Raw genomic sequence first — 57,671 nt, 5'->3', positions numbered from 1 at the left:
GGCCAACAAGTGGTTTATGAACATGATCGCAGTCGCGAAATGCAAAACCTAGTTGAGCTGATGGCCGACCCTGCTGTAGCTATTCGTGCCGTAGATGAAATGGTCGAAGGTTACAACTCTGGATTTGAATACAAAACAGGTCTTAAAAATTTAGCAGGAACAACTGTCAACCAAATCGCAGAACAATCTCTTAAACTTGCAATTCTAGATTTGATTGAACGAGTCAAAGAGACTCCAGACGATATCGTTCACAATAACGATTTCGAGTTCTCTGGAGAGCCTTATCAAATTGCCCTGCAAGCCATTTATGGTGCTACTTCTATTGCCTACTATATTGTGACGTTTATCCCTGTGGAGGGTGAAGGATAGTGAACCAGCTCGCCCCACGGACTTCTTTTAATAACTCTTTAAGCACAGAAACCAATCAGGATTCTGAGGTTAAAAGATATTTTTTAAGAATCAATAAGGGGTTTGAAAAAGGGGCGGTCTTCCAGATCAAATCCAATGAAGTCTTGATCGGTCGCGACCCTGCTAATCACATCCAACTCAAAAATGATGCAAAAATAAGTCGTAAACATTTGCGACTTATTTTTTCTAATGGCAAGTACATTGCCCAAGACGTTACAAAAAATAACTTCATCACTATCAATGGGATTAAAGTTAAACAAGCTGAACTGAAACACAATCAAGTTATTGGTGTTGGAGATCACGATCTCCAATTTATTGTATCTTCTGATATCACCAAGAATAAAACCGATGCGGCTCCTGCTGCAGGTGGAAACAAGAATTTTAAAGTGATTATGATTGTGCTGATCTTGTTGGGTATGGGCTACTTTTTATTTTTTGAAGAGGCTCCAAAATCAGGACCTATGGGCCCTCAAGAGAATATCGAAAACACTGAAATCGTAGAAAAAAGAATTGATAGTATTGACGACACCATCTCAGAACTCGACCAAGCTATTAAAAGTTCAAATAAATTTGATGAAATTGGACGAAGTGCACACTCTATTTATATCCAAGGCAAACGCGACTTTGATCGTGGCAAATACTCTTATGCCATCACCTCCTTCCAAGCTGTGCTCGCTTTAAATCCTGATCATGCCGAGGCCAGACGGTACCTTCGACTGGCTGAACAATATTTTAACGATATTTTGGAAATCCAGTTCAAAGACGGTCTCGCTAACAAAGATGCCAACCGATATGATTTATGCAAGGGTGCAATGAAAAACATCATGAATTTGATCAACGACCCTGCACATGAAAGGTATAGAGAGGCCAAAAAGATTTTTATGGAATGTGACCTAAAAGTTACTTCAGGAGGAGGGTTTTAATGTATTTATTAAAATGCTTTCTTGATGGTGAACTGCATAGCGAACTTACTATTGAGCCAGGAAAAGAGCTGATCATTGGTCGTGACGCCAGTTGCGATATTCAACTTGAAGCCTATCCTGGTATCTCTAGAGAACATTTAAAAATCATCCATCTTGGCGAAAAGCTTTTAATCGAAAGGCTTTCTCAAGCTGGAAAATTAGTGGTAGATGGACAAAGCGAACGCTCTGTTGAAACCGTAGACCATCTTAATTTCTCTATCCCTCCTTATAATTTTGAAGTTCAAGCCGAACGCGCAGAAACTGAAGATGCGGCTTCTTCATCAAATAAAGACGACGCCTCTGGTGATGATTATTTCCCTCAACGCCAAAGAGAGATGGATGAAGATGCCCCTGTGGGTAACTTTGAAACCACTTCTGTCAGTCGACAAGACCTTATTGGTTTTATCAAAAAGATTGTTCACGATAGAATTGTAGAAGAAACTCCACTAGAAGGACACAAATGGAAGTTTGGACGTTCTCCCACCAATGAATTTTTTGTAGACTACACCAAAGCCAGTCGACAACATTTTGAAATCTTTAAGCTTAACGACAGTTTTTATATTAAAGATCTAGGAAGTTCAAACGGTACATATTTAAATGGTCACCAGCTCCCTGCCAATAATGAAATTGAATTAAAAACAGGAGATATGATTTCAATCAATGAGTACAAAATCATTTTTGAAATCAGAAACCGCACCCATGAACAGCACATGAGCAATCTGCCACAGGTTCACACTTCCTATGGGGCTAATTCTTTGGGTAAGGTGAACACAGATGATTCTGCTGCGGCTGGATTTGCTGTTGAAAAGATCAAAAACACCAGCCCTTTAAATATTTCCACTTGGGATAAGCAGAAGAAATTTCGGGCTTTTCTAGTTTCTGCCATTGTCATTGGTGCCACTATATTTTTGATGCTGCCCGATCCTTCGCAAAAAGAAAATACACTTTCCAAAGAACAACTTGCTGCTGAAGCTCGTCGACGTGAGGAAGAAAAATTTATCGAAAACGCCAAAATTGCGGCTTTACAGTATATGGATCAAGCCAACTGGTCACACTGTATTGCTGAGGTTCAACGTATTCAAGAGATTCGCCCAGACGATTCAGATGCCAGTGAAATTGCACTAAGATGTCAAACAGCAATGGAAAGGCTTGAACGACAAAATCAATTAGAACGTCAAGAACGAGATCGACAAGAGCTGCAAGCACGAGTCACAGCCATTATTGATGGATGTAGGGATAAAGTCGAAGACGGTGCTGATGCCGTTGAACGATGTCTACAGCCCGCTATTGAATTGAGCCCAGAAAACGAAAACATCGCTGTACTTTTAGATATGGCCCAAAAGATCGACATGGAAAGAGAAGCCGAAGCCGCCAAACGCGCCGAATACTTAAAACGTTTGAATGCTGGAAAGGCCGTACTTAAAACTGCCGATAAATTTAAAGACAAAGAAAACTGGGAAGAAGCCATTAAGTGGTATAATAAATATTTGAGTGTGAAACATCCTGATCCTCAAAACATGGATCGTCCACGCGCACAAAGAGAGATTGCCTCTATTCAATCTGCCCTAGCCAGTACGCTCAACCGCGCGCTAGAAGAGGCTCTAGGATATTTTAACCAAGAGAATTATCGTGACGCAATTATCTCCGCTCGCAAAGGACTTGCCATTGATCCTTATCACAAAGAACTTGTAACCGTAGAACAAGACTCTTTAAATATCTTACGCGCCGAGATTCGTTCTATGTACCAAGACAGCATCATCATGGAAGACCTAGGAAAAATTCACACAGCCATTTCTAAATGGAAACAGATCATCGAAAAAGATGTTCCTGGCGAAGATTATTTTAACAAGGCTTCATCCAAACTTAAAATTTACGAAACAGAAATTTGATCGGACAGATATGAAGTTTACAGATATTGGTTACAGAGGAAATTTTTTACAGCTCCCGCCTCATGCCAGAGTCAACGCCGACTCTGGAACTATCATGTTAGGAACCAGTTATGGTGACCCAAATCTGACAGAAACAATTTTTGAAGAGTGGGACAGAGAGTATTTGTCTTCAAACCAAGACTTAGACATCACCTCACCCTTTCCTAAACTGACCTGCTTAGATGGTGTGGCCAACCGTATTTATACTACGGTTTTGTATCTGAATGACTTTATTTATAATCAATACAATAAAGAAGAGTACGCTGAAGCTTTTGAATTTATTATTTTACAAAAGTTCAACTCTCGTCTTTACTGGGCGCAAATCGGTTGGCCCATGATGTTTCTAAGTGCCCCTAACCACATCCGTCCATTAGACTCTAGCACTGGATTCAGAACACTGACTCCTGATCAAGCCCCCAATATTCCCAGCAACTTGCTTGGCATTGAACGTTCGGTAAATTTCCGCATCGAATCGGCTAACATTAAAGACGATGAGGAGATCTTTTTTGTAAAAGCTAACTCCATCCCGTCCCACTTCTACTCTCACCTTAATCAAAGCAATGAAGACTTATTGAAAATTCTATATCAAGAAAATCCAGATCAAGGTGCCTGGCTGGGAAGAGTAAGCTTTCGTTGAAGCTATTCCAAGCAAAAAGACAAGCAAGGACTTTAGTTTTTCATCTAAGACTCATGGCTGAACAAAGTGCTTTCTTTGCTTGTTTAATATAAAGGCCAGCTGCTATTAAAACTAACGTAACAGTCTAATTTTCACTTAGCAGACTGTCTAATTTTTCTTTGTCTGATTTTTTAAGTTGCAAATAATAAAGATCAAATTCATCGGGCTGAATTCCCATCTCATAAATTTTAGCACTCGATAAAAAAGTTCGCCAATTGTCTTGCTGTAAACTCTCGCGTTGCTTTCTTTGCAAGAGCAAGGTTTTTAATTCTTCTTCTAAACCCACGTTGGAGGCACTTTCATTTAAGTACCTCCACGAATAGTAAACCACATCACTTTGGCATTCTTTGGGCCATTCTTTAGTGGATTTTTTAAATAGCAATTGGCATTGATATTTAGTTCTAGGAGAAAGGTTGATCTTTTTTCTTAAGCAACTTCTAGCTGCTAACTCCCATTTATAATTTTTGGATTTTTTAGCAATATCTAGCAACCAAGTGCAGTCTTGATTGATAATGGCAAGCTGAGCTTTCCAACCCAATAGCTCTTCACTCTGGGATTGACGCTCATAAAGAGCAATCAGGTCCTCTTTGACCTCTTGATAATTGTACCTTTCCCCACTCCAAATTTTTTTCCCAAGGCTCAATTTTTCAAGCTCTGCAGATGTAAATTGATTTTGTCCATCAGAGTTTAGCCACGCCGCCACCTTGATGAATGACAGCCATCGATTTTCTGGAATTTGTCCATCAGGCAAACCCGATAAGTGTCGCCCCAGTAAGGTATTATAAATTTGCATCTGTTTATTTAAACCCACCCTATATTGATCTTCGACAACTAAGTACACTGGTGAATACCCATATCTCCAGTCAGGCCATCCTGATTCCACAAGCAAGGTTCTTTTGAGTTTCGGAGCTGTTGTCCGTTGTAAAACATTTTTAAACGACCCTTTGTTGAAAAATTCTGAAGTGGTCCCTTGAGGTGGAGTACTGCCCGCAAGATCAAACAGAGTCTGTCCCAAATCCACCAAAGATACGTTCTGGTCCACTAGAAAACTAATGTCTTTATCTCTGGGTTTAGTGGCTGGCTTAAAAAACATCTCTATTTTTATATTGTCTTCAGAAAGGTCAATAACGGGCCACATGCTCTCTGCTGAAGCCTTTAACGAGCCCTGTAAACCAAACACCACAACGTGAGTGTTATGCCATCGCTTATTTTTTTTAAGATTTTGAAACAATTGCGTCAGGTTTTTCTCTAATTCCTCAAAACCCAACCCCTCCTGATCCTCATGCCGCAGAGTGGGGATATAGAGCACGGCAAAGCTAGGTTGAGAGTCTTTAAAAAACCATTTTGCAAACGAGTCGAAAATAGCACTCATATTTTTAGCTTTATGTTCGTGGTTTCCACTAAAATCAAAAAAAGACATAAAGCCTTTTTGCAAACCAATATAACTCGGAATAGGATCGCCTCCAGAAAAGAATGCGGTCTCATAGTTTCTGTCGTAAAAATCTAAGGCAATGCTTCTATGCTTCGAAGACAAATAGTGATCAGAATGTCTAACCCCATGCTCAATCGGATACAACCCCGTCAACACACTGGTGATGCTGGCCGCAGATTGAATTGATGTTGTATAGGCATTTGTAAAACGAATAAAATCCGCACAGAGTTGATAAAAGGCCCCCTCACCCCGATCCAAATATTCTGGACAAGATAAGGAATTCCAACTGAGACGATCTACACCAATCAAAATGTAAGAAGGCGTCTGTGTGGTCGTAAACAGACAACCCGACGCAACAAAGGCGAACCCCACGATCAAGCTTGTATTTACCAGTATTGTCCTGATATATTGAATGAGGTCTGCATAATAAGATAACAAGGATTTTATGTAGTACACAGTTAAATTCTCATTCCTCTGGAGAGCGCATGGCATTGGATTCTTTTACACAGCAATTTTTCTTGTTTGCACAACTTGGACACAACCTTACATTATATTTACTTATTTTGTTAAGCATCTTCAGCATTGGTTTTATTATCGAAAGATTTACGTTTTTTAGCAAGCTTAAGAAGAGCCTTTCTGCTTATAGAAGTGCAGCATCGGATTCCATCTTAAAAAATAGCCCTCAACCCTTAAAAGACTTTGCCAGTAGCACTGAAGGTTATGAGAGCGAAGCCATCCAGTTGGGAATGAGTTATGTTCAGCAAGATGGAACCGAAGGCATTTACGAATACATCGACAGTTACAAGCAAAGTATTCGTCCACAGCTCGATCGTTTTTTAAATCCTCTGGCCTCTATTGGCTCTAACGCCCCATTCATCGGACTTTTAGGTACGGTATTTGGAGTGATGGAAGCTTTTCAAAATCTAGCTATCAGCCAAGGTGAAGTGGGCTTAGTGATGATCGGTATTGCCAAAGCATTGATGGCGACTGCCATTGGTCTTTTTGTTGCGATCCCTGCTACAGTAGCTTTTAACACCTTCCAAAAGAAGTCTCGTACAGTGCTAGAAAATATCGACAACATTCGTGACCTGTGTGTGGCACAGAAGAAAAAGCTTTAGTTTTTTTATACAAAGGATAACTTTATGGGACACCACAGATCAAATTCCAATTCTGATGAACCAATTTCAGAGATCAATATTGTGCCCTTTGTGGACATTCTTTTAGTGATTTTGATCATCTTTATGGTGACAGCTCCTATTGCCATGCAACCTTCTCTTAAAATTCAACTCCCTGAAGCCGCTTCCAGTGACAAGACTGAATTCACACCCTTTCAAATTGTTGTGCAATCCAGAAATGCCATCACTTTGAATGGTCAACCCGTCGCCTTTGAACAGCTTCGAGCGCTGGCTGAGTCCTACAAAAACGAAAACCCTATGGGACAAGCTGTAATCTCTGCGGACGAAAGCGTGCCTCATGGTGATGTGATTTCTATTCTTGACCAAGTCAAGCTAGGCGGAATCCAACGTCTCGCCTTAAGCACACAAAGCAAATAGAATAATCCATTTAGTGCCCATCCCCAGAAAACTCACGAGCCCTTGATGAGCATAAAAGATCAATTGTTTTTTATTTATTTTTTACGAATCAGGTCAATTAGATCTTGTCGTGGGGGAACCCATGGGACTTGCAATGTGACACATCTGACCTCAGGGTCTGTCACATCAATCTTTGTGAAATTCGACTCTCGTTCAAAACGCATGTCTTTATAGACATACTGCTTTTCACGCAAGGGAGCGCGAACAAATTGCAGCCACTGGTCTCTTTTGCAGTTTATGGCCTCAGAACCTAAATCTTCAACCAAAGACTTTAAGGGTGCCGAATGAGTCTCTTCCACATAAACCTCTTGAAATGTATGTACATTTTTACCGTGCCGTAGGTTTTTATAAACAGCATCAGGGCAGGAAAATACTCTCGCAAACGAGTTTTGATACACTCCTTTTTTAATCATATAAACAGTTTCTTGATCGGAACTGACCGTTAAAAAGTTCCAACAAAAAGGGTTAGCAGGCATAGGACTTAAGATCACATCAAAGATTTTGTAGGCCGCCAGAGAAGGTCTGGACTCTGCGGCATACACCTGACGATAAGCTTGCGTACGTGCCAAAGCAAACCCTTGGACAATCACCGCAGCACTGATCAAAGCCACCAGCGATTTACTGACCTCAGACTTTGTATTGAGAATCAAAAGATAAAACAAGAACAGCAAACATAAGAAACTAAATGTAAAAAGGCTCACGTACTGGGCGCGGTAAGCCAAATATGCAATGGTAATAAAAAAGCTTATCCCCACAAACCACGATAAAGCTTTAACCTTCGTGCCCCACGTAGAGCACCACATATCTTGAGTCCAAAACTTAGGAATAGGCGTAAAAAGCATAGGCAGCATCGTAAACCACAAAAGAGGCTCAATGATAAAAAGATTATCATTATAAAACCACTTGCTATTAAATGGTGCGAAGGGGTGCACACCATAGCTGTTTTGATAATCCAAAAACAGATGCAAACACATGTTCACACTGACTAGACCCACACCTGCAAGGATGACTTTTTTATCCTTAATTCTAAAACCTAAAATAGAAAGCAAGAGCAGCAAAAACACCTGTGGTACCAGATATAAAAACGTATGAGTGTGACCACGATGGTGCAACAGATACCCCAGTGGACCTGGGTCAATGAGAGACATTAAAATATCTAAATCTGGAAAGTTGGCCGCAAAAATAGAAACAAAATACAAAAAAACTGTGACTCTTTTATCCTTCTTTTTGTTGATCTTAGAATTTACATATTTCGCAGTAGCGATCCCAAAAAGCGAATGCGTAATATTGTCCATGTACCTTTCTCCATTTTTTACATACAACAGTTCAACATGCTTCTAGTGCATTCTTAATCTGAAATTATAACCACAGTAGGCTCTCCTGTGTATCTCAATTTCATATCAGAATGTTGAGAGGGGCCAGTTTGCTGGGTGTGATGTGAACTCGGATGTCAGCTGGCAAGGCCATGGAGTTTTTAATTATGACCTCGAACCTCTTTACCTTACTGGTTACATGGAGTGGTCAGGACATTAAACTGAGCATCTTTTCTTGCAGAGTTTGATCTAAATTGAGGTCTGACAGATTCAAAAAGTCTTCGATGTAACCTACCGCATTGGTGCTGTAACCACAGGGTTGAATCCCCTGAAAAGAAGCCGCGTCACGCGTAAGGTTGATCGCGCACCCATGATACGTGATCCATTTGCGTACAGCGATTCCAAATGCCGCTACTTTTTTATCTGCGATCCAGATCCCACGATTTAAAAGCTTTTTACCCTGTTCGTCCCATGTCACATCTTCTTTAAGATGCACATCTGACAAACCCACTTCTTTTAAAGTTTCAAGTACGGCAAGTTCAAAGGTTTCCAAATAACTCATGACATCTTTAGGACGTATCTTTTTACGCCCTTCTTGTCTTAGGTCGATGATGGGATAAATGATTCTTTGTCCTGGGCCATGATATGTGGCTCTGCCACCACGACTGACATGCACAACATCCCCTTGCCACTCTTGCACATCTTGCGCTTGAGTAGAACGTCCTAGAGTCACGACTGGAGGATGGCTACAGAAGATCACTGTATCAGGCACTTCATGCTGGTGACGTTTTTCCACCAACTCCTCCTGAAACAACAAAGCCTTATCATAACTGATAAGGCCTTGATCTGTGAAAATCATTTGGGGTGCGAGGTCTGACATCAGCTCTCACTCCTTAATGGTGCATGGTACTTTGAGCTGCAGATGTAGGCTTCGTTGCGCCTGTTAGTGGCTTTTGAATGATATGCACCGCATGTCCCAATGCGGCTTCAGCCGCTTCCATCATAGTTTCACCCAAAGTTGGATGAGGATGAATAGTCATCGCTAAGTCTTGCAGTCTGGCACCCATTTCAATCGCTAAAGCCGCTTCAGAAATTAAGTTAGACGCTTCTGGCCCCACAATGTGTACACCCAATAGGATATCTGAACTTGCATCAGCAATCATTTTTACAAAACCATCTGTGGCCTGCAAAGACACTGCCTTACCATTTGCTGCAAACGGAAACTTTGCAATTTTTAAATCTGTAAATCCTGCCTTTTTACATTCCTCTTCTGTCATTCCCGCAGACGCGATTTCTGGATCAGTAAAGATCACAGCGGGTACGGTCTTGGCATCATAAGCTCTATTCTGACCTGAGATGATTTCAGCCACCATCACACCTTCATAACTGGCCTTGTGAGCGAGCATAGGTTGCCCAGCAATATCGCCAATGGCATAGATGCCAGGAATGTTTGTGCGTCGTTTTGCATCAACCTGTATAAAGCCTCGACTATCAATCGCCATACCCAATTCTTTCAGACCCAATTGGTCAGAGTTGGGTTTACGACCTACAGTGACCAACACTTTATCACACTCAAACTTTTCTTCTTTACCTTTACTTTCTGCAACTACGATCACCTTGTTGCCTTTTTTAGAGTATGACTTCGCAAAAGTTTCGTACTGCAACTGCACGCCTTCTTTTTTAAGCTTACGTTCCACAATCGCTACAGCTTCAGGGTCAACAACGCCCGCAAGCAAAGCCTTGCCTGCTTCAAGCACAACCACTTCGCTACCTAATTTACGTAAATAACTGCTGATCTCAAGCCCAATATATCCCCCACCAATCACCACAAGCCTTTTAGGAACTTCATCTAAATCTAAGGCTCCTGTTGAACTCATGATGGTCTTTTCGTCAAACTCAAACCCTGGGATCTGAATAGGTCTTGAACCTGTAGCCACAATATAATTTTTGGCTTGGATTTCCACTTCGCCTTTACTGCTTTTCACTGTTAAAGCTTTGGCAGATGTGAAAGTGGCTTCACCTTCAATGATCTCGACTTTGTTGCCTTTTAAAAGTTGGGACACACCACCAGACATCTTTTGCGAAACACTTTCTTTCCATGCACGCAAAGTCTTCATGTCTAAATCCACTTTGCCAATTTTGATTCCCATAGTGGCCGCTTTGTTTTGAGCACTGTCATAAAATTTCGCCGCAGAGATCATGGCCTTTGAGGGGATACAGCCTACATTTAAACAAACACCACCCAAGAACTCACGTTCAATCACGCAGGTTTTTAAACCCAATTGCGCACTACGAATAGCCGCCACATAGCCACCAGGACCTGCACCAATCACACATACATCATAGCCCATCTTAGTTTCTTTTTTAGACACTGGTCTCTCCTTAAAAATGAAAGTCGCTTGTTCAATGCCCCTACCTTCAATTCAGTAAGGGCTTTTTGGTTTTAAATCATTTGCAGCATCAACTCGCTAGGATTCTCAAGTTTTTTAATGAACGAAGACAAGAAGTTGGCCGCCACAGCACCATCAATCAAGCGGTGGTCCGCAGTGATCGTTAAGTTCATCACTTTCGCCGCACGGAACTTTCCATTCTTCATCACAGGTTTATCCACAATCTTGTACATGCCTAAGATAGCCACTTCAGGATGGTTGATAATAGGTGTGGCATAGTTACCACCCACACTGCCAATGTTTGTGATCGTAATAGTGGCTCCACGCATTTCTTCTAGTTTTAATTTTCCTTGTCTTGCACGGTTGGCTAAGTCAGAAATTTCTCCGCTAAGTTGTAGAATAGATTTGTGGTCAGCATCGTGAATCACAGGAACCATCAAACCGTTTGGTGTATCGGCCGCAAAACCAAGGTTGAAATACTTTTTGTAAACGATCTCTTCAGCTTGGTCGTCGATACTAGAGTTAAATGCAGGGAACTCTTTGCAAGTCGCAATAAGAGCCTTCATCACAAACGGTAAATACGTGATCTTTACACCGTACTTCTCGCCCACAGGCTTGGCTTTTTCTCTGAATTTCACCAACTCAGTCACATCAGCTTCATCCATCAATGTGAAGTGAGGAATCACATGTTTTGCCATTTGCATGTTTTCTGCAATTTTCTTTCTAACACCACGAAGAGGCACTCGCTCTTCTTGGGCTCCAGAAGTAGATCTGAAAGAAGGTTTAGGAATCTCTAAAGTGGGCATAGATTTGTTCGTTGCAGAAGGCGCTGAATAAGAGGCTCCAGATGCTCCGCTTCCTTGAACAGAAAGCACATCTTCGCGAGTCACTCTGCCCGCTAAACCTGAACCTTGTAATTGATTGATATCCACAGATAACTCTCTAGCCAATCTACGAGTAGATGGAGTAGCAAGCACTTTAGAATCTGCCGCTGCAGGGAAGACGTCGGCCGCAGGAGCTGCGGACATCATGGATGTTGCAGGAGCTGTTGCTGCCGCAGGAGTCGCCACAGGTGCCGCGGCTTTAGCTTCTTCGGCTTTCTTAGGAGCTGGTGCGCTTGCTGCTGCTCCGTCAGAATCCAGCACTAGCATCACTTTACCAATAGGAATCATGTCCCCTTCTGACACCTTAAGTTCTTTCACTACACCCGCTTGCGATGTCGGAACTTCCACTGTTGCTTTGTCTGTCATCACTTCTGCAATGGGTTGGTCCTCTTCGACTTTATCGCCGACAGCGACGAGCCACTTTACCATTTCCCCTTCAGTAACACCCTCACCCACATCTGGTAATGAAACTTCTATTTGTGCCATTCTTTTCTCTCCCTTGTCGTTTAACTTTATTCTTAATTTATTTTATTTATTTAATGTTTTCTCTAAGGATTGGCGACGTTGCTTTTCAACCATGCCTTTCATAAAAAATTCGCCCGCGCGATATGAACTGCGCACAAGCGGTCCACTGGCCACGTATAAAAAGCCCATGTCCTCAGCCGTTTTCTTCCAGTATTCAAACTTCTCTGGTGTGATGTACTCTTGCACTTGCAAGTGACGTTTTTGCGGTTGAAGGTACTGTCCAAAAGTGACCACATCACAACCCACTTTTCGCAAATCCTCTAAAGTGGTTTGTATGTCTTCTTGATTTTCTCCCAACCCCAGCATGATTGAAGACTTGGTATACCTGTCAGGGTCCATGTCCTTAACCGCAGCTAACACACCTAAGCTTTGATCGTAAGTGGCACGTGGGTCACGCACAAGCGGTGTCAATCGACGTACAGTTTCAATATTGTGGGCAAATACTTCTGGTTTAGCATCCACAATCTTTTTAATGAACTCACGATTGCCCTTAAAGTCTGGAGTTAGAACTTCAACAATGATCTTTTCGTTGAGCATCTTGATCAACTCTACAGTTTCCGCAAAATGTCCTGAACCTTCGTCTGGCAGATCGTCACGATCCACACTAGTTAAAACCACATAATCTAAATTCATTTTTGAAATGGCGTAGGACACTTTTTGAGGTTCATCAAAATCCACCTCGCCTTTAGGGTTCCCCGTCTTCACATCGCAAAAACGACAGCCTCGTGTGCACGTGTCTCCCAATAGCATCAGCGTGGCCGTTCCTCCACCACTCCAACATTCAGAGATGTTAGGGCACTGAGCCTCTTGGCACACAGTTGCGAGGTTGAGTTCTTTAAACATTTTTTTAAGCTCTAGATACTTCGCTCCCGAAGGTGGACGCATTTTAATCCATGAAGGTTTGGGCATAGGATTGCGACCTGAGGGTATCTTTTCGAGTTTGTTTTTCATACCCCTTTATCTAGTCATTTTACACGGATTTGTCAGTAATAATCCCCTCTGAAACCCAGAATATGCGACAGAGTGTGCTCCGCAGTGTGCGTTGCGGCATTTTGGTTTTATCCCACAGCCGCATAGGTTGTCATTTCAGCCCAACTGTTTAATAAAAGTTTAAATATTGCAAAGGGTTATCCAAATGAAGTTAGAGCAAAAGTTAATCAAAGGGGTCTTTAAAAAACGCTACAAACGCTTCTTTGCGGATGTCGAAGTCGATGGACAAGTTGTTACCGCTCACGTCCCCAACACAGGAAGCATGAAAACCTGTTTGCAAGAGAACGCTCCGTGCTGGCTGACCCACAACCCTGACCCCAAACGCAAGCTCCACTGGACCTTAGAAAGAATGGTGATTGATGGCTCCCAAATAGGGGTCAACACCAGAATTCCCAATAACCTCGTCTTTGAAGCTTGGGAGAATGGCATTGTCCCTCATTGGACAAACTTTGACCGCGCCCAACTTGAAGTCAAAATTAACTCTCAGTCTCGACTTGATCTTGCGCTTTGGAATTCCAAAGAGGTGCCACAAGATCTCACCAAACTCAAAGCTCCCTTCAACGATCTTAAGTTGCATTTTGTGGAAGTTAAAAATGTCACCATGGCTATGGGATCAACGGCATATTTTCCAGATGCTGTAACCTCTCGTGGAGCTAAACACATTGAAGAACTGCTCACCCTTCAGGACTTAGGTCATACTTGCGAAATGGTCTTTGTGATTCATCGCGAGAACATCACAGACTTTGCCATTGCTAAAGACATCGACCCCACTTACAACGCTGCACTTCTTCAGGCACAAAAAAAGGGCCTTCAAGTGACGGCCCTTCTTGCAGAATTTGATAAGGATCAGGTGCAACTGACTCGACTGTTAAAGTAGCCCAGTCGCCATGGGATCACCCCAAGTGGCCACCTCAGTTCGTTAGTTCTTTTGTAAATGACGATCAATCACTTCTTTGAACTTATCAAAAGGATAAGCTCCTTTTAAGAAAACACCATTGATGTTAAATGCTGGAGTTCCTCTAAGTTGGAATTTACCACTAGCTTCAGCAATATCAGCATTGATGGCCTCTTCGATCTCTTTGGACTCAGACAACTTGATCACTTCGTTGTACTTCGCACCCATAAGTTTACGAGCTTCAGATTTTAAAAACTCTGTGCCTGCTTTTTCGTCTCTTAATTTTCCTTGGTTTTCAAATACGATAGAGTTGAATTTATAAGCCTTCTCCACATCAAAACGAGTCATGGCTTCCATCATTTTTGATGCTGTTAAAGAAGCAGGAACACCTAAAACAGGGAAATGTTTATAAACGAATCTTACTTTATCGCCGTACTCTTTACGGACTTGCTCTAAAGTTCCTTTAGCACGACCGCAATAACCGCAAGCAAAGTCGGCATACTCAACAATTGTGATAGGAGCATCTGATTTACCTAAGAAAGGGCGATTCGCCACATCAGGTGACATGGGATTATTAAACGCGTCCTCAAGTTCTTGCGCCTCTTGTTTTTGAGCGTCTTCAGCAGCCATTTTTTCCATCTGTTCACGAGTAGAGTTTACGGCATTCATAAAACCACGAGGGTCTTCTTTGATAGCGTTAAAAACGATCTCTGGATTTTTCTTGATGGCGTTCTCAATGATTTTACCACAACCCGATAAGAGTGAAAGTGCGGCTACAGCTAAGATGATTTTTTTCATAGGTTCTCCCAAATAATTACTCAACTTTGATTCATAAAGTTAAGGTTGTCTTGTGTACACAAATGAGAATTTTATTACCTCTGATCACAGAACACAAGACTTCTTTTTCAGCGCCACGCATTTCCAGCCCCCACATAGAGCTAAACTTAGGTAGAGTTACCTGTTCTCTGAATTGCCAGTTTTATAATCGATACACACACTAAGAGATGAAGATGTGGCTTCTAAATAAAGCCCTCACTTGAGGAGGACACCATGCAAGCGATTTTTGCTCTCACACTTATGCTTTTTTCTGCACAAATTTTTGCCTCACAATATGATTATAATAAATTACAATTTACGGATTTTGAAGAACTGCGCGTAGTCAAATCTTCGGCCATTAAAGCTTCACGACGATTTGATTACAACAAAAATCCCGAGGCGGCACGCAAACCTCTACAAGAGGCCCTACGTATGTTTTACTCTCGCCCCAATCAAGACAATGCTATACGCACCCTAGCCGAAGACATCGAGTCCGATTTGATGGCTATGGGCATGTTTGAATCCACCATCGCCAATATTCTAAGCGAAAGCAAAAAGGTGCTTAACAACGATAGCCTAAGCAGTAGCGTGCGTGCGACAGCCGTTTTATGTATGAACAACGCGCTAACAGAGATCAAACCCAAAATTATTGAAAATGTAAAATTAGCCCGCGTAGTCTGTGAAACCGCAGACACCAAAATCAAAATCCCCAAAGACATTCAAACCTCTACACATTTACGTTCCATGAGAGTGCAAAACTCACCCTCTGAAACCGCCAAAAAGATCATGCTTTGGTATGCCAAAAAGAAAAACGTCGACGTGCGAACAGACTCAAACCCTCAGGGCTGTCCTTTTTCAAAACGTGCGACTTGATTAAAGTCATATCTAAAACGAGGTTGCACATGGGTCGCCTCATCCTCATCATGACTGACTAACAGACAAGGAATATTTTGAGCCTGCACATAGGCTTTAAGATATTGCCGATATTTTTTTTTATTTTCAGGGTCCATGGCACTCCATGGCTCATCTAACAATAACACATGACGGTCTTGTTGCAGGAACAACCTCACACAAGAGACCATCTGTTGCTCCCCTCCCGAAAGCACGTGCGCCTTCTTATCTAAAAGATCCTCAATACCAAAACCTTTAATCCTCGCACGAAAACTAGCTTCACTCTCATCAAGAGGTTTTACTAAAAGCAAATTTCGATAAACAGAAATATGATCAAAAAGATTTTCAAACTGAAAGACCACCCCACAGTTTTTTTGGGGTCCTTGAATTTGTCCTAAATCAGTTTCCGCTCCATGAATGTTCAGATTGAGTTTATACTCACTAGGTAAAACACCCAGCAGCCCTAAAAGAAAACTGGTTTTACCTGATCCCGATGGTCCATAAAGCAAAGTGATCTCGCCGTCTTGCAGGGAAATCTCTGACAGCACCAGTTGATACTGAGCCACCTGAGCTTTAAAATTTTGAATCGAACGCACGCTTTCCTCCAAAAATCGCCAAACTTATAAAGGCCACAATGGCAAGTACAACACTCAACATCTGCGCTTCTGCTAATTGGTATTTAAAAATATAGTTTTTGATACTTAAACCCAGAGTCACTGTATCCGAGAGCAAGATCGAACTTATGGCAAAGTCACCTATTACGAATAAAAACACATAACTCAGTGAAAGCATAAACTCTCTTTTAAAAAAATCTATGATCACCAGATTGATCGCTCTTTTTTGCGAAACCCCCAAAACATCAAATTTAATTTTCATTTTTTGTAACTCATTAAATTTAGGCCATATCCAGAATTTAAAAGTGAAAGGAAAAATAAATGAAGCCAACACCAAGGCCGTTAAGATCATTCTTCCTGCAGCATCCAAATTGAATTTTGAACTTACAGAAAGCAAATACACGCCCATTAAAATAGGACTTAAGCTCCAAAACTTTTGATAAAAGTACCATGGTATTTTATTCCATACCCAAACCACTTGGCTCCAAAAGTATAAGCTGTAAAACAGTAACGACCATCCCGCCAGTAACAGTGTATTGACAGCTATGTCGTACGCATCCACGCTAAGATGCTCAAGAGCCACATCCATCTGTGCCACAGGCCACATCATTAAGGTCAACAGTAACATCACACTCGCCACTGAACCCAAATAATGAAAGGGCCACTTGATCTGATACATTCCCAAAAAAGCCTTGTCTTTTCCATAAGCACGGACAGTGCTAGACTTAAACAGAAACGCCACAAATAAAATCTGCACTATTCCCCAAAAAGCTGCTGCGGACCAATTCCCTTCAATGAAGCCTTTTTTATAAATCAAATACTCAGTGCTAGTAGCTAGGCCCTCGCCTGACAGAATCAAAGGGATGGAAAAGCTTGTCAGGCAGTAAGAAAAAATCAAAACCCACACATAGAGCAAAGAGACCTTGAGTTCCCCACCACACAATAGCTGCAAGTATTTAAACTTAGACAGGTTTAATCCCGCAAAAAGATGCAGTTTTCTATATAAAGCTTTTTGCAGTGGCATAAATAACAAAAAACTACTTAAGCCCACATTGATGAGAATATGCACAACAATCACATGAGCATAGGACTGTGGGAAAACATTAAAAAAACTGAGAGCCTTTACATAAGCAAAGATCATCAATAAAGAAGGCAAAAACTGAGGGATAACCCCTAAATACAAATGCCAACGAGCACTTTGAGGCCGTGCCACCAAACTTAGAGCCGACACCAATCCCAACGCCAATCCAAAAGTGGCACTGATCGCTGCTTGCAAAAACACATAAGTAAAATCTTTAATTACAGCTGTGATTTCAAAGTCTGTGATCGATGTAATAAGACCTAGAGTGTAAATAACAGGAGCCAGAAGTAGTGCGACTCCCAATACTTGTAATGCCCTAAACAGAAGGATCATTTTAACTCCTCCCATAAACGCAAAATTTCTTTTTGTTTGAATCTTGTTTTTAAAGGGCTCACTTTAATCTTGCGGACATGTGAAGCCTCTTGCGGCTTATAGGTGACAGGCCACATGTAATTCTTCACAAAAAGCAGTTCTTGATTGTCAGGTCGGTAGATGAATTTTACAAACCTATATTTATCTTCCTTACTGGCCTTAGAGGCATTGGAAATTAAAAAATACTCCATATAGTTAGGATGCCCACTCTGAATTTCCACCTTTACGGTCTGTGTGATCTCTTCTTGCGGAGTCTTGGAATTTTTATTCTTCTCTATAAGAATACGATTTTGCTGGTAAAGATGATTTTGTGATGTTTCATAGGTGACAAAACCTCCCACTAAAGACTTCTCAAATAATCCAAAGGCTTCCGTCCATGAACTGACAGAGACAAAGTTTTTTTCGGATAAAAACTCTTTGGCAGACTTCACATGATCAACAATCCAATTTAAGTACAATCGTCCCACCACACTCGTACTTGGCGAGGGTACGGCCACTTTGATATTTTGATCTTTTAAAAAAATTAAAAAATCATCAAAAGAAAAAAAACTCACAATCTTATACGGGTCTTCATCTGCCACCATTTTTTGTCTGATAAAATAGGTCAGAGGGGCGGAGTCTAATTGAAATGCACCTTGCATGTAAAAAGAATTGAACTCTGCGATGTCATACTTTTCTAAATGAAAATCTTCTTGATCCAATAAAAAGGGAGCCACATCTATCTCATCCATCTGATACTGGTCCACACCTAATATCACATCATAGTCTTCACTTAAATTTGTAACCTGGGAAAGCATTCCCGCTGTTTTTAAAATTTTAACTTGCAATTTACACAGAAACTCTTCCTCGTACTTGGCAAACATATCTTTACCTGCACCTTCGTAAAACGACGAATAGGTGATGATCTTTAAATCGCATTCGCGAAAGTAGTTTTTAGGGGTAAAACGCAGGTATGTCAGAGAGACCAAGATGAGGCCTGCAAAAAAATGCAGGCTCAAAATCTTTACCACAAAAGTCCACGACGTCTTTTATAGAAATAATAATCAATCCCCAAGCAACGGCCAGCTCCTGCCCAGCTTACCGTAAATAAAGAAAGCAGAAAGAGATTGATAAAATTCCAAGACGTCTGTGGTTCGATGTAAGAAAAAAACCAAAAATATACGACAAGTAGTAAACTCGTAGGGCGTACACAGAAACCTATAATCAGTAAAAACCCCGCTAAGAGTTCAAATATCGTCTGAGCGTAAGCCACCACAGACCAGTATGTTGTCATATAGTCTGTGAATAAAGTCTCAATAAAAAAAGGCGGTCTATTCTTTACTGCCCACTGCTCAATGTTTCCTGCCAAGATAGGGTCGGTCAGATAATTGCCCGTCCACTTCGCCCAACCCCACTGCCAAACATAAATACCTATAGAAATGCGCAAAAAACAAAGGGCAAAATAATGACCAACATATCTTAAACTTTCACTGAGCTCTTTAATCATATCTCTAACTTAGATTTTTATTTAGCAATGAGCAAGCCCCTTTGAGTTGAAGAAGGGCAGTCTTTCATCAAAAAACAGTCTTCACATCTAGGACGCTGGGCTTTACATGGACCTCGACCATGGTGAATCAACCAATGAGAAAACTCAATCCAGTGCTTTGGAGGAATGATCTTTTGCAGGTCTTTTTCAATCACAATAGGATTCTGTGATTGTGTCAGCTCAAACCGATTACTGAGTCGTCTAACATGGGTGTCCACCACAATCCCATCAGCAATCTGAAAGCACTCCCCCAGAACCACATTGGCGGTCTTTCGCCCTACACCCGCAAGGGCTTTGAGCTTTTCCATATCAGGAGGCACGCGCCCACCATGTACTCTCACTAATTCCTGGCAACAGGCTTTAATGTTTTTGGCTTTATTTTTATAAAATCCTGTAGACTTAATGGCCTGCTCTAACTCCTCAAGGTCTATGGTGGCTAAGTCTTGAGGTACTTTATATTTTTTAAATAAGGTTTCAGTGACAATATTTACTCTCTTATCCGTACACTGTGCACTTAGAATCGTCGCCACCAAAAGTTCTTCAGGATTAGAATAGTTTAACGCACATTTAACATCAGGATAATATGTGTTCATCAAATGAATTAGTTTTTTAACCCAACTCGTAAAAGCCTTCGGAGTCTTATACACTCTCTGGCTCGACTCACGACTGTTGGAAGCTTTCGAGCGTACCGCCTTATAAACAAGTCCTTTGGACCTTTGGCTTCGTCCTGTCTGAGTATTTTTTGACTTTGATGTTTTGGATTTCATTGTCATCTTACGATCATGTATACTAAACTTAAAGCAAGAGGAGTACCCAAAATGCAAAAGAAAATTGCCGTTATTTTGTCTGGCTGCGGATATTTGGATGGAAGCGAGATCACCGAGGCCACGTCTGCACTGATTGCCCTTTCCGCGCAAGGTGTGGATTATAAGATTTTTGCTCCCAAGGTGACTCTTAAACCCACATCCCACGTTGACGAGAGTCTGTTAGAGCCCGCTCCTCGTAACACTCTCGAAGAGTCTGCACGAATTGCCCGTGGTAACATTCAAGACATTGCTGACTTAAATCCTAAACTCTTTGATGGTATTGTGTTTCCTGGTGGATATGGTGTAGCTAAAAACCTATGCTCTTGGGCACAAGATGGTTCTAAATGCTCTGTTCACCCTAAAGTCAAAGAGACCATTGAAGCATTTTATGAATCTAGCAAACCTATTCTAGCCATTTGCATTGCTCCCGCGTTGATCGCCAGAGTGTTGGGACAAATCACACCAGTGAATTTAACCATCGGTAACGATAAAGCCACCGCAGCAGAGATCCAAAAGACAGGATGCGAGCACGTCGAGTGTACTGTAGATGATTTTGTGACTGACAGAGAGGCTAAGGTGATCAGCACTCCAGCTTATATGTATGAAGCAAAACCTCATCAAGTTTTTACAGGCATACAAAAGGCTGTCGCTGAATTTGTAGAAATGGCTTAAGAGCCACTTCTACCACTTCAATCCAGTGTGTCCGACCCATTTCCCACGAGGTCTATAAATTCTGTTGTTATCAAGCTGTTCGTAAATATGAGCCAGCCAACCCGATACACGTGATACTGCAAAAATCGGAGTGTACAGATCAATAGGGATGCCCATAGCGTAATACACTGTTGCAGAATAGAAATCGACGTTAGGAAGTAGACCTTTTTCGTTTTTAACGGTCTCTTCGATCAAATTTGACATTTCATAATACTGTGACATTCCTGTTTCTTCGCACAAAGATTGGCTCATGCCTTTTAAGATTTTTGCTCTTGGATCACCATTTTTATACACACGGTGACCAAAGCCCATGATTTTAACTTTATTCGCCAAGGCGTCTTTCACCCAGGTTTTTGCCTTTTCCACTGTAGCTACTTCTTTTAACATGAGCATCACCTGTTCGTTGGCTCCCCCATGCAAAGGTCCTTTAAGAGCCCCAATGGCACTGACTACCGCAGAGTACACATCGCTCAAAGAAGATGTAGTGACTCTTGAAGCAAAGGCCGAACAGTTCAATTCGTGATCGGCATGCAATACTAAACAGGTATCAAAAATCTTTACGGCATTGGCAGAAGGCTCTTTACCATTAAGCGCATACAAGAAATTCCACGCAATTCCTTTTTCAGGTTGCAGCTCAGGTAAAGCGTCTGTTTTGCCCTTTCTTAAGTTTTCATAAAATGCGACGAGCAAAGGAAGCTTGGCTACCAATTTAAAGCCGATCTCTTCGCGACTTTTGTTATCAATTTCATTGGCATTGCTATCCCAGTGAGCCACTAGCGACACCGCAGTTCTTAGCCAAGACATAGGGTGAATGTCTGTAGGAACTTTCCTTAAAATATCCTGCAACTCAGGCTCTAGATTTAAATTGGCATTGATTTTTTCTTTGTAGGTTTTCAGTTCAACATCTGTAGGCTTTTTGTCGTTCCACAACAGATACACGGTCTCTTCATAATTGGCATTTGCAGCTAAATCTTCAATGGTGTATCCACGGTAACAAAGTGTTGCGTCTACAATAGATGAAATGGCTGTAGAGCAGGCCACAACCCCTTCCAAACCCTTATCAATTGCACCTTCATAAATCTCAGCCATTTTTCTTATCTCCTTTAATCAGTAGTATCTCTTGTGGTATCAAAAAAACTAAGTCGCGTAAACTGTTCGACTCTTAAGCTAAACGAAGTACTGGTTCGTCTGGCGAGAAGATCACAAGCGTCACATCATGCGCCTGTGGCATTCCCACCAAATGCTGGTCCAGAAGATACAACAGTTCATGACGCACATCATGCGGCCCACTGTCAGGGCTGATATTAGCAAGTACAGCCATCACATCTTCATGAGCCAATAGCTCGCCCTTAGAATTAGGGCTTTGAAAAAAACCTTCAGAAATCAAAACCACACGGTCTTTGCCTTCCAATTTGACCTCATGGGTCTCTAGGTCTTTTTTGCCATTAAAAAGATCAACCCACTTAGAGTTTTGGATAGAATACACCATACCAAACATCTTGCCCGTAAAGGCATAACTGTAGACATAACTGCGTTTATCAAAATAACCCAATAGAATATCAGGCATCTCTTTAAGGTCTTTGCTCAGCTCTGACACCAAATGCGATAAAGTGTCTGAGGGGTGGTGAGTCTGCATGTGGTCTAGCTCTCGACCCATTTTCAAAATTAAACCCAAAACCACAGCCGATGAGCTAGGGCTTTGGCTACGACTCATCATCGTGCCGAACTTCAATTTGTCTTTGTGTTCAAAAATATCAAAATAATCCCCATTGACCTGAGACCCAGGTTTATACTGTGTGCTAAATTCAAAGCCTGTAATTTGTGGATTTTTTGTCGGAACAATAAATCTAAATAATGAAGTGAGTGCCTTATAGTCGTTTTGTAATTTTTTCTTAAGTCCAACTAGCACTTCATTGGTCTTCTCCAACTCCGCCTTAAACACTTCAATAACATGTGTCTTTTGCACAAGTTGTGCTCTGAGTATCTCACATTCGCGACGCAATTCGTCTTCTGATTGGCTCATCGGCCACCTCCGCACTTCTAGGCGTAAAATTTACATCTCGCTTACAAAATATGTCCTAACACAATTCTGTCTTGTCAAGAATACCTCCATTTAATATCTATAAGCAACGAGAGGGGTGGAATGGGGGAATTTAACACTCTACTTCGGGCTATATCTTGGGATAAACCCGAATCCATTATTCAACTGTTGGACCTCATGCATTTCCATTTTGGGAATGACGATTATAAATTTACCTCTTCCAATAAACTTTTAAAATGGGGTGACGAGTTTGCCTCTATCAACCTTAGTCTAGATGAAAAGCTAAAAACCCTAAACGCCTTCTTTTTCGAAAAAGAAAAGTTCACTCTCACCACTGAAACTCCTGCTACATTATTTCTAGAGGATTTCTTCCAGACAAAATCTGGTCACCCTCAGTTGGTCTCTATTGTTTATCAATATCTTCTTAATAAGCTCAATATTCGATCCCAGGTTTGGTGCGAAAGCCGTCCTCACCTTATCCGCATCTCTGATGAAAGCAAAACCTTAGTGATTGATTTATGCCACAAAGGCCAGCGCGCCACAGGTCAGGCTCTGACGCCCACACCTGCACCACAACAAAGAACTGATATTGTCACTCAATTTTACTACCTGCTGTCTGATCTTGCAGACACACATCTGTTTACTAATGAGTACGAGAAAACTCTTTTTCTTTATGATTGCGTGCTTTCTATCAAACCCGAAGAGGTCTTCTGGTATGCCCGACGTGGGTTACTGAAGAAAAACTTAGGACAATTCAGCGACGCTCTTATGGACCTGAGTCGTTATGTGGATTTTGTAAACCCTAAAGATGTTTCCCCCACAGTCCTCAACGCGTTGGTGGAGCTAAAGGGTTTGAAGTTTATCAGCCAAGAGATTTTGTCCGTCCAACATTAAAATCACATCTAAAACACATGATAATCTACGACCTTCCCTGTGTAGGTCTTCTTGGGTGACACTTCTGTGTCATCTGGAAGTTTTTTTGCTTTAAGAACCACCTTGGGAGCAGGATTTAAATTTAAGGCTCGTGAAATCAACTCGCCGTTTTTGATATTGGCGTCACCATCCATTGATTCTAGCTCTCGTAAAATCTCCATGGATTTTGTGCTTTGGGATTTTTTATTTTCAAACATAAAATCAAAATAGATCACATCAGGCCATGGAAAATTAGGAGTGGCTTGCTGAATACTGTGCAATGCCACCTCTGCGTCCATACAATGTAACAAAATCTTACGGGCAAATCGTGCGGCTTTGTCGTGCTTCAAAGCCCGTCGCAGCCCATCCTGCAATAATAAGTGCACAATAGGGTTTCTCTCAACCAGAACTACACGTTCAAAAAATTTAGAGGCAATAAAACAGTCCTTACCCATGCCCGCAGTCAGATCATATAACACTGTCGATGATTTTTTATTTGTGACAGCCTGAATGAATATTTCTTTTGTTGAAGTTTGAGCGAATCTCTTTAGCAAAGTCTCTTCGGTCCAATCCACACAGCAGATTTTTTGCTTGCCCTTGATCAAACCCACACGGTCATTCTGACAAGTTAAAAATAATTGCTCTTGTCCTGAAAAAGGAACCCGATGAAAAGAATAGGCGTCACTGTACTTGTTCAGAAACTCACTGAGCAGTGAGGACTCTTCCGCGTTTTGGTCTAAGAGAACCTCTTTAACATTCACCTACAATTGATCTCGCCAATAAATTTTAGTCGCTATAGCTTCCACAAATTCTACAAAGTCAGGACTTAAGTTGCATTTTTCTTGAATCTTTGCTGCCTTTTGCACAACCCCAGCAATAAGCTTTGCATTCTTGGTGTCAAAGGCGTTTAAGGCGTGTTCAAATTTTTGTTGGCCCACCAATTCGTACACTTGCTCTAGCGATTGTAACTGGAATGCCTTTTGACGCTGTTCTGGTGTTTGAAATAATTCAATAGAAAAGAGATTGAGATAACCTGCCTTTAAATCTGTAAAAGTGGTTTTGCCTTCAGCATTTCTGATATTAAAATCCAAAAGATCATCGCTTCTTTGCAGCAATGCTCCCAAATCATCACCCATCTCGGATAATAGATTTACAATATCATCACTGTAATTTTTAAAAACAAAGGGCGCTTTAATACACCAAGAAAATAAAGACGAGGTTTTTAAGCGATGAATGCGATCCATCTGCTCCCAAGTGACACTGATGTCGTGGCGAATGCTATCCTGTAGCCACTCCCCTTCTAGAAGATCAGAAAGAGCTTTACCTGTGATTTGCACCAGACCAATATGCCCATGCTGAGACAGGTTGAGCACCACACGAGCCAACAGATAATCCCCTGCAAGAACCGTATATTCTGGACCATACTCCATCCAGGCCGCCGCTTTGCCGCGCCTCATCGGAGCCTTATCAATCAGATCGTCATGCAACAAAGAAGAATTGTGGATAAACTCCACGGTTTGAGCGAGCAAACTCGTTGTAGAGGCATCTAAGCTTACAAATTCAGCAATTTGAGTGACCAGTCGGGCACGAAAACCCTTCCCACCCTCGAACAATTGGTCATACAGCTGATTGAGCTTGGGCAAATATGCAGGAAAGTCCGTAGGACTGTAAATTTTAAACTCTAGACTCATAGAAGTCTTTTAATTGGAGCCCGCCATAGAATCAAGCTGAATATCCGTCACTAACAACTCTGGTTTGTCCTTGGCATCCACCTTCCAAAAATACAGCTTATTATTGAAGTGATTCTTCACTCCCACATAAATTCTGTAATCATCTTTATTCATGAAGGGAATCCCTTCTAAATCAATGACAGGTTTATACTGTTCGGGCACCACAGCCTCTTCATGATAAACGTGAAGTGCAGGGTCTAAACTTTGAAAATTTCTAATCTTATGCACATCATAAATATATTCTTTGTTACGGTCATAATACTCTTTTTGTTCTTTAACATAGAGCTCTGCTAATACTCGGCCCCTATCTGTTAAATTGACCACCTTGTATCTATAATAACCTAATTTAGCGAGCATAATCAGGCCAATGAACGCTGCTAATAAACTCAATTTGGTCACTAAATCTTTATCCATGATCTTTCCCTCTACACCTGCACTATTGAACTTACGTTCTTAATGATGGTTCACAATACGCATCTAAGGTCCATCAAAACTTAATTATTTGTCGTAAAATGTCTGACTATTTAATTGTGAAGCTTTTTTTGCTGCAAAGCAAGTCTCTAGAATAAACACAGTTTCAAGACATCCGTCTATTTTTGAATATTTATACACATTCCCAGTCATCCATCATAACTAAATAGGCGTTTAATTTGATATGACTGGACCTTACCGATATCCGACCTAGGTATTTGCTTTAAGTAAAACCAACCTCTGATGCCTTCAAACGAAGCTACTCTTTGATTCCATTGTTTAATGAGCTCATCCCACCCAGCATCGAACTGTTCTACACACAAGACCACTTGATTCTCTGATTTGATATCAGGTAAAACTTCAAGATGAGCTTCAGCATGGCACTGCTGCTCCCGAAGAAATTCTTTCCATTTATCGCGCACTTGATTGACATCCACTAGGTGTCCTAAGATTTTTACCTGATCTGTTATGCGACCATAAAATTTCACTATCTTTCGGCCGTCAAGCAGCACTCGATCGGCGCTGGTCCAAAAACCTTCTGCATCTAAAACCGCAGGAAGCACTCGATAGTCTTGACCCTCTTGCACCACATAACCTTTAAATAATCCTGCCCCTTTCACCTGAAGCACTGACTGCGAGTCAGTGCGCACCTCAAAGTGGGGTAAGGCCCAAGCTCCTAAAAGAGTGGGACCCCGTTTTTCAGTAAAGATTTGCGACCCTGTCTCGGTAGAACCTAAGGATCTGACAACATTCCACCCCAAAGAATTGGCCTTTTGCTGAAGTGTCGAATCTAATGCTCCTCCACCCACCAAGGTTAAGCGTAAACCCTTTGGGGCATGTAACTGAGCCTCTACAATCTGATAAATCTGCGTAGGCACCAAAGAGATCAACGTGCACTGATGCTCTTCAAATTGCTCTGGAAGAGCTTGAAGGTCCCATGTGGTCGTATGCACAGGCTTTAAACGTAAAACTTGCGTTCTAAAATAGGTAGAAAAGCCTCCCATATGAAATTCCGAAAGCACATTCATCCAACGATCCGCTTGCGTCAGTTCCAACCATAACTGACACCCTTGCGCGCAAGAGGTCAGAGTGTCTTCTGTATGGAGAATAAATTTGGGCTGATCCGTGGTGCCTGAGGTTTGGAAGAGATACCCGCGACAGTGGATGTCTGAAGAATTTAAAAACTCTCTGGCCACAGATGTGATGTGCAAAAGAGACTCTTCGCTCCACTTACGAGTATCCCAAATACAATGCACATTATGTTTCAGGATGTATTTGTCTTCTAACACTTAAACCTCTACCCACTGTAAATCTTTTAAGAATGAGGCGCGTCCCCAGCCTGTTGATACATCCAATTTTGCGTCAGAGATAAAAGGCTGATCCGCAAACAACTGTTTAGAAATCTCTATATATTTATTAGGAAGATACATATCTTGAGTCAGAAAACCTGCTCCAAAAAATTTATGTGGCATTTCTTTTTGTACATACTGAGCCCAGTACCAAGATGTCAAAATGTCCAAATCTTCACCCATATTTGAAGTTACCATAATCTTACAATCTTCGGAGTTCTCCAAGAGGTGAAGCATATCCACTTTGTTCGGCTTAGCCGCTATTGCCGAAACTCGCACCCCGTCGTTGATGATCTGCTGTGGCTCCACCTGATCAGAAATAAGCTTAAATCCTAAATCAATTAAATTTTTCCAGACCACGCTATCATAAGAAGTGGGATCTTCAAAATAAACGTTAGAACTCCACTTGCTGACATTGGCTTTTTTCAGATCTTCTATTTGACCAGACAAATTAAAATCACAAATCCAATCTAAACTTTGAGCCTCTGGTATACTTTCATAATGTCTTATTATGTTTTGCAAACTGTCTTCAGTAGTTCCAATTTTAATTTTAATTCTTTCAAAGCCACGGGCTTTTACATCTTGCACTTCTTGTCGTGATAGAATCGGAGAAACAGAGGTATAATGAGAATAAACTTTAGGGTCCTTAAGTCTCTTGCGCCACTGGTCTCTGGCGTCCACTGTCGCATTTAAAATCACTTGAGAATAGTTTTTTAATAAATACGACTTTCCTTGATTTTTAAGATGATGCAAAAACGTTTCTATACTCTCATCACCTAAACTGGAATGCACATGAAGCGAGCTAAATCCCAAACTCTGGTCTGGAAACTGAATTTGAAACAAAAGACCTTCATGAACCGAAGCGTTTCTTTTTTCGTGCTGTGTTTCTACTCTTAGCGCTGGGTCTACATTTTTTTGAGGAGACACCTCTGCACATGCCAAACCAACATTGTCTTGTTCTGTGCTTATAGAGCGCGCGCCCTGTTTCTTCTGCTCTTGTGCATTTAACAAGGATTTGGAAATCAAAGAATATTTATGAACAAAAACCTTCATCCTCTGTCCTTACTTAAAACATTCGAAGACCCGCACAGCACATTAACGTAAATCCTAAATATATTATAGACGAAAACTTCAATATCTTATTGTACTGCGCTGATGGCTCATTCTTGCGTACCCAGTTCCATAAATATAAAGAGCAAAATAAGTATGGAAATTGAAATACAAAAAGCAACAACGGGTAAGAGATAAATGGCCAGAATAAGATCGGGAAAAAAGCTATTAAGATTAGCACAAGGTACTCCAGCAAGCCAAAGCGTCGACCAAAACGCACGACCACAGTTTTTTTATTGTTGGCGGCATCTTGTTTTTGATCTCTGAGGTTATTCACCAATAGCAGAATGTTACACAAAGACCCTAGTTGCAGACCCACCAGCAAAGCCCATGGATTCCAACTTAAAGATAATAAATAATAGGTCCCTGCAACGGCAAAACATCCAAAGAAGGCCACAACAAAAAGGTCAGCCCACCCCGTGTAAGCCAAAGAAAACCGTGTCCCCGTATAGAGGTAAGTCATAGCCAAACTGATCAATCCCAAAAGCAAAAAGATTTCGCCTCCACGAAGCACCAAGGGTATGCCTGCCACAAAGGCCAATCCACAAAATCCCAAAGCCCAACGCTTGACCTGCTGAGGAGATAGCAAACCCGCACTGGTGACTCGTGTAGGACCTAAGCGATCTTCTTTGTCTCCGCCTTTAACAAAGTCCAAATAATCATTAAAGAAATTTGTCGCAATCTGAATACTTAAAGCGGCAACCAATATCGGTATCAAATACCAAGCCACTACCGTGTCTTTTTCAATTCTTTCCGCCATAAAGTACGCCACCAAAATAGGGGCTAAAGATGCTGTCAATGTAGCGGGCCGTGAGGAGATCAAAAGGGCTTTTAGTGTTTGTTTATTTATCATAGATACTCTTATTTTTTTACTTCCGCTATTTAGTTTCTGAGTTTAGTTAGTTTAGTTAGTTTAGTTAGTTTAGTTAGTTTAGTTAGTTTAGTTAGTTTAGTTAGTTTAGTCCAATTGGGCTATTTGTTTTAAGTCGTCAAGTTGCAAGAGCCTATGGCTGCGCCCTTGGATCTCTTGTATCTGGATGTCAGGACACTTCTGCTTAAACCTTCGCGCCTGTTCTTTATATTTTTCATCATATTGCCCATAACTATGAGCAATCAAAGGTTGAGTGTGTTCATCAAAATTAAGCTCCAACTGGCTTGCTAGGGCCCAATGCTGAAAAAAATGCTTCATCTCTTGTAAACTCCAGTCAAAACCATCACGCGGATCATCCCAAGCAAAAAGGGGCAACTGGTTCCAAAAATTTAAGAACTCCTCTGCACTCTGGTTCTCCAATCTTGTTAAACACTCTTGATTAAAGCGCATTCTCTGAGCCACTTCATCCCCTGCGTACTGGCCTACATGAGAAGAAATGAAATTTATTTTCTTACAATGAGTAAGGTCTAGACGATCTAGAAGTTCAATCAAAATCCTTCCGCCCATAGAATAAGCCATAAGGCGATGAGGAGTTTGAGAGTATTTATGAAGTTCTTGCTCGACGAAATCCAAAAGTTCTGACCATGTAGGAAAGTTTAATTCCGAGGGCCTTAAGCTTAAGGCTGAGACCCGCACACCCCATTCCTTCAAGGCTGCAAAACTTTGGCTGTCACCCAAAAAACCATGCAAGACTACGAACTGAGTTTCTTGATCTCTTGCCATACTTTTGCCGTCTGTTCGTTATCGGGACCTATCTCCATGATATTTGGCCATTCACTAAAACTCGGAATGTCGCCAGCGTCTTCCACTTTGCTGTATTTCAGCCCCCACAAGCTTGCAAAGCCTTTAAAGTTGATCTTGTGTGAATTTATAAATTTAGGATTATCAAACAAAGGTGCAAAGATTTGCCCCCCCATATTGTTCACAATAATAATCTTGATATCAAATTTGCGCTTATCTTGTGTAAAAAACCAAGGAGCAGTCAAATCATAAAGTGCACTGAGATCACCCACAATCGCCACTACTGGATGTTCATTTTTATAAGCCAGTCCATAAGCCGTGGACAACAAACCATCTATGCCATTGACTCCACGGTTAGCAAACGCCTTAAAACTTTTACTAAAACCAGCTATGTCCCACATTCGTATAGGCAGACTGTTTCCTACGAAAACATGGGCCCCAGTGTCTTTTAATTTCTTTTTGATCTCAAGGTAAAAGTTCATTTCTGAAATAGAATTTTTTTTGATGATCTTCTCAATCTTTTGGTCCTGTTCCTGTAGTTGTCCCAAAATATCTGCAAGAGAATCTAACTCTAACTTTGAAATGAAGTCCTTTAACACTTTAATACTATGAACCTGCGAATCTGAGCGTCCTGGAAATTTTAAAGATGAAAAGTTCAGAACAGAAATTCCACGCTCTTCTTCGAGCTGTCTCCATAACTTATGCGTCGGAATACCACCAATGCGTATCACAGCATCAAAGTTTTTTCTGATGAACTCCATATTAAAAGACATGGCCGACACTCTATTTTTAAAACCCAAGTCTTCTGCGGTGGACTCTACATAAACAGGAACCGCCATCTCATTTAAAAACTTAACGTCGTCATGCTCTTTGGAATTTAAGCCCGAGATGATAAAGAATGGTTTTTTAATATCTTCATAATCTGTCAATAGCATATTTAAATCTAAATTATTAAAGGGCTCAAAGCTCCCTTGCATTCTTAAGTCCTTTTCACTTAAGGATCTGGAGGTGTTGAACTTCCACTCCATCATAGGCTCGTCAATCAAAGGCTCGTGCATAGGACAATTGATATGAAAAGGAAATGTGACCTTTTTAAGATGTTCATGGTCTGTCCATGACACTGTTGGCCCTAGCTGCGTGGCAAATATATCTTTTTGAATGATAGTTTGAGGTGCGCCCGTTCCCCAAAGTTTTTGTGGGCGGTCGGCAGAGACCACCACTAAAGGCACACTGGAGTAATAAGCTTCTACTAATGCCGCATGGGTTTCCACCAAAGCTGTACCTGATGTAGTGAACACAGCCGCACCCAAGCCTGTTTGTTTGGCTCTGCCTAAGGCAAAAAAACTTGCGCTTCTTTCCTCAAACCCCCAATGCACATCCACATGATCTGGCACTGTCAATTTTGAAAAGCACTCAATGAAGGCGGCATTTCTAGCACCTGCGCACAAAACAAAACTTCTTACACCTTTGTCATACAAGTCTTGGATCAAGTTTCTACATTGTAAAATATTTGTCATAACCCCAACTTGGTTTTTGTACTCATAAATTTTAATTCTAGTTCTTTTAACTCATCTTCAAGATGACTTTGGGCAATCACTCCACCACCCACTCGAATGCGCAGATGCGTCTGATCCCAAAACAGTCCGCGCAAGCATACAATAAAATGCGCAAAACCATGATCAATCACACCAAAGGGTGCGCCGTAAGAGCCGCGCGTATCGGCGTGTAAGACATCCAGATTTTGTTGTAGCTGATCCTTGGGGTACACACCTAAGGCCGACGTGGGAGACAGCTCCATGATCAGAGTGCCCAAAACGCCTTTAAAGTCTTTTAATGTTCCCATAGTTCGCAAATGTTTCAAGGGACCGTAAGGCGCCTCATGGGTCTCACCCCAACTGAGTTCAGCACCAGAAAGCTTTTCAGCAATATCATCCACCACGACCATGTGTTCATCATAAAGCTTGGTGTTTTGTAACATATCACTCTGATCTTCAATGGCTTGGGTTCCCGCCAAGGCCATCACACGCAATTCCTCTGGTGTACCTTCCACTAAAATCTCTGGAGTAGAACCTACAAACCCACTCTCTTCATCCCAAAGACCATACACAAATTGAATGTCACTGCGTTGAAGTAGATTCTGTAAAACATAAGGTAAGATTTCTGTCTGAAAATTCTCGGGCTTGGGCGCGATATAATTCATAAAAGGAACGGCTTTAATCAATTCGCCCGCATCAATACGCTTTATGATCTCTTGATAGTCTTGCTCATACACTTCGCGCTCTGGTTGCCAATCTAAATCCAGGGAAGGTGCGATCGTCACCTCTGGCAACTCGGCCGCTAACTCGGGAGCCGTCATCTTGTAGGTGTGAGGAACCACAATGACTTCATCTTTATACTTAAGGTCAAACTCAGGACTATAAAAGCAAGTGCCTCCGTAAGGCCCTTGAAAGCCTAAATCCTGAGACCTCACAGCTTTTTTGCTCCAATTTTCTGCCACCCAAACGTGTTGGGGAGCTTGGCTTAAAAGCACGCCCTTTTGTAGAAAAAGTGGCAAATTCGTAGACTTTGTTTCATCCATAGCCCTTTTATAACGAAAATCTCACAAAAAGGCAGCTTATGGCGTGATTATTTGGGTCAATTTGTAGACAGCACCTCAAAGCTAGTCTAATGCTTAAACTCTTGAGCGGAGAACATGGGACATGGCCTTAAACACCCAAATACATAACGCAGACTTTGCACACCAGTTTCATATTATTGCAGGGCCCTGTTCCGTTGAATCTAAAGAGCAATTCTGGCAGCTTGCCGAACAACTTCATAACATGGGCGTTCAGCTTTTGCGTGGCGGTATTTTTAAACTGCGTACCCGCCCTAACACCTTTCAAGGCCATGGCGAAATAGCTTACTCTTGGGCACAAGAAGTGAAAAGCCATTTCAATATGGGCTTCATTAGTGAAGTGACAGACCCGCGTCAGATTTCTGATATGGCGGAAGTGGTGGACTGCTTTCAGGTGGGCGCTCGGAACATGTACAACTACCCCTTGCTTTCTGAGCTAGGTAAAGTCAAAAAACCCGTTCTCTTAAAACGCGCCTTCTCAGCGACCATTGATGAATGGTTATTTGCCGCTGACTACATCCTTAAAGAAGACAACGAACAGATCTTCTTATGTGAACGTGGCATTCGTAGTTTTGAAACACGCACACGCAACACTCTTGATCTCAATGCTATTGCTTACATCAAAAAATTCGGTGGCCCCTTTCCTGTGATTGCCGATCCCTCTCACGGAACAGGACGATCCGATCTGGTTACAGAGATGTCTTTAGCCTGTATCGCAGCAGGTGCAGATGGCTTACTTGTAGAAGTCCACGAAAATCCAGATCAAGCCCTCTCTGACAAAGAACAAGCTATGAACCTCACAGACTTTAAAGACTTATTTGAAAAGTCCCATCGCTTAGCTCAATTCATGCGTGATCTTAAAGCGTAATTGCCACTTTTGGAGGACCTATGTCTCAAAACATCAACACCAACTCTTCTTCGTCTAAGGGACCTGAATCCAAAACCATTCAAAATTTATTTTCCAACATTTCTGGCAGTTATGACTCTGCAAATGACCTGATCACTTTTGGCATTGCCAGATTATGGCGCAAAAAACTCGTGCGATGGAGTGATGTGAAAAGCACAGACCATGTCTTAGACATCGCCACTGGTACAGGTGACCTCGCTTTTGACTTTTATAATGCCCAAGGGAAAAGACCCGATGTTGTTATAGGTGCGGACTTCTGCGAACCCATGCTAGAAATCGCACGCCAAAAAGCACAAGACCAAAAAGCACAGATTGGATTCCAATTTGCCGACGCTTGTGCTTTACCCTTTGCTGATGAATCTTTTGATGTTGTGAGCATCTCTTATGGTTTAAGAAATGTCGAAGATCTTTCCAAAGCCGTATCTGAAATGTATCGCGTATTAAAACCTAATGGTCGCATGATGATCCTAGAAACAGGTTCTGAGTCACGTGGTGTATTAGGTCCCTTCGTAAAATTTTATAATAATAAAGTTATGCCTATTCTTGGCGGAATCATCTCTGGCAAAAAAGACGCTTACAATTATTTAAGCAAATCCAGCTCTAAGTTCCCCTCAGGACAAGCACTGATAGACATGATCCAACAGTCCGCACCTTTCGAGAAGATCCAATATCAATCACTAATGGGCGGAGCCAGCTTTATCTACAAAGCCACCAAATAACATGTGACGGACGCGCCTGTTCTGGGTTGGGTTGGTTGAATATTTAAGTATATACTCAAAATGCTCAGACAGTGACGTTTGTCATGATTTTGCCTTCGCAAAATCACGCCAAGCCGAACTCGCATTTCGACCATATACTTAAATATTCAACCAACCCAACCCAGAACAAACGCTAGCTTGATATTTGATGGGCTTTTTGGTGGTCGATATATAGAGTGGATTTGTTTTTTTGTGTTTCAGGACTCAATGCGATCCCGCTTGAGTAGCTATATGTCTTATAAGGTGTTCTTTGCTTTTGTTGTGCTGGTATCAGTGGGGTTAGAGCTTGTTGGTGTTTTTATGTTTTGGATGAGTCTTATTGTGCCCCATGCGATAAGAATGAGGCTGATGCAGGTGGAGATTGTAAAACCAAAGATTTTTTCGCCTCTGGGGTCGTCGCGGAAGAGTTCCATGACGATGCGGCCTATGCCGTGGGCGACGATCCATGTGTAGAATAACATTCCAAATGTTTTAAATTTATAAGTGACCTTGCGTTCAAGCAGCAGCAATAATGCCCATACTGACAGTTCAAAAGCGACCGCATAAAGTTGTGTAGGGTGTCTTTCGCCATGGAGGTGAGGAAACTGAATGGCCCATGGGAGTGTACAGACGGCACCATAGCAGCAGCCATTAAAAAAGCAGGCTAACCGTCCCAGCCCATACCCTAAAGCCAGCACAGGGGCAGCGGCGTCCATCCATAAACCTAGATTTTCGTTTTTACGTTTTAAGTACATAAAGCACGCCAGCATGGCAGTTAAAAATCCACCATAATACACAAAACCACCATGCCAAAATTGCAGAATCTCGAAGGGGTTTTGCATATAGTAGTCAGGTTCTTGGTAGATGATATAAAACACACGTGCCCCAATAAAACCTAAGACCATAGCTAAAAGCAAGATGTCTGAAGCGACATTAGGGTTTAAACTGAAACGCGCAAGTCTTTTAAAAAAATAGAAAATACCTATACAGTAAACAATAGATAGGGTCAGCAAGTAAGTAGGAATGGCATATCCTAAAACTTCTAATTGAGGTATCAACTCTTAACCTTTTTCTTCCTAATCTCTTCAGTGAAGGTAAAATAAAATAATGCGATCACACCACACACAATGGAAATGTCAGCAACGTTAAACGCAGGGTAAGACCAGACGTTCTTATAATGAAAATCCAAGAAGTCGATCACATAACGAAAGCGTAAGCGGTCAATGTAATTCCCAAGAGCACCCGCAAATACTAAACTCAAAGCCATACATTGCAACTTTTCCTTTTCAGGAGTGCTTTTAATAAACATAAAAATGGCAATCATCGCAATGGGTGGCAATGATAGAAAGAAAGCGGTTCTGAACAACTCGCTGGCATTGCTAAAAAGACCAAAAGCCGCACCCGTATTTCTCACATAAGTGATGTGAAAAATATCTTGGATGACAGGTACAGACTCGCCCAAGCGAAAATTGATGTTGATATACATCTTTGTGATTTGATCCAAAATCACTACGATGGCCGTTATTAAAATCAGATATAAATACTTCTTGTTCAAATGTCCTACCTCAGTTGTCGTGCCTTCTCGTATTTTAACCAAACTTCTCTATCTAGACTAATGCCTCTGCGCAACGTTGACAAACATCCTCGCGATTTTTGTCCATGCCTTTAGCATCTTTAATCTTCCAGCACCGTGCACACTTATTCCCCTGATACTTTTCGGCCTTGACAGATTCAGGACCTTCGGCCAATTGCACCTGCGAAACGATAAATAGCTCTTCTAAAAAGTCTTCATATTTGGTGGCCAGTTTAAAGTCTTCTCCTGCTAAAGTGATTGTCACCCGTGCCTCAAGACTGGAACCAATCACCTTCTCTTTTCTCAGGTCCTCTAAAACTTTGGTGACATTTGAACGGATGGCCATCAATTGATCAAACTCTGTGGCCACAGCCTCAAAATTCCATTCAGTTCTAAATTGCGGAAAACTTTCCTCCCAAATCGTATCCGCTTTGGGGCCAGATAAATAGGGGTGAATCTCTTCGGCTAAGAAAGAAAGAATTGGCGCTAACATTTTAGTTAAATCATTGGTGATATGGTAAAGCGCCGTCAAAGACGACCTGCGTTTTAATGAAGATTCAGGCTCACAATACAATCTGTCTTTAATGATATCTAAATAATACGCACTGAGATCCACAGTAAAAAACTGGTTCACCGCATGATACACGCGATAAAAATTATACTGATCGTAATGAGCTGTCACATCTTTGATCAGCTGATTGAGCTTATGTAAAATCCACCGATCCAAGCTGTCTAACTCTTCAAACTTCAGCATCTCAATCTGTTCTATATACTTTGTGTTACCCAACAAAAAGCGCATGGTATTACGAATACGACGATAGGTCTCTGTCACGCGTTTTAGAATTTCAGGCCCCACACTGACGTCTTTACCAAAATCTTCATAGGCGACCCATAGACGTAAAATCTCCGCTCCATTTTGTTTAAACACCGTAGAGGGATCAATTGTGTTCCCAAGGCTCTTACTCATCTTATAGCCCTTCTCATCATTTAAAAAACCATGAGTGACTAAAGCCTTAAAGGGAGCACTGCCTCGGGAGGCCATTGACGTGAGCAGACTGGTCTGAAACCAGCCTCTGTGCTGATCACTTCCTTCAAGATAAATGTCAGCAGGCACGCTTAAGCCTTCTCTTTTTGCCTGAACGGCGGCGTGGCCCACACCACTGTCAAACCATACATCTAAAATGTCTTGCGAGGCTGTAAACTCTTGGCCTCCACACTTTTCACATGTATGGCCTTTGGTGAAAGTCCCTTTTGGAGCTTCAAAGTACTCTTCAATACCTTGGCCCTTTTCCATCTTGTCAGCAATATCATTGATGATGTCTTCTTTAACCAAAGCCTCGTTACAGGAATCACAGAAGAACACAGGAATGGGGACTCCCCAAATTCTTTGGCGACTGATACACCAGTCGGGACGGTTTTCCACCATGGCCTTCAAACGCGCTTGTCCCCATGCAGGCACAAAAGCAATTTCATTCTCAATACTTTGCAAGGCTTTTTGTCTAATGTTGAACTTCTCGTCATCAACTCGGATGAACCACTGGGGGGTCGCGCGGTAAATAAGAGGTGTTTTTGAACGCCAGTTGTGCGGGTAACTGTGTGTAAAATAACTGACATGAATCAAGTGGCCCGATTCCTTTAGTTTCTCAATGATCACAGGGTTGGCTTTAAAAATATTTTGGCCCTGCATTTCTGGATACTCTTCAGTGTAGTTCCCCGCTTCATCCACAGGACTAAATACAGGAAGTCCATATTTAAGACCCACATTATAGTCATCCACCCCATGCCCAGGAGCCGTGTGCACACACCCAGTCCCTGCATCTAAAGTCACATGTTGCCCTAAAACAAAAAGCGAGGTGCGATCTAAAAATGGGTGCAAAGCTTTTAAATTTTCAAACTCCGTACCTTTAAAAGTCTTTTTCACATCGCCCAAAGTGGTTTCAGTGGCCTTTTCAAAAGCTTCTTTGAGTTCTTTAGCAATCACAATCGGACCCACTGAACTGTCAAAGTAGGCATACTCAAAGTCAGGGTGAAAGCTGATCCCAAAGTTGGCAGGTAAAGTCCACGGAGTTGTAGTCCAAATGACCACACTGGTTTTTGCAGGCAATCCTAAAGCTTTGAGTGACTCTTCTGCAATTTCAAATTTCACATAAATAGAAGGGCTTTTGTGGTCGCGGTACTCCACCTCTGTATCCGCTAGGGCAGTTTGAAGCGTAGGACACCAAAACACGGGCTTTTCCCCACGATACAGAACTTTATTCTTAAGCATTCTTCCTAGTTCTCTGACCTCTTCAGCTTCGTAGTTGGGGTGCAAAGTCAAATACGGGTCTTCCCAGTCTGCAAGAATGCCTAAGCGTTTGAACTGGTCACGCTGTATACCTACCCACTTTTGTGCTTCTGCACGACAAAGAGCGCGGATGTCTTTTTTAGTTTTGTCTTTTCGCTTTTCACCTAACTCTTTTGAAACCTTATGCTCAATCGGAAGTCCGTGACAATCCCACCCTGGGATAAACTCAGTGTGAAAGCCTTGCATATTTTTATATTTAACAACGATGTCTTTTAAAACCTTATTCAGCACATGGCCCAAATGAATGTCACCGTTGGCATAAGGAGGACCATCGTGGAAAACAAATTTTGTCTTCCCTTTGTTTTTAGCGATCATCTTTTGGTACTGCTTCTTCTCTTCCCATTTTTTTAGAATTTCGGGCTCTCTTTTAGGCAAATCGCCACGCATGGGAAATTCCGTCTCAGGTAATTTTAGGGTTTTTGAATAGTTTTCCTTCTCTGTAGGTGTAGACATTCCTGCTCCTTGATGACACTTCGACAGTAACCGAATTTTGAACAAACTTTAAGCTTATTCATTATACACAATCCCAAACAAGTTCAAGGGCTTATCAAAGTGGGGCTGAGTGCTTTAGCAAGAGTCTTGTTCCAAGTCTGCCCATGCTCTGATGACCATGCCGCCTTAACACTGAAATGCTTCGGCAAGAGTCTTTCTCTGTCTCTTTGCTCTAAATCGTTACGAGGGCCCTATTAAGGCAAAGGTGAGTTTAGTCTTCGGCGGCAAAGAGTCTTTTAAGATGCTTCTCGCCTAGAGACACCAAAACCCTTAGAGCTTCTGTGTCGGAACTTAGGTTCAAACGGTCTTTAGCCAGATTCAGCGCCGAGATGGTTTTACTGTCTAACTTAAAGATCAGCTCCCCTTCAGAAAGTTTGGTCAGCTTTGTGCTTGCTGGAGTAGATGTGGTTACAGGACCTGATGTCGGCGTGGACGAAGCCAAAGGGTTACCTACTTCTTGCTCATGAAAAGCTGTGGGCATCATCGTGGGTGTATGGGGCTTTGCCACTTGGGACCCTTCGTAAGCTCTCTCCACCGCCTGCCCCTGATGGTAGGCCAACTCCTCTTTTGTAAGTTGAGGCGCCGCCATTCTTGATGGCATAGTGGGCTTTACTGGAGGCTCTTCTTTTTCTTCAAACTGTTTTAAATTTTGAGCAAGGTCTTGCAGTTCGTTACGGAAACTCTTGGCACTTGAAAGGTCTTTATTAAAGTCTTGCTTTAAACGCGTGGATTTAAGATATAGCCCCACCAGATCGTCAGAGCTTGTGATCTTCTGACGAACGTACTCGGGCTGACTGGACAGCCAGTCAAAAGCGGCCGTGAGCACTTCTTTTGTGTATGCTTGGGGAGGCATCTTAATCATAGAAGATCAAATCTATTGAGTCCGCAGCAGACAATCAACATAAATTGCTGAACAATTAGGATTTTTTTTACAAATGCAAAATAAACGCTCAAAAAAAATTTTATTCTGCACTTTATCCGTGCTTGACATATATTTTAAGGGACTTTTTGAAGCACCAAGGGTTTAAAGGGCAAGCGGGGCAACCCGCACGCCAAGGGCTTTTAAGGCGTAAAGGACTTTGGATCTATGCCGTATTTTTCAATTTTTCGGAGTAAAGTCTTTTTAGGGATGTTCGCCTGCAAAGCCGTCTGGTTGATCTTCCCGCCGTTAGCCTTCAAGGCCTCAATGATAAATCGGCGCTCAAACTCTTCTTTTTGTTTTTGAAAATCCAGTGAATCTATAGGGATTTCTATCTTTTTGTCCTCAAAAAGCTCTACAGACTCTTCTGCCTGCTTATCTATGAGGCTTTCTGCATTTTGATGTTTGGTCTTTTGTGGTAAATGCACGTTGACGGCCTTTAATAGCTTCTCAGGCAGGTGGGACAATAGAATCTCATGCTCGTCATTAAGAATAAAAGTGTGTTCAATGACGTTTTCCAGTTCACGGATATTGCCTGGCCAGTCGTAACTTGTCAGACACATCAAGGCCTCTGGTGATATTTTACGCACTTCTTTTTTGTGAGTCTTATTGAACTTTTTCACAAATAAATGAATCAGGCGCTCGATGTCTTCTCGACGTTCTCTAAGAGGCGGAAGCACAATCGGCATCACGTTTAAGCGATAGTACAGATCATCGCGAAATTGATTCTGGGTGATCATCTTTTCTAAATCACGATTAGTGGCAGCAATAATACGGACATCGGTCTCGATGTCTTGGTTGGCTCCAACAGGGGTAAATATTTTTTCCTGTAACACTCGCAGCAGTTTCACTTGCATGTGTAAGGGCAAATCCCCCAATTCATCTAAGAACAGAGTGCCACCTTCGGCAAATTGAAATCGACCAATCTTTCTTTGGTCCGCACCCGTAAAGGCCCCTTTTTCATGACCAAAGAATTCACTTTCAAAAAGACTCTCTGGGATCGCTGAACAGTTGACCGCCACAAACTTCCCTTCTCTACGAGGAGAGTTATAATGAATGGCCTTAGCCACAAGCTCTTTACCTGTTCCAGATTCTCCACGAATTAGCACAGGAGTGTCGACTTTGCTGAGTCTTGAGATCACAGCAAACACACTCTGCATCTTTTCGTTTTTGCCTACAATCTTTTGGTCACTGTCATAAAATATGGGAGCTGCATGGGCCGCCATCTGCACTAGATCGTGGGCGTCCGCAGCCTTTTCCATCACTTCTTTTAAGTCTTGATAGTTAATGGGCTTGGATAAATAACTAAAAGCGCCGTTCTTCACAGCAAAGACCGCGTTTTCAATAGTCGCATAAGCCGTCATCATGATCACTGTCGTTCCTGGAGACTGAGCCTTGATGGTCTTTAAAACTTCCAGACCATTTTTTCTGGGCATGTCCACATCCAATAAAACAAAATCAACAGTCTCAGGATTAAGACGCTCAAAAACCTCAATCCCATTCACACCATCAAAAGCTTCATGAATCTCGGCCCCTGTTTCTTTTAAGTGTGACCGAATGCCTAAGCGCAGCCCCTGATCATCATCAATAATTAAAATCTTTAACGACATCTTCTACACCCTCCTGTCACCCTTAGGTAAGGTGAGTGTAAAGGTTGTGCCCTGTCCTTCTTTAGACTTCACGTCCAGAGTACCGCCATGCAGGCCTGTAAAGGCTTTACAGAGGTAGAGTCCCAACCCCGAACTGCCGCCCGCAAAGCTTTTCGCTTCAGACGAACGGTAATATCTATCAAAAATAAATGGCAAATCTTTAGCAGGGATGCCTATCCCTTCATCGGAAATCTGCATCACCACAAAACGATCTTTATCCTCTGTAGAGATCAAAACCCGCGAATGGGAATGGCTGTACTTCAAAGCATTTTCAACCAAGTTCTGAATCACTTGTTTGATAAGAGCCCTATCAAATTTAAAACTAAATAGCGGCTCAAGCTCCATGGCCACTTCAATATTTCGATCCACGGCTGCAAATTGGGACTCGCGCACCACCGTGGTGATGACCTGATTGATGTCTGAGGTTTGCAGGTTCAGTTTCAGCGACCCACCTTCTAGGCGACTCATCTGCACAATGTCGTCAATAAAACTTGTCAGCTCATATTGAGACCTGTCGAGCTGGGCTAAGGCTTGTTTTTGCTCATAGGTCAGAGCGCTGGCATCATTACTGATCACCTCGGCCATGGCTTTGATCCTCGCCAATGGGGTTTTAAGATCGTGAGTGAGGACACTGATGAAATCGGCCTTGGTCCGCGATTCCCGCGCCAGCTTGGAGTTCTGCTTACGAAGCATATTGTGATCGGCCCAAAAGGCCACAAAGACGCCCAGAACAGGCAGCCAAGCCAGCCTGAACGACCAAGAATTCTGTGGGCTAAAGATCAGGGCATAAAGTGCCAAAGCCACCAAAGTCGCCCCACAGGCCAAAAAAAGAAAACTTAAAAAGCCTCTCAAAACAATTGTCCTTATACCTCATTTCTACAGCAAATCACATGCCCAGAGACTTTGTATCAGAGGGGGACTTGGCTTGACGCGGGGTCAAATTGTCCCTAAAAATGGAGTAATGAACCGTTTTGCAGCCCATTTTTGTCTCTTAATTGCCACACCCCTCCTACTGACTCAGTGTGGAAGCTTAGAAAAGAAAGAGTGTGAGAACATCCATTGGGCCACCCAAGGCTTCAACGATGGAGCCGAAGGCCGTTATAGCCGCCTCTCCCAGTTTCTCTCTAAATGCGCCACCCATGATGTTTCTGTAGGCAGTGATGAATACTTAGAGGGATATCAAAAGGGCTTAGATAAGTTTTGCAGTGAAGAGTCTGGATTCTCCCGAGGCATTCAAGGTCTCACACCAGAAAAGATTTGTGAGGACAATAAAAAATACGCCATCAGTTACGACAGCGGAAAGCAGAACTACTGCACCTATGACATCGGCGTGAAAGATGCTCAAAACGCAAAACCCGCGCGACTTTTTTGCGAAAGAGACACGCAATATTTTCAAGGCTTCCAAGATGGCTTAAAAAAGTTTTGCACTTCAGAGAGCGGATACAAATATGGCTTTGAAGGAAAAAAAGAAACTCAAGTTTGCACTGGTGACCTTTTACCTATCTTTTATGGCGGATACAAAAGAGGTCGGGTGGATTTTTTAAGACGAGACAACGAAAAGCAGGCTAGCTCCATCCAACTGGCCGAAGCAGAATTAAAATTGGTGAACGCCAGATTCACAGAAAAACTTGCCGAAGCCTACGAACTGCCCGCCGCAAGCCAAGACCCTTATGTGGTGGAAAAGCGGCTCAAGCTAGATTCTGAAATTAAACTTTTAAAAGAAAAGAAATCCAAACTTGAGCAAGAAATTTTTGATCTACAAAAAAAGATCAACCAGAACAATTCAGATATCGGTCGTTTAGCGTTTTAATTAAAAGAACTTCACGCTGCTTTTAGCGCAAGAACTTTCAGAAGTGTACTCGACACCAAAAAAGACTCTCTTCTTGAAAAAGTCATACTTCTTCTTGCTGATCTTTTTAAGAGTGTCAGGAGCATATCTGTAAAGGATTCCGCACTCGGCAAAGTCTTCTGTTGGATTCTCACGACCATACACAGAGCACATCACTTTGTTATTGGCATACCACTGACCTTGAGCTTCGTCATAGAGCCAGTCTGATAAGTCCATCCATTCTTTAGTTTGTGACAAAGACGTACGTCTTTCCACAGTGATATCTAAAACGTGCATCAGTTCGTGAAAGATGGTCATAGCCTTACGATAAGGTTTATCGACTTCTTTCCAATTATCAAACATCATAATGTCGGCATTAAAGAGCAGTCCGTCACTTGTTCTGTAAGAAGACATCACAGCAGAGGCTCTCTCTTGACCTGGCATAGTTTCCCCAGTGACGTAAGGTGTGATCACAATGTTTTGCGCAAAAACATCATAACCATAAGTAAAACGATCACCAGCTACAGGAAAGGTCGTATTAGGTAAACTTGAAATCGCAAAGATCACTTCACGCACAGAACGAGCATCCCTGTACTCTTCGCTTTGAGGAGAGATCAAGCCAGAAATACTAATCCCAAAATTTTCTTTCACATAAAATCTTGCGCCCCAGGTTTCACCAAATAAAGAATCTCCCACACACTCTACAGTACGACAGCGTGTACGAATGTACTGATACGCTTCTTTGTTCGGCGAATATTTCATTTGTGGTTTGTCGTTATTAGACTGGTAAGGATAAGAACCATAAATTCTTTCACCCAACTCGTTAGAACCAAAGTCTTTCACATTCATGATCAAGTCATTCATGGTGCGAATGGACTCTTCATTTTGATCTATCAATGGAATTTCAACTGTACTGCCGCCACCTATACCGTCTGATTCACTAAGAACCACAGTCGTGTTCATCAAAGGAGGCTGTTGAGACTGTTCGTAAGCATAAGAATTAAAACTGCCCCATGTTGGAATCTGTGGAATACACTTCACATCATCTATGAACACTAAATCCGCAGCGTTATAACCCAAATCAAAACCAAGTGGACTAGCTTCTGCTTCACCCTTACCGCCACCACCACATGCAGCCACAAAACTCATCGCAAAAAGTAAGCTTGTTACCTTTGCCCAAGATATAAAAATATTCATGATTTCCCCTCTCTATACGCGAGTAGGGATAACCGATTTAAGACTCTTTTCCCATGATTTTTATCTGTTTCTATACTTTTTATATTTTTTTACAGCGTTGTGTTAGAGCCATAAAAAATGCTTATAACTCGTCTAAGGCTTCGTTTGCCAAACGGTCTGCTTCTTTATTGAATTCACGTCTTACATGTTGAAAAGACACGCTTTTAAAGGAGGAGCCAATAAGGTTTTTGATCTGTTGATAGAGAGGTTTGATCGCATCGGATTTCACTTTATAAATTCCACTCAACTGTTTGACCAGCAACTCACTGTCTGAACGCACGACCACCTGTGAAATCCCTTTTTGCTTAGCCCAAGTTAAAGCTTGAATGACTGCGGTGTATTCTGCGTAATTATTGGTCTGAATTCCAAGATAGCCTTTTAATTCCTCTACGGGTTTTTCATTGGCACAAATCCAAACGCCATAAGAAGCGGGGCCAGGATTTCCTCTTGAAGCTCCATCCGTATACACCACCACTTCATTGATCATAGTCATCTCTTTTTCTTTTCCTACGATCTGAGCGAATGTAAGAGATTCCACCCTGATGTAGCATTGATACTCGCATTTCGATCTGTCTGGATACAGTTAAAAGGGTGACGCATAAAAAAGTAGTCGCAACACCGTAACCTAAATGTCCAGCTCCAATAGCTGCACCCACAGCAGCAATCACCCAAATAGTGGCCGCTGACGTGATCCCAAGCACTAAACTGTCTTTTTGCAAGATCGCTCCAGCACCCAGAAAACCAATTCCTGTGATCACCTGACCGATCACACGAGTAGAGTCTGAAGCCAAAGTTAAAGCTTCTTGCCCGACATAAACAAATAATGTTGTTCCCATGCAGATCAAAACACAGGCACGAATCCCAAAAGGTTTTGCTCTGAGTTGTCTTTCAAGGCCAAACATCAGTCCACACAGAAAAGACACCAACATACGAATAAAATAACTGAAATGAAAATCGTCAAAAAACAGGTCCATGCTTTTAAGCTTAACCCTACTAACTAGAAGTGCCAAGGAAACTTTTTAAAGTCTTTGGGACGCTTTTCAACGAAAGAGTTACGCCCTTCCACAGCTTCATCCGTCATGTAAGCCAAACGAGTCGCTTCACCCGCAAAAACTTGCTGCCCCACCATGCCATCATCAGTCAGATTCATAGCAAACTTTGACATACGAATGGCTGTTGGGCTTTTGCTGTTGATTTCAGCGGCCCACTCTAAGGCTCGTTTTTCAAGTTCTACATGAGGCACCACCTCATTAACCATTCCCATCTGGAAGGCTTCATCGGCAGAATAGCTGGCACCTAAAAAGAAGATTTCTCGTGCACGTTTTTGTCCCACCTGTTTAGCCAAATACGCAGAGCCATATCCGCCATCAAAACTTGCCACATCCACATCGGTCTGCTTGAAAACCGCATGCTCTTTACTTGCTAAGGTCAGGTCACACACCACATGTAAAGAGTGTCCTCCACCCACGGCCCAACCAGGAACCACAGCGATGACCACTTTGGGCATAAATCGAATCAAACGTTGCACTTCTAGAATGTGCAACCGACCCAATTTTGCAGATTCAAATGCGTTTTGTTTATCTGTTGCTGTCTGATGCGACGATGAGGGTTCGTTTTCGTATTTGTAGCCATCTTTGCCACGAATTCTTTGATCTCCGCCAGAACAAAAGGCCCAACCTCCATCTTTGGGTGATGGACCATTCCCCGTCACAAGCACACAGCCCACATCGGGGGTTTGACGTGCATGATCTAGGGCCATGTACAGCTCATCTACTGTTTGGGGTCGAAAAGCATTGCGCACTTCTGGACGATGGAAGGCAATTCTAACCGTGCCTTGCTCTTTGGCGCGATGATAAGTGATGTCTTTAAAATCAAATTCTGAAACAACATCCCACACTTGGGGATCAAATATTGGTGAAATCATAGCTTGAGGATATACCAAGGATGATAAGCCCCCTCAAGCTCTAACTCATTAAGATTTACGTAAATACTTGGCTTCAAAAACAAAGGTTCCAAATGGTAGAACGGAAGCCACAAAAGCTAGGAAACGGGTCTTGAGATCCCAGCCTAACTTGTCTGCTACATAGTGACTCAGCAAAACATAACCCACAAATAAGCCACCATGAATAGGGCCAAGAACTTTTACATATTGTGGATCACCATATAGATGCTTCATGGGTACAGCGACAAACAACAATGCCAAAAACGAAAGTCCTTCTAACCAACCTAGTATTCTAAATGCTTGCACCATGATTTCACCTTTTAATTGTAATGGTTTACTGATTTTTCTTTGCAAACTCTTGCATCATGGTTTTGATATTACCAAGATCAGTTTCCGTAATCTCCCACACTTGCTTCTCGCCAATATAATCTAAAATTTGGTTAAAAAGTTCTTCAGGAAGGAAAGGCTTTACTTTTCCAGACTGGTACTCTTTTTCTTTTTCGTCATATAAACCTAAGAAAGTTTTATCACGGAACCACGTCTCTTTATTGGCCTTTTGAATTTCTGCAATTTCGCCTTCTGAAGGGTCTCTTTGCAAGAATTCAAAGAACATTCCTGGAGCTTTACTACCTGGATAGAACCACTCACCAGAAAAAACCTGAATCAAATTGTCGTGGTCGTCTTTTAAAATCGGAGTCACAAATTGCACCCCATGCTCTAAACAATGTTTATGAAAAGAGATAAGGTCTGGTGTTCTTAAAGCAATGTGCTGCCACTGCGCTGGAGAAGCGCCCAACATTTCACGAACGTGAGACGGCTCACCCTCTGGCTCAGAAGGCTGAACCACAGCAATGACGGTATGAAGTGGATTACCAGAGTTGGACTCCCACTTTCCTAGGCTTGAGGCAAAGGTCATTGATTTTTCTTTTTGCTTCTCACTTTGTGGGCGACGTTTTTCATATAAAATGTCTTCAAGTCCCACACCTAAAATGATCCTAAAAACAGGATATGCAACGGCATACATTTTAGGATGTAAAAGTAATGTCATATGATCTACGGCAAAGTTCATAAAAGCTGGTTTTCCTGACATGAAAGCCTCCCTCTTATTTGTCATTTTGTTTCTGCAAAAGACATAACAAGGCTTTACAGGAAATACAATGGAAGACCGTAGACGCTATAGGGCGCCTAAGGTTGTAATTTTTGGAAGCCTTCCCTTACAACCAAGATCCCTCTTGCCTTTCACCTGAAAATACCTCAAGTAATTCTGAACCTTTAATTGATCTGTTTTTGAGAATCGAGGACCATGGCACTAGGCATTATTTTTGGGGTTGCAGCAGGGGCACTGTGGGGCTTTTCTTTTATCATCCCTTTTGTTCTTCCCAATGCATCTTCTGAATTGATCTCTGCAGGAAGATTTGGCGTTTATGCTTTAGTGTCGGCCTTCTTACTGCTTCCCCAACTTAAATCTGTTTTAAAACTTTTAAATGGGTCTCGCATTTTATGGTTGCTGCTTTTGTCTGTGACGGGAAATTCTTTGTATTACATTCTAATGGTGGATGCCGTAAGACTTACGGGTGTAGCAATCACATCCATCATTGTCGGCGCACTTCCTGTTACGATCGCCATTTTTGGTGCACGCTCTAGTGCTGAACTTAAAAAATTTAGTGGACCTTTATTGTTGATTGTTTTTGGGATTACGGTGGTTCAGTGGCCTATGCTCTATGACTTTTTCACAGGTCATGCTGAGGTCTCTTTTAAAGGAACACTTTTGGCTTTTGCGGCTCATGTGAGTTGGTTGATCTTTGCACTGATGAACGCTAGGTTTTTAAAACTCAATACGGATATCTCTCCTAAAATTTGGTCTGAACTTTTAGGAGTAGGCAGTTTTGGGACTCTTGCTTTTTATATCGTTTACCGAATTTGGACAGGTCACCTAGAGGTTTACACCACTGGCATCACCATGCAGTTCATCGCACTTTCTTTTGTGTTGGGGTGCTTTGGTTCAGTGCTAGGCAACTGGTTTTGGAACGAGGCCAGCAAGCGTTTATCTACGGCTTTTGTAGGACAGCTGATTGTCTCTGAGACCATTTTTGCCATCATTTACGAGTGCATTTATCTGCAAAAGACTCCTCAAATATTTGAAATGCTATCTCTGGTTCTTTTAGCCCTTGGGGTGATCTGGGCCAGCAAACAGGCTAGGCAGCGTAAACTTCTTAACTAATTTTGCACCCCACACTTTTAGTGAAAAATGTGATCTGAATTTTTACTCTCAACAGCGGCAGAACACTCAGGCCAAATAACGGTTTAAATACCTCTAAACTCTTCTGTGGAATGCTTTTTGAAACTCTGAGGGGGATTTGACCCCTCTTGGAATAGGAGAGCAAGACATGATTACCCGAGTGACCATTTTAGTCCTTTTGGCCAACTTTTTGACCATGACTTATGCCAATGCCAATAAGTTTATGCACAAACGAGTTACGTGCTTGGATCAAGTCACAGACTTCTTGGATCAGCAGGCGGCTCAAGGCTATAGATGCCAAGCCCAGGCTCGTCCCGCCAAAAAGGCTATTCAAGACAAAGTCTTCTTATCTTATGTTTATCAATGTGATTCTCGAAAGCAGTCCTATATTGTGAAGTTAGACCTAGACATACAAAACTGCGACCTTGGAATCACAATTTTGGATCACCCATCTCAGTCTTCGAATCAAGCTCCTGCATCTACGATTGTAGAGTAGGTCTCAAGCTCGCAGAAAAATCAAAGGCCACCAAAACACATGTATTTAATTTCTAAGTAGTCGTCGAGGCCATATTGGGAACCCTCTCGGCCTAGGCCCGAGGACTTCACTCCCCCAAATGGTGCGACCTCACTAGAGATAAGCCCTTCGTTAATCCCCACCATTCCATACTCTAAAGCTTCAGCCACCTTCCAACAGCGCGCAACGTTTTGCGAGTACATGTAAGACGCCAAACCGTAAATGGTATCGTTGGCCATAGCGATGGCCTCTGCGTCACTGGAGAATTTAAATACTGGGGCGATGGGCCCAAAGATCTCTTCTTGTGCAAACCTCATCGAAGAGGTCGCCCCACCCACAACGATGGGACCCACAAATGGACTTTGGTACTCGTTTTGGTTTTGGTTTTGGTTTTGGTTTTGGTTTTGGTTTTGGTTTTGGTTTTGGTTTTGGTTTTGGTTTTGGTTTTGGTTTTGGTTTTGGTTTTGGTTTTGGTTTTGGTTTTGGGAGGCTAGGCCGCAATAGAGCACTTGTCCACCCTTTGCCTTTGCATCATCTAAAAATTCTTGCACCTTCTTTACCGCCTTGGGGTTGATCAAAGGTCCGATGTCTGTAGAGTCCTCCAGTCCATTTCCACATTTAAGTGCAGACACAGCTTTGATCAATTTTTCGATAAACTGATCGTACACCTTTTCATGCACTAAAAACCGATTCACACACACGCAAGTCTGTCCTGCGTTTCTGTACTTAGAAGCCACAGCCCCTTTCACTGCTGCATCTAAATCCGCATCTTCAAACACGATAAAAGGAGCGTTGCCCCCCAGTTCCAAACTTAATTTTTTAATAGTGGGCGCACTCTGCTGCATCAGTAAAGCCCCTACACGAGTGGAACCCGTAAAAGAGATTTTGCGCACAACTTCACTGGCACATAAAGCCTTTCCCATTTCTGAAGCATCTTCACCCACAGTGACGTTAATCACACCCGCAGGAAAACCTGCTTGTTCTGCTAAATGCGCTAACGCCAAAGCACTTAAGGGTGTTTCCTCTGAAGGACGTGTCACTACTGTACAGCCCACAGCCAACGCTGGAGATATTTTGCGTGTGATCATGGCTAAAGGAAAATTCCATGGTGTGATGGCCCCGACAACACCTATAGGTTGTTTAATCGCAACCACACGTCGATCTTTCGCAGAGGTAGGAATCACTGAACCGTAAGCTCTTCGTCCTTCTTCAGCAAACCACTTGATGAAGGAGGCTGCGTAAAGCACCTCACCCCGACTTTCTTTAATGGGCTTACCACATTCTAACGTCATTAGGGTGGCTAAGGCTTCTTGATTTTCTAAAACAAGGCTCCACCACTTTTCTAATATGGCCGATCGTTCTTTGGCTGTTTTTGCACTCCAAAGAGGGAGGGCCTTTTTAGCGGCAGCAATCGCAGCCTCTACGGCTTGCACGCCTCCATCAAAAACCTCAGCAATAGATTCACCACTGGCGGGATTAAGAACTTGGAACCGACTTTGTCCCAAGGAATTTTCCACCCATTTGCCATCAATATACGAAGATGTAAAAATAATTTTTTTATAGTCTGTGTTCATGTTCACCTCTCCACCGCACACGTGTTTCTTAGATGTGTAACCTTTGACACCTATTGTATTCGCCTATGCTCCTTTTCTGCAAGAAGCAGACAGCAAAGATCAAAAAGCTATCGCTACGATTAGGATACAAAAAAAGATAGCACAGAATGGATTTGAATTTTTCAATTATAAATCAATACTCCGTCTAGCTCACACAAATATAACTTTCATAGACAGCTTTTGCGGGATTGGCAGGTGAACAGATTTGGATTAAATTAAACGTAAACGGAGGTTATCTGGATATGATCATTAAAATGGCGCGCAAGCTAGGACCCAAAACACCGCCCCGTCTTTTTGGAATACTTCTAAGCCTTTGGGGACCCTTTCGTGGCGCAGGAATTAAAATCACTCAGATCTCAGCGGACTATCGACACATTCATGTCATTTTAAAAAAACGCTGGTCGACCACGAATTATGTAGGAACCCAATTTGGAGGTTCAATATATGCCATGACTGATCCTTTTTTTATGCTGATGCTTATACAAAATTTAGGGCCTGATTATATTGTTTGGGATAAAGGGGCCACCATAGACTTCGTCAGTCCTGGGCGCACGGAGTTACACACAGATTTTAAAATCACGGATGAGATTCTTTCCGATATCACTTCTCATACTGAATCTGGAGAAAAGTACATCTTTGACCTACCCGTAGAGGTTTTAGATACCAACAATACCCTTGTGGCTACGGTCTCTAAAAAACTTTATGTCAGAAAAAAACGCGCGGAGCCTAAACATGTCTAACTTAACCGACATTGCCATCAAAGTCAGACATCGCACCGACGCCAAGATATTTTACGACACTCACATGCAAATCCAAACCTTATCGCCACAACAAAGATTTCAGTTAGGTGCAAAGTTTTTTGCGATCTGTTTTGTTGCTGGCATCGTCTTTGTTTTGATCCCCATTTTGCACTTTGTTTTAGTTCCTCTAGCCCTTATCGTAGGTATTGTGCTTTTCTTTCGGGGCCTTAACACTCACGATTACCGCATGGAAACGACCTTAAAGTGCCCCCAATGCCAAAAACCCTTCACACTGAAGGCCGCACCACAAGCCAAGTGGCCCTTAAAAGAAAACTGCCCCGAGTGCAGGGCAGAGATTGTCATTGAGAAGATATAGTTTAAATTCTACTTATTAAAAGTTATATCCAATTTTTGCAGCAAAACTTGTAAAACCCTCTGAGGCCGACTCTTGTGTGTCCGCATAAATATAACCATACTCAAGTCCCAAGCTGATGTGATCGGCTACGACAAACTCTGCACCCAGCATTGTCGACCATTGATTCCCACGTACTCTGAAGTCACCTTCGGCTACACCAAACGTGTACTTAGTTTTAGTGTTGAAATAAGAAAAAGAGTTGCTCCAATATAACAGCAGTTCATCCGTAGAGCGCAAACCCACAATAACACCCGCTCTAAGCGCTAAACCTTTAACATCAAAATCATCCAAGAACGCACTGTCTGGATCGTCTTCGCTCACACCAATGTACCCTAAACCCAGAGTTCCCGCTAAAGAGAAGTTTCCCGCTGAGGCATCGGCTTGTGTGTCTCCGATAAATTGATATTTTGCAGTAAAATAATTTGGTTGGTTACCTATGGCAAAGTCCAGACTTACATCCAAACGCTCTAAGATCGCCAAAGAAAATAAAATCGAACTGTGATCAATCACCTCTACAGAGTTATCTGCAAGATCTTTGTTGTTGACTGTAATGATGGTGTCTAAAGGACCCGCCCCATTAAAGGTCGTTTGTACGGTTGTAACATCTTGATAGGGAACTACATTCGCACTGAATTTAAAATTTCCACCCTTGGCCTCTGGCGATTCAAAATGGTGGTTTTTAAGTAGAAAATAAGAATTCGACGCACACCCTGTTAAAAACAACACGGCTAAAACAAAAATCAACCTCACGAAACACCCCTTCTTAGATGAAATACTTTTGTATTTGTTAATTTAAAATACCTTTACCCACAGATTAGATTCATCTGTGGTAAAACACAAAACAACAGCAAATTAGGTCTTACTTTCCAGCCTTTTGGCAGTGTGGTTTAAAGTCTACTCCTAGACGAGTAGACCTCTTAACAAGAGCCCACTTCGGTGCGCGTGCCCCATAACCATCCTGGCTTAGTAATACGAAGGATAAGGGCATTACCTGATGTAGTGCTGATCTTATAGGTGGAGTCACCAATTTGAATAGTTAGGGTTTGAAAGTCTCCATCGTTCTCCCAGAGCAAACGATAGTCAGAAGAGTTAAGCACAGTGGGTTTGCCGTCAGCATACACTGTCACAGTCATCTTTTGCTTTTCGGCTAGAGAAAACTCTCGGCTGGCTGTTGTTTCAAACTCTCCAACGATATCTAAAAGTCGAGCAGGATTATCAAGGTTGCCAAGACCCTCCTCACACTTCCAGTCAATATCAGCAACTAGAGGAATCTCATACCCCATAGCTTGCACACTTAAAATCGAAACCAGAATTATCGTCAAAAACTTCATAAAAACCCCTTCTGATCTATCAGTGCGGCGAACTTACACAAAGTGGGCGGGGATTGGCAACTCCTCTTTTCGCCCTTGCATACAAGCTTGGCCACATGAAAATAGGGTAATTAAAATCTGACTTTTAAAAAAATAATGGGACAGAGATTTGGTAGGGGCTCCAGGACTCGAACCTGGGATCCTCCGGTTATGAGCCGGATGCTTTAACCAACTAAGCTAAGCCCCCAAAAATGGAAGCCTCAGAATAATGCTTTTCTGGCAAATATCAACTTTAAAAGACAGGCTTAATCCACCGTCTGTGCGGGGGCCCCACTCTGCTGGCCGCGTGGAGAGGTCCTAGTGCTGCTGCGGTCACTGCCTCGAGCTCCTGAAGCTGTTCCGCCGCCGCTAAAGGCCTGATCAAAGTGGCTCATACACGTCTGTCTGTTCGGCTGTGGTGAGCAGCCCAAGGCCTTTTGCATATTTTGATCTGCCAATAATGTGGCCTCATCACGATCGCGGTCAATGATGTATCTACTATCTGAAGGTCTTTGATTCTCCCATAATGGAGAATCCAATGCAGGCAAGGGTTTAGGACCCGTTCTTTTTTTACACATCAGTTCCACGGCCTCTTTAGATAAGGACGCTAACTTTTCAAGTTTCGTTTGTGGAGGCTTTTGCTTTAAATACAAGCCCGCCATTTTAGCTCCCCACATATCAGAGGAGGTTTCACTCACTACACCGCCTCGGTTACACTCCTCGCCCTCTTTGACTTTTCCGCTTTCGGCAGTGATGAATTTCTCTTTGGCTAAACAGCTTAGCGCAGGTGTTAAAGGATAGTGAGCTGGCGGAACACCTTCTAAGGTTCTTTCAATCAACCCCTGACTTTCCCATGTGGACAGTCTAGAAGATATCTCTTCTGGCTTCGATAAAATACTACTAAACCCTGCCGAAAAATAATTCGATGTGTTCATCTCACCAATAGCATAATTTGTGTCTTGTCCCTGAGCCCCCGCAATAGTCGGGATCGGTTGTTTACGATGATAGTGCTCACACTGAATCTTGCACCCATCCACAGAATGTCCTGCCTCATGGCCTAATATCCAAGTGAGTTGTGAGTCTGATGTTAATCCATTGTGCAAGCAGATTGAAACCTTATGTTTCGTGCTCACATATCTACCACCCAAAGCATCACTGCTGCGACAGTTGTCATCAATAAGAAGCTCTAAGGTTTGGAGTCTTTTAACAAACTCAGCCTTTACACTGTCAAGCTGACCCACTGGTCGACCCCCAGACGCCTGCTGGATCATCTGGTTTTTCACCCAAACAAACCTTTCACGTAATCTTTGGGTCGCCTTTTGTTTTTGCTCTGGAGTGAGAGGTTTAGGAGGTTTAGTGCTATTGGGGTTTGCCATGATTAAACCCCCTGGCAGATCAACAAAGGCTTCGTTTGAATCAGGCACCTCTGAACACAGTTTTGCAAAGTCAGGCAGAGAACAAGTCATCGCCCCTTCACTTGCGCCACTTGGGTTTGCAACAAAAATTATCCCTGCAATCGCCACGCTCAATTTAATGTTCATATACCGCCTTCGAATAAACACTATATACATTATCATCGTCACAAAAATGGAGTAACTCAATTTATTTTTTCAAAACCACACACTTAAGCTTTTTAGCTGTAGAACTCTTTTTCACTGTCAAAGGCCTAAGCGATGGCTTGCTATTTAATTGAATTTGAATACCCTTGGCTTTTATGATTTTTAAATAAAAAAAATCGGCACCCATTGAGTGCCGATCGTAATCTTTTCTGAACAGAAAAATCTTTAGATTTTATTCACCGTTATTTAGTAGTCCCTCTAAGAAAGCTTTTAGTTTTTCAGAGCGGCTAGGGTGGCGAAGTTTACGTAGGGCTTTGGCCTCGATCTGACGAATACGTTCACGAGTCACGTTAAAGTCCTGACCTACTTCTTCCAAAGTATGATCACTCTCTTCACCGATACCAAAACGCATTCTTAAAACTTTTTCCTCACGAGCCGTTAAGGTCTGAAGTACACGACGAGTCTGTTCTGCAAGGTTCAAACTCGCAATCGCCTCAGACGGAATCACTACGCGTTTGTCTTCGATAAAATCTCCTAAGTGTGAATCTTCCTCTTCACCCACTGGAGTTTCAAGGCTGATCGGCTCTTTGGCGATCTTAAGCACTTTACGTACTTTATCTACTGGCATGTCCATGCGCTCTGCGATCTCTTCAGGAATTGGCTCACGTCCTAATTCTTGAACTAATTGACGAGAGGTACGCACTAACTTGTTAATAGTTTCAATCATGTGCACAGGGATACGAATGGTTCTGGCTTGGTCTGCAATCGCACGAGTGATCGCCTGACGAATCCACCACGTAGCATAAGTTGAAAACTTAAATCCACGACGATACTCAAACTTATCCACAGCTTTCATCAAACCAATGTTACCTTCTTGAATCAGATCCAAGAACTGTAAACCACGGTTGGTGTACTTCTTAGCAATAGAGACCACTAAACGAAGGTTGGCTTCTACAAGTTCAGATTTCGCTTTGTCAGCCTCACGCTCACCTTTCCAAATTTCTGTGTACGTGTCGCGCACCCACTCAAAAGTCATTCCAGTGTCGTTCAGAAGTCTTTGGTATCTTTCTTCCGCACGAGTCGCAGTTTTAACGTACTCGTCTAATTTGCCATAAGTAAGACCTGTTTTTTTCAACAGCTTATCCATGACGGCATCGTTCTTTTGAGCCTCTTCGTAGTCTTTCACTAGATCTTCAAGTTTTTCATAGAACGTGTATTTGAGAGCGTCTTTGACTCGTTTTCTAAGTTGAGTCATACGGCCCACCGCATTTTTAAACTTAATCACAATACGGTTTACGGTCTTACGATTGAAGTTGATGTTTTCAAACACCTTCATCAATTCATCATTTTCTTTAGCTAAAAGCTCAGCCACTTTTTTGGCTTCATCAGAAAGGTGACCTTGTTCGCGCATTTTCAAAAAATACGGAGTCACTACTTTTTCATATTTTTTAACTTCATCAATAAGTTCGTTGATCTTTTGGATGTACTCATTCTCATCGTACTGAGTCTCTTCGTCTTCAAGACCTCTAAAGATAGATTTTACCTTAAGGCGTCCATCGTTCACGCGCACACCCAATTGGATGATCTCTTCTGTTCCCATTGGTGAGAAAAGGATGGCTTTTACGATCTTACGCTCACCCTCTTCAATACGCTTTGCGATCAACACTTCCCCTTCGCGGGTCAGTAACGATACGCTTCCCATTTTTCTTAAGTATAGGCGAACAGGGTCGTTGCCTTTAGTCTCTTCTTTGACTTTTTCTTCTTCGCGCTCGTCATCTTTGTCGGCGTCGTCCAAGAAGAATTCATTCTCTTCATTTTCAACTTCTGCTGTATCATTTTCAGGTGAGTCTGAAATAGTTACACCCGCAACCTCAAGACCCTGCATGAACATATCAAGGGCTTCGGCTGCAATAATCTCTTGCGGTAGACCTTCATTGATCTCTTCAATGGTGATGCTTCCGCTTTCGCGATCAAGGGCTGTAAACCTTTGAATTTGTTCGGTCACAAGAAGTTTTTGCTCTTCAATACTCAGTTGAATGATCTCTTCTTTACCCTTGGTAATGGTGGTTTTTGATGACATATTTTGATGTCTCCTAACGTACAATATAATCTATTTGGGACCTTTTAAGTCCCATTGTCTTTTTTTCATATTCACAATCTGTTCCAACTCTTCAGGTGACGGATTTGAGCCTATGGATTTTAGTGTTTGCTGCATTTTGGCTCGCTCACGAGTCGTCTTTAGCTTCGCAATACAATCATTTACCATTCTTGTCCTTTGCTCTGAAGTCAGCTCACTTAAGGGTTTTTTCAGGTGCCACGCCAAAAAGCTTTTAGGCTCTACAAAGGACATCAGCACCGCAGTTAAGTTACCAAAATCTGTAGGCTTTTGTCCATAAAGACTACTGATTTTTTCAAAAATGGGAAGAACCTCAAGGCCCTGAAGCATCTGGGGTGTGATTTGGGATAGGGCCAGCTGTAGACAGTTTTCGTCCATCAGCATGATGTTAATCAAATCCCTCTCAAGAACTGAGACGTTTTTAAGCTTAATAGTTTCGATCTGAGCCAAAAAAACGTCACTTTCAGCCTCTTTATCGGCGTTTTTCTCGTTGGGCATAAGACCCTCGGCTTGAGGCCTTGCGGTCTCATGGGAGCTATATCGAGCCTGCAATGCGCTTTGTCGCTGATTATGCTCTGCAACTACTTTGAGGAGCCAAGACTCCTCTACGTCTAAGCGAAAGGCAGTCTCTTGAACGTATAGCTCTCTGAGGCTACCCAGCCCTACTTCACCCAAAACGGGGGCCACTTCGCCTGCGATGTTCATCTTATCTGACACCTGAGCCGTTCCGTATTTTTTAATCGTTCGGTCTAAATATAAAATATATAAGTCTTTCGCTTTTTGGATCTG

58 protein-coding genes and 1 tRNA gene (2 of these 59 only partly in view) are annotated in these 57,671 nt (G+C 42.2%); 17 read left to right on the top strand and 42 right to left on the bottom strand.

Annotated elements, in window-relative coordinates:
- The 4 genes in view from M9899_02755 to M9899_02740 are tightly spaced (at most 10 nt apart) and all read left to right on the top strand, a layout consistent with a single transcriptional unit that may run on beyond the window.
- Positions 1-369: the final stretch of an FHA domain-containing protein gene (locus M9899_02755; GenBank protein MCO5113075.1), read on the top strand. Its footprint begins 1,224 nt before the window's first position; 369 of the gene's 1,593 nt are visible here — the last part of the coding sequence; its start codon lies beyond the left edge, outside the window; its stop codon occupies positions 367-369.
- Positions 369-1,331, top strand: coding sequence for an FHA domain-containing protein (locus M9899_02750; protein ID MCO5113074.1), 963 nt, complete (start codon positions 369-371; stop codon positions 1,329-1,331). The genes M9899_02755 and M9899_02750 overlap by 1 nt, the downstream gene beginning before the upstream one ends.
- Positions 1,331-3,259, top strand: a complete 1,929-nt coding sequence (locus M9899_02745) for an FHA domain-containing protein (GenBank protein ID MCO5113073.1) — start codon at positions 1,331-1,333, stop codon at positions 3,257-3,259. Before M9899_02750 ends, M9899_02745 begins: the two co-directional genes overlap by 1 nt.
- 10 nt (positions 3,260-3,269) lie before the next feature.
- Positions 3,270-3,935 (top strand): hypothetical protein, encoded by a 666-nt coding sequence (locus M9899_02740; GenBank protein ID MCO5113072.1) that lies wholly within the window; start codon positions 3,270-3,272, stop codon positions 3,933-3,935.
- A 124-nt stretch (positions 3,936-4,059) separates the two neighbouring features.
- Here the strand turns inward: M9899_02740 and M9899_02735 are convergent, their stop codons facing one another.
- Positions 4,060-5,862, bottom strand: a complete 1,803-nt coding sequence (locus M9899_02735) for a sulfatase-like hydrolase/transferase (GenBank protein MCO5113071.1) — start codon at positions 5,860-5,862, stop codon at positions 4,060-4,062.
- Between the two features lie 29 nt (positions 5,863-5,891).
- On the opposite strand from M9899_02735, the gene M9899_02730 reads away from it, so the two are divergent.
- Positions 5,892-6,524: a MotA/TolQ/ExbB proton channel family protein gene (locus M9899_02730; protein ID MCO5113070.1), complete on the top strand. Its 633-nt coding sequence runs from the start codon at positions 5,892-5,894 to the stop codon at positions 6,522-6,524.
- Positions 6,525-6,548: 24 nt separating this feature from the next.
- Positions 6,549-6,959 (top strand): biopolymer transporter ExbD, encoded by a 411-nt coding sequence (locus M9899_02725; GenBank protein ID MCO5113069.1) that lies wholly within the window; start codon positions 6,549-6,551, stop codon positions 6,957-6,959.
- Positions 6,960-7,033: 74 nt separating this feature from the next.
- Here M9899_02725 and M9899_02720 read toward each other — a convergent pair whose 3' ends face one another.
- From M9899_02720 to lipA, 5 genes are all read right to left on the bottom strand, one after another.
- The gene (locus M9899_02720; protein ID MCO5113068.1) at positions 7,034-8,293 is read right to left on the bottom strand and encodes a metal-dependent hydrolase; all 1,260 of its coding nucleotides are present in this window, start codon (positions 8,291-8,293) and stop codon (positions 7,034-7,036) included.
- Positions 8,294-8,519: 226 nt separating this feature from the next.
- The gene (lipB, locus tag M9899_02715) at positions 8,520-9,191 is read right to left on the bottom strand and encodes a lipoyl(octanoyl) transferase LipB (protein MCO5113067.1); all 672 of its coding nucleotides are present in this window, start codon (positions 9,189-9,191) and stop codon (positions 8,520-8,522) included.
- Between the two features lie 13 nt (positions 9,192-9,204).
- The gene (gene lpdA / locus M9899_02710; protein MCO5113066.1) at positions 9,205-10,683 is read right to left on the bottom strand and encodes a dihydrolipoyl dehydrogenase; all 1,479 of its coding nucleotides are present in this window, start codon (positions 10,681-10,683) and stop codon (positions 9,205-9,207) included.
- A 71-nt stretch (positions 10,684-10,754) separates the two neighbouring features.
- Positions 10,755-12,071 (bottom strand): 2-oxo acid dehydrogenase subunit E2, encoded by a 1,317-nt coding sequence (locus M9899_02705; GenBank protein ID MCO5113065.1) that lies wholly within the window; start codon positions 12,069-12,071, stop codon positions 10,755-10,757.
- Positions 12,072-12,113: 42 nt separating this feature from the next.
- Entirely contained in the window at positions 12,114-13,061 is a 948-nt protein-coding gene (lipA, locus tag M9899_02700) for a lipoyl synthase (GenBank protein MCO5113064.1), read from the bottom strand.
- A 184-nt stretch (positions 13,062-13,245) separates the two neighbouring features.
- Between lipA and sfsA the strand changes: the two genes are divergently transcribed.
- On the top strand, positions 13,246-13,977 hold the full coding sequence (gene sfsA / locus M9899_02695; GenBank protein ID MCO5113063.1) for a DNA/RNA nuclease SfsA: 732 nt from the start codon (positions 13,246-13,248) through the stop codon (positions 13,975-13,977).
- 42 nt (positions 13,978-14,019) lie between these two features.
- Here sfsA and M9899_02690 read toward each other — a convergent pair whose 3' ends face one another.
- Entirely contained in the window at positions 14,020-14,793 is a 774-nt protein-coding gene (locus M9899_02690) for a thioredoxin domain-containing protein (GenBank protein MCO5113062.1), read from the bottom strand.
- A 252-nt stretch (positions 14,794-15,045) separates the two neighbouring features.
- Between M9899_02690 and M9899_02685 the strand changes: the two genes are divergently transcribed.
- Positions 15,046-15,684 (top strand): hypothetical protein, encoded by a 639-nt coding sequence (locus tag M9899_02685; GenBank protein ID MCO5113061.1) that lies wholly within the window; start codon positions 15,046-15,048, stop codon positions 15,682-15,684.
- On the opposite strand, the gene M9899_02680 is transcribed toward M9899_02685, so the two are convergent.
- The 5 genes from M9899_02680 to nth are packed head-to-tail and all read right to left on the bottom strand — an operon-like array spanning position 15,651 to position 20,061.
- Positions 15,651-16,298, bottom strand: coding sequence for an ATP-binding cassette domain-containing protein (locus M9899_02680; protein MCO5113060.1), 648 nt, complete (start codon positions 16,296-16,298; stop codon positions 15,651-15,653). The two genes, M9899_02685 and M9899_02680, sit on opposite strands and share 34 nt — an antisense overlap.
- Complete coding sequence (locus tag M9899_02675) at positions 16,276-17,730, bottom strand: hypothetical protein (GenBank protein MCO5113059.1); 1,455 nt, start codon at positions 17,728-17,730, stop codon at positions 16,276-16,278. Before M9899_02675 ends, M9899_02680 begins: the two co-directional genes overlap by 23 nt.
- Positions 17,727-18,779: a hypothetical protein gene (locus M9899_02670; protein ID MCO5113058.1), complete on the bottom strand. Its 1,053-nt coding sequence runs from the start codon at positions 18,777-18,779 to the stop codon at positions 17,727-17,729. Before M9899_02670 ends, M9899_02675 begins: the two co-directional genes overlap by 4 nt.
- A complete protein-coding gene (locus M9899_02665) occupies positions 18,773-19,255 on the bottom strand; it encodes a DoxX family protein (GenBank protein ID MCO5113057.1) in 483 nt (160 codons plus the stop codon). The genes M9899_02670 and M9899_02665 overlap by 7 nt, the downstream gene beginning before the upstream one ends.
- 17 nt (positions 19,256-19,272) lie before the next feature.
- A complete protein-coding gene (nth, locus tag M9899_02660) occupies positions 19,273-20,061 on the bottom strand; it encodes an endonuclease III (GenBank protein MCO5113056.1) in 789 nt (262 codons plus the stop codon).
- Between the two features lie 51 nt (positions 20,062-20,112).
- Between nth and elbB the strand changes: the two genes are divergently transcribed.
- On the top strand, positions 20,113-20,772 hold the full coding sequence (gene elbB / locus M9899_02655; protein MCO5113055.1) for an isoprenoid biosynthesis glyoxalase ElbB: 660 nt from the start codon (positions 20,113-20,115) through the stop codon (positions 20,770-20,772).
- Positions 20,773-20,781: 9 nt separating this feature from the next.
- On the opposite strand, the gene M9899_02650 is transcribed toward elbB, so the two are convergent.
- Positions 20,782-21,900: a citrate synthase gene (locus tag M9899_02650; protein ID MCO5113054.1), complete on the bottom strand. Its 1,119-nt coding sequence runs from the start codon at positions 21,898-21,900 to the stop codon at positions 20,782-20,784.
- A 73-nt stretch (positions 21,901-21,973) separates the two neighbouring features.
- Entirely contained in the window at positions 21,974-22,834 is an 861-nt protein-coding gene (locus M9899_02645; GenBank protein MCO5113053.1) for a SpoIIE family protein phosphatase, read from the bottom strand.
- Between the two features lie 120 nt (positions 22,835-22,954).
- Here M9899_02645 and M9899_02640 point away from each other — a divergent pair, with 120 nt between their 5' ends.
- Complete coding sequence (locus M9899_02640; GenBank protein MCO5113052.1) at positions 22,955-23,746, top strand: hypothetical protein; 792 nt, start codon at positions 22,955-22,957, stop codon at positions 23,744-23,746.
- A gap of 8 nt (positions 23,747-23,754) precedes the next feature.
- On the opposite strand, the gene M9899_02635 is transcribed toward M9899_02640, so the two are convergent.
- The 9 genes from M9899_02635 to M9899_02595 form a co-directional block, all read right to left on the bottom strand.
- Positions 23,755-24,525, bottom strand: a complete 771-nt coding sequence (locus tag M9899_02635; protein MCO5113051.1) for a class I SAM-dependent methyltransferase — start codon at positions 24,523-24,525, stop codon at positions 23,755-23,757.
- On the bottom strand, positions 24,526-25,455 hold the full coding sequence (locus M9899_02630; protein MCO5113050.1) for a polyprenyl synthetase family protein: 930 nt from the start codon (positions 25,453-25,455) through the stop codon (positions 24,526-24,528).
- 9 nt (positions 25,456-25,464) lie between these two features.
- A complete protein-coding gene (locus tag M9899_02625) occupies positions 25,465-25,908 on the bottom strand; it encodes a hypothetical protein (protein MCO5113049.1) in 444 nt (147 codons plus the stop codon).
- Positions 25,909-26,114: 206 nt separating this feature from the next.
- Positions 26,115-27,254: an AMP-binding protein gene (locus M9899_02620; protein ID MCO5113048.1), complete on the bottom strand. Its 1,140-nt coding sequence runs from the start codon at positions 27,252-27,254 to the stop codon at positions 26,115-26,117.
- Positions 27,255-28,367, bottom strand: coding sequence for a hypothetical protein (locus tag M9899_02615; GenBank protein ID MCO5113047.1), 1,113 nt, complete (start codon positions 28,365-28,367; stop codon positions 27,255-27,257).
- A gap of 13 nt (positions 28,368-28,380) precedes the next feature.
- Positions 28,381-29,277, bottom strand: a complete 897-nt coding sequence (gene menA / locus M9899_02610; GenBank protein MCO5113046.1) for a 1,4-dihydroxy-2-naphthoate octaprenyltransferase — start codon at positions 29,275-29,277, stop codon at positions 28,381-28,383.
- Positions 29,278-29,382: 105 nt separating this feature from the next.
- On the bottom strand, positions 29,383-30,078 hold the full coding sequence (locus tag M9899_02605; protein MCO5113045.1) for a hypothetical protein: 696 nt from the start codon (positions 30,076-30,078) through the stop codon (positions 29,383-29,385).
- Positions 30,048-31,613: a thiamine pyrophosphate-binding protein gene (locus tag M9899_02600; protein ID MCO5113044.1), complete on the bottom strand. Its 1,566-nt coding sequence runs from the start codon at positions 31,611-31,613 to the stop codon at positions 30,048-30,050. Before M9899_02600 ends, M9899_02605 begins: the two co-directional genes overlap by 31 nt.
- Positions 31,610-32,674 carry a chorismate-binding protein gene (locus M9899_02595; GenBank protein MCO5113043.1) on the bottom strand — a complete coding sequence of 355 codons (1,065 nt, stop codon included), beginning with the start codon at positions 32,672-32,674 and terminating at the stop codon, positions 31,610-31,612. Before M9899_02595 ends, M9899_02600 begins: the two co-directional genes overlap by 4 nt.
- A 121-nt stretch (positions 32,675-32,795) precedes the next feature.
- On the opposite strand from M9899_02595, the gene aroF reads away from it, so the two are divergent.
- The gene (gene aroF, locus M9899_02590) at positions 32,796-33,578 is read left to right on the top strand and encodes a 3-deoxy-7-phosphoheptulonate synthase (GenBank protein MCO5113042.1); all 783 of its coding nucleotides are present in this window, start codon (positions 32,796-32,798) and stop codon (positions 33,576-33,578) included.
- Positions 33,579-33,598: 20 nt separating this feature from the next.
- Entirely contained in the window at positions 33,599-34,336 is a 738-nt protein-coding gene (gene ubiE / locus M9899_02585; protein MCO5113041.1) for a bifunctional demethylmenaquinone methyltransferase/2-methoxy-6-polyprenyl-1,4-benzoquinol methylase UbiE, read from the top strand.
- A 275-nt stretch (positions 34,337-34,611) separates the two neighbouring features.
- Here the strand turns inward: ubiE and lgt are convergent, their stop codons facing one another.
- The 6 genes from lgt to M9899_02555 all read right to left on the bottom strand — a co-directional run bounded on the left by lgt (position 34,612) and on the right by M9899_02555 (position 42,183).
- A complete protein-coding gene (lgt, locus tag M9899_02580; GenBank protein MCO5113040.1) occupies positions 34,612-35,412 on the bottom strand; it encodes a prolipoprotein diacylglyceryl transferase in 801 nt (266 codons plus the stop codon).
- Positions 35,409-35,951, bottom strand: a complete 543-nt coding sequence (gene lspA, locus M9899_02575) for a signal peptidase II (GenBank protein ID MCO5113039.1) — start codon at positions 35,949-35,951, stop codon at positions 35,409-35,411. Before lspA ends, lgt begins: the two co-directional genes overlap by 4 nt.
- A gap of 10 nt (positions 35,952-35,961) precedes the next feature.
- Positions 35,962-38,724 carry an isoleucine--tRNA ligase gene (ileS, locus tag M9899_02570; protein MCO5113038.1) on the bottom strand — a complete coding sequence of 921 codons (2,763 nt, stop codon included), beginning with the start codon at positions 38,722-38,724 and terminating at the stop codon, positions 35,962-35,964.
- A gap of 250 nt (positions 38,725-38,974) precedes the next feature.
- Positions 38,975-39,625, bottom strand: coding sequence for a hypothetical protein (locus M9899_02565; protein MCO5113037.1), 651 nt, complete (start codon positions 39,623-39,625; stop codon positions 38,975-38,977).
- A gap of 200 nt (positions 39,626-39,825) precedes the next feature.
- Entirely contained in the window at positions 39,826-41,292 is a 1,467-nt protein-coding gene (locus M9899_02560) for a sigma-54 dependent transcriptional regulator (GenBank protein ID MCO5113036.1), read from the bottom strand.
- A 3-nt stretch (positions 41,293-41,295) separates the two neighbouring features.
- Positions 41,296-42,183: a HAMP domain-containing histidine kinase gene (locus M9899_02555; GenBank protein MCO5113035.1), complete on the bottom strand. Its 888-nt coding sequence runs from the start codon at positions 42,181-42,183 to the stop codon at positions 41,296-41,298.
- A gap of 109 nt (positions 42,184-42,292) precedes the next feature.
- Here M9899_02555 and M9899_02550 point away from each other — a divergent pair, with 109 nt between their 5' ends.
- Positions 42,293-43,141, top strand: a complete 849-nt coding sequence (locus tag M9899_02550) for a DUF2799 domain-containing protein (protein ID MCO5113034.1) — start codon at positions 42,293-42,295, stop codon at positions 43,139-43,141.
- On the opposite strand, the gene M9899_02545 is transcribed toward M9899_02550, so the two are convergent.
- The 6 genes from M9899_02545 to M9899_02520 form a co-directional block, all read right to left on the bottom strand.
- Positions 43,142-44,356, bottom strand: a complete 1,215-nt coding sequence (locus M9899_02545) for a hypothetical protein (GenBank protein MCO5113033.1) — start codon at positions 44,354-44,356, stop codon at positions 43,142-43,144.
- A gap of 121 nt (positions 44,357-44,477) precedes the next feature.
- Entirely contained in the window at positions 44,478-44,882 is a 405-nt protein-coding gene (locus tag M9899_02540; protein MCO5113032.1) for a ribonuclease HI family protein, read from the bottom strand.
- Positions 44,872-45,405, bottom strand: coding sequence for an MgtC/SapB family protein (locus M9899_02535; protein MCO5113031.1), 534 nt, complete (start codon positions 45,403-45,405; stop codon positions 44,872-44,874). The genes M9899_02540 and M9899_02535 overlap by 11 nt, the downstream gene beginning before the upstream one ends.
- Positions 45,393-46,337 carry a 1,4-dihydroxy-2-naphthoyl-CoA synthase gene (locus tag M9899_02530; protein MCO5113030.1) on the bottom strand — a complete coding sequence of 315 codons (945 nt, stop codon included), beginning with the start codon at positions 46,335-46,337 and terminating at the stop codon, positions 45,393-45,395. The genes M9899_02535 and M9899_02530 overlap by 13 nt, the downstream gene beginning before the upstream one ends.
- Before the next feature lie 30 nt (positions 46,338-46,367).
- Entirely contained in the window at positions 46,368-46,646 is a 279-nt protein-coding gene (locus tag M9899_02525; GenBank protein MCO5113029.1) for a DUF3817 domain-containing protein, read from the bottom strand.
- Positions 46,647-46,671: 25 nt separating this feature from the next.
- The gene (locus tag M9899_02520) at positions 46,672-47,427 is read right to left on the bottom strand and encodes a hypothetical protein (GenBank protein MCO5113028.1); all 756 of its coding nucleotides are present in this window, start codon (positions 47,425-47,427) and stop codon (positions 46,672-46,674) included.
- A 213-nt stretch (positions 47,428-47,640) separates the two neighbouring features.
- On the opposite strand from M9899_02520, the gene M9899_02515 reads away from it, so the two are divergent.
- Positions 47,641-48,558 carry a DMT family transporter gene (locus M9899_02515; protein MCO5113027.1) on the top strand — a complete coding sequence of 306 codons (918 nt, stop codon included), beginning with the start codon at positions 47,641-47,643 and terminating at the stop codon, positions 48,556-48,558.
- A gap of 166 nt (positions 48,559-48,724) precedes the next feature.
- On the top strand, positions 48,725-49,072 hold the full coding sequence (locus M9899_02510; GenBank protein MCO5113026.1) for a hypothetical protein: 348 nt from the start codon (positions 48,725-48,727) through the stop codon (positions 49,070-49,072).
- 20 nt (positions 49,073-49,092) lie between these two features.
- Here M9899_02510 and M9899_02505 read toward each other — a convergent pair whose 3' ends face one another.
- On the bottom strand, positions 49,093-50,664 hold the full coding sequence (locus M9899_02505) for an NAD-dependent succinate-semialdehyde dehydrogenase (GenBank protein MCO5113025.1): 1,572 nt from the start codon (positions 50,662-50,664) through the stop codon (positions 49,093-49,095).
- Between the two features lie 281 nt (positions 50,665-50,945).
- On the opposite strand from M9899_02505, the gene M9899_02500 reads away from it, so the two are divergent.
- Together M9899_02500 and M9899_02495 are read left to right on the top strand one after the other, a co-directional pair.
- On the top strand, positions 50,946-51,443 hold the full coding sequence (locus M9899_02500) for a DUF4442 domain-containing protein (protein ID MCO5113024.1): 498 nt from the start codon (positions 50,946-50,948) through the stop codon (positions 51,441-51,443).
- Positions 51,436-51,819: a hypothetical protein gene (locus M9899_02495; GenBank protein ID MCO5113023.1), complete on the top strand. Its 384-nt coding sequence runs from the start codon at positions 51,436-51,438 to the stop codon at positions 51,817-51,819. The genes M9899_02500 and M9899_02495 overlap by 8 nt, the downstream gene beginning before the upstream one ends.
- 15 nt (positions 51,820-51,834) lie before the next feature.
- On the opposite strand, the gene M9899_02490 is transcribed toward M9899_02495, so the two are convergent.
- The 6 genes from M9899_02490 to dnaG all read right to left on the bottom strand — a co-directional run.
- Entirely contained in the window at positions 51,835-52,608 is a 774-nt protein-coding gene (locus M9899_02490) for a hypothetical protein (GenBank protein MCO5113022.1), read from the bottom strand.
- 167 nt (positions 52,609-52,775) lie between these two features.
- A complete protein-coding gene (locus M9899_02485; protein ID MCO5113021.1) occupies positions 52,776-53,189 on the bottom strand; it encodes a hypothetical protein in 414 nt (137 codons plus the stop codon).
- 149 nt (positions 53,190-53,338) lie between these two features.
- Positions 53,339-53,415, bottom strand: a tRNA-Ile gene (locus tag M9899_02480).
- A 58-nt stretch (positions 53,416-53,473) separates the two neighbouring features.
- Positions 53,474-54,748 (bottom strand): hypothetical protein, encoded by a 1,275-nt coding sequence (locus tag M9899_02475; GenBank protein MCO5113020.1) that lies wholly within the window; start codon positions 54,746-54,748, stop codon positions 53,474-53,476.
- Positions 54,749-54,998: 250 nt separating this feature from the next.
- Positions 54,999-56,846, bottom strand: coding sequence for an RNA polymerase sigma factor RpoD (gene rpoD / locus M9899_02470; protein MCO5113019.1), 1,848 nt, complete (start codon positions 56,844-56,846; stop codon positions 54,999-55,001).
- Positions 56,847-56,876: 30 nt separating this feature from the next.
- A protein-coding gene (gene dnaG / locus M9899_02465) for a DNA primase (protein ID MCO5113018.1) crosses the window boundary here: on the bottom strand, positions 56,877-57,671 show its 3' portion. The gene runs 1,089 nt beyond the window's last position; 795 of the gene's 1,884 nt are visible here — the last part of the coding sequence; the start codon falls outside the window, past its right edge — the gene reads right to left on this strand; the stop codon is at positions 56,877-56,879.

It is taken from the genome of Pseudobdellovibrionaceae bacterium (assembly GCA_023954155.1).
Lineage (GTDB): Bacteria > Bdellovibrionota > Bdellovibrionia > Bdellovibrionales > UBA1609 > JAMLIO01.
The sequence above is the reverse complement of the archived record's forward strand: the minus strand, read 5'-3'. Positions and strand labels throughout refer to the sequence as shown.

Bases quoted from the DNA above. Each gene is read 5' to 3' on its own strand.
- M9899_02485 (MCO5113021.1), bottom strand. From the start codon at position 53,189: ATGAAGTTTTTGACGATAATTCTGGTTTCGATTTTAAGTGTGCAAGCT.
- M9899_02645 (MCO5113053.1), bottom strand. From the start codon at position 22,834: ATGAGCCAATCAGAAGACGAATTGCGTCGCGAATGTGAGATACTCAGA.
- M9899_02675 (MCO5113059.1), bottom strand. From the start codon at position 17,730: ATGATCCTTCTGTTTAGGGCATTACAAGTATTGGGAGTCGCACTACTT.
- M9899_02690 (MCO5113062.1), bottom strand. From the start codon at position 14,793: ATGAAAAAAATCATCTTAGCTGTAGCCGCACTTTCACTCTTATCGGGT.
- M9899_02640 (MCO5113052.1), top strand. From the start codon at position 22,955: ATGGGGGAATTTAACACTCTACTTCGGGCTATATCTTGGGATAAACCC.
- M9899_02550 (MCO5113034.1), top strand. From the start codon at position 42,293: ATGAACCGTTTTGCAGCCCATTTTTGTCTCTTAATTGCCACACCCCTC.
- nth (MCO5113056.1), bottom strand. From the start codon at position 20,061: ATGAAATCCAAAACATCAAAGTCAAAAAATACTCAGACAGGACGAAGC.
- lipA (MCO5113064.1), bottom strand. From the start codon at position 13,061: ATGAAAAACAAACTCGAAAAGATACCCTCAGGTCGCAATCCTATGCCC.
- M9899_02740 (MCO5113072.1), top strand. From the start codon at position 3,270: ATGAAGTTTACAGATATTGGTTACAGAGGAAATTTTTTACAGCTCCCG.
- M9899_02730 (MCO5113070.1), top strand. From the start codon at position 5,892: ATGGCATTGGATTCTTTTACACAGCAATTTTTCTTGTTTGCACAACTT.
- M9899_02540 (MCO5113032.1), bottom strand. From the start codon at position 44,882: ATGATCAATGAAGTGGTGGTGTATACGGATGGAGCTTCAAGAGGAAAT.
- M9899_02525 (MCO5113029.1), bottom strand. From the start codon at position 46,646: ATGGTGCAAGCATTTAGAATACTAGGTTGGTTAGAAGGACTTTCGTTT.
- rpoD (MCO5113019.1), bottom strand. From the start codon at position 56,846: ATGTCATCAAAAACCACCATTACCAAGGGTAAAGAAGAGATCATTCAA.
- aroF (MCO5113042.1), top strand. From the start codon at position 32,796: ATGGCCTTAAACACCCAAATACATAACGCAGACTTTGCACACCAGTTT.
- menA (MCO5113046.1), bottom strand. From the start codon at position 29,277: ATGATAAATAAACAAACACTAAAAGCCCTTTTGATCTCCTCACGGCCC.
- M9899_02705 (MCO5113065.1), bottom strand. From the start codon at position 12,071: ATGGCACAAATAGAAGTTTCATTACCAGATGTGGGTGAGGGTGTTACT.
- M9899_02560 (MCO5113036.1), bottom strand. From the start codon at position 41,292: ATGTCGTTAAAGATTTTAATTATTGATGATGATCAGGGGCTGCGCTTA.
- M9899_02650 (MCO5113054.1), bottom strand. From the start codon at position 21,900: ATGGCTGAGATTTATGAAGGTGCAATTGATAAGGGTTTGGAAGGGGTT.
- M9899_02475 (MCO5113020.1), bottom strand. From the start codon at position 54,748: ATGAACATTAAATTGAGCGTGGCGATTGCAGGGATAATTTTTGTTGCA.
- M9899_02615 (MCO5113047.1), bottom strand. From the start codon at position 28,367: ATGAAGGTTTTTGTTCATAAATATTCTTTGATTTCCAAATCCTTGTTA.
- M9899_02745 (MCO5113073.1), top strand. From the start codon at position 1,331: ATGTATTTATTAAAATGCTTTCTTGATGGTGAACTGCATAGCGAACTT.
- sfsA (MCO5113063.1), top strand. From the start codon at position 13,246: ATGAAGTTAGAGCAAAAGTTAATCAAAGGGGTCTTTAAAAAACGCTAC.
- M9899_02505 (MCO5113025.1), bottom strand. From the start codon at position 50,664: ATGAACACAGACTATAAAAAAATTATTTTTACATCTTCGTATATTGAT.
- M9899_02500 (MCO5113024.1), top strand. From the start codon at position 50,946: ATGATCATTAAAATGGCGCGCAAGCTAGGACCCAAAACACCGCCCCGT.
- M9899_02515 (MCO5113027.1), top strand. From the start codon at position 47,641: ATGGCACTAGGCATTATTTTTGGGGTTGCAGCAGGGGCACTGTGGGGC.
- ileS (MCO5113038.1), bottom strand. From the start codon at position 38,724: ATGTCTACACCTACAGAGAAGGAAAACTATTCAAAAACCCTAAAATTA.
- M9899_02545 (MCO5113033.1), bottom strand. From the start codon at position 44,356: ATGAATATTTTTATATCTTGGGCAAAGGTAACAAGCTTACTTTTTGCG.
- lipB (MCO5113067.1), bottom strand. From the start codon at position 9,191: ATGTCAGACCTCGCACCCCAAATGATTTTCACAGATCAAGGCCTTATC.
- M9899_02600 (MCO5113044.1), bottom strand. From the start codon at position 31,613: ATGACAAATATTTTACAATGTAGAAACTTGATCCAAGACTTGTATGAC.
- M9899_02665 (MCO5113057.1), bottom strand. From the start codon at position 19,255: ATGATTAAAGAGCTCAGTGAAAGTTTAAGATATGTTGGTCATTATTTT.
- elbB (MCO5113055.1), top strand. From the start codon at position 20,113: ATGCAAAAGAAAATTGCCGTTATTTTGTCTGGCTGCGGATATTTGGAT.
- M9899_02720 (MCO5113068.1), bottom strand. From the start codon at position 8,293: ATGGACAATATTACGCATTCGCTTTTTGGGATCGCTACTGCGAAATAT.
- ubiE (MCO5113041.1), top strand. From the start codon at position 33,599: ATGTCTCAAAACATCAACACCAACTCTTCTTCGTCTAAGGGACCTGAA.
- M9899_02565 (MCO5113037.1), bottom strand. From the start codon at position 39,625: ATGATTAAGATGCCTCCCCAAGCATACACAAAAGAAGTGCTCACGGCC.
- M9899_02605 (MCO5113045.1), bottom strand. From the start codon at position 30,078: ATGGCAAGAGATCAAGAAACTCAGTTCGTAGTCTTGCATGGTTTTTTG.
- M9899_02625 (MCO5113049.1), bottom strand. From the start codon at position 25,908: ATGGATAAAGATTTAGTGACCAAATTGAGTTTATTAGCAGCGTTCATT.
- M9899_02725 (MCO5113069.1), top strand. From the start codon at position 6,549: ATGGGACACCACAGATCAAATTCCAATTCTGATGAACCAATTTCAGAG.
- M9899_02685 (MCO5113061.1), top strand. From the start codon at position 15,046: ATGCAAGCGATTTTTGCTCTCACACTTATGCTTTTTTCTGCACAAATT.
- M9899_02510 (MCO5113026.1), top strand. From the start codon at position 48,725: ATGATTACCCGAGTGACCATTTTAGTCCTTTTGGCCAACTTTTTGACC.
- M9899_02495 (MCO5113023.1), top strand. From the start codon at position 51,436: ATGTCTAACTTAACCGACATTGCCATCAAAGTCAGACATCGCACCGAC.
- M9899_02520 (MCO5113028.1), bottom strand. From the start codon at position 47,427: ATGTCAGGAAAACCAGCTTTTATGAACTTTGCCGTAGATCATATGACA.
- M9899_02595 (MCO5113043.1), bottom strand. From the start codon at position 32,674: ATGGATGAAACAAAGTCTACGAATTTGCCACTTTTTCTACAAAAGGGC.
- M9899_02630 (MCO5113050.1), bottom strand. From the start codon at position 25,455: ATGAGTCTAGAGTTTAAAATTTACAGTCCTACGGACTTTCCTGCATAT.